The 57,671-nt window shown below is 46.8% G+C and carries 55 protein-coding genes (2 of these 55 cut by a window edge); 25 read left to right on the top strand and 30 right to left on the bottom strand.

The features are described 5' to 3' along the window. Together NG795_RS16000 and NG795_RS16005 are read left to right on the top strand one after the other, a co-directional pair. Positions 1–524, top strand: partial view of a class I SAM-dependent methyltransferase gene (locus NG795_RS16000; protein WP_367289654.1) — the 3' portion only. It extends 337 nt beyond the left edge of the window; the window shows 524 of its 861 coding nt (coding positions 338–861); the start codon falls outside the window, past its left edge; its stop codon occupies positions 522–524. 260 nt (positions 525–784) lie between these two features. Beyond that, a complete protein-coding gene (locus NG795_RS16005) occupies positions 785–1,030 on the top strand; it encodes a hypothetical protein (RefSeq protein ID WP_367289655.1) in 246 nt (81 codons plus the stop codon). A gap of 119 nt (positions 1,031–1,149) precedes the next feature. On the opposite strand, the gene NG795_RS16010 is transcribed toward NG795_RS16005, so the two are convergent. Continuing rightward, positions 1,150–1,722, bottom strand: coding sequence for a Uma2 family endonuclease (locus NG795_RS16010; RefSeq protein WP_367289656.1), 573 nt, complete (start codon positions 1,720–1,722; stop codon positions 1,150–1,152). Positions 1,723–1,900: 178 nt separating this feature from the next. On the opposite strand from NG795_RS16010, the gene NG795_RS16015 reads away from it, so the two are divergent. Next, positions 1,901–2,524 carry a Uma2 family endonuclease gene (locus NG795_RS16015; protein ID WP_367289657.1) on the top strand — a complete coding sequence of 208 codons (624 nt, stop codon included), beginning with the start codon at positions 1,901–1,903 and terminating at the stop codon, positions 2,522–2,524. An 18-nt stretch (positions 2,525–2,542) separates the two neighbouring features. Here the strand turns inward: NG795_RS16015 and NG795_RS16020 are convergent, their stop codons facing one another. From NG795_RS16020 to NG795_RS16050, 7 genes are all read right to left on the bottom strand, one after another. Continuing rightward, positions 2,543–2,953 carry a putative toxin-antitoxin system toxin component, PIN family gene (locus NG795_RS16020; RefSeq protein ID WP_367289658.1) on the bottom strand — a complete coding sequence of 137 codons (411 nt, stop codon included), beginning with the start codon at positions 2,951–2,953 and terminating at the stop codon, positions 2,543–2,545. After that, a complete protein-coding gene (locus tag NG795_RS16025) occupies positions 2,946–3,359 on the bottom strand; it encodes a helix-turn-helix domain-containing protein (RefSeq protein ID WP_367289659.1) in 414 nt (137 codons plus the stop codon). The genes NG795_RS16020 and NG795_RS16025 overlap by 8 nt, the downstream gene beginning before the upstream one ends. Before the next feature lie 90 nt (positions 3,360–3,449). Further along, complete coding sequence (locus NG795_RS16030; RefSeq protein WP_367289660.1) at positions 3,450–3,905, bottom strand: type II toxin-antitoxin system VapC family toxin; 456 nt, start codon at positions 3,903–3,905, stop codon at positions 3,450–3,452. Continuing rightward, positions 3,905–4,165 (bottom strand): hypothetical protein, encoded by a 261-nt coding sequence (locus NG795_RS16035; RefSeq protein WP_367289661.1) that lies wholly within the window; start codon positions 4,163–4,165, stop codon positions 3,905–3,907. Before NG795_RS16035 ends, NG795_RS16030 begins: the two co-directional genes overlap by 1 nt. Before the next feature lie 72 nt (positions 4,166–4,237). After that, positions 4,238–4,684: a type II toxin-antitoxin system VapC family toxin gene (locus NG795_RS16040; RefSeq protein ID WP_367289662.1), complete on the bottom strand. Its 447-nt coding sequence runs from the start codon at positions 4,682–4,684 to the stop codon at positions 4,238–4,240. Next, a complete protein-coding gene (locus tag NG795_RS16045; protein WP_367289663.1) occupies positions 4,681–4,926 on the bottom strand; it encodes a hypothetical protein in 246 nt (81 codons plus the stop codon). Before NG795_RS16045 ends, NG795_RS16040 begins: the two co-directional genes overlap by 4 nt. Before the next feature lie 165 nt (positions 4,927–5,091). Further along, positions 5,092–5,352, bottom strand: a complete 261-nt coding sequence (locus tag NG795_RS16050; protein ID WP_367289664.1) for a hypothetical protein — start codon at positions 5,350–5,352, stop codon at positions 5,092–5,094. A gap of 199 nt (positions 5,353–5,551) precedes the next feature. On the opposite strand from NG795_RS16050, the gene NG795_RS16055 reads away from it, so the two are divergent. The 5 genes from NG795_RS16055 to NG795_RS16075 all read left to right on the top strand — a co-directional run bounded on the left by NG795_RS16055 (position 5,552) and on the right by NG795_RS16075 (position 7,690). Further along, positions 5,552–5,860 carry a hypothetical protein gene (locus NG795_RS16055; protein ID WP_367289665.1) on the top strand — a complete coding sequence of 103 codons (309 nt, stop codon included), beginning with the start codon at positions 5,552–5,554 and terminating at the stop codon, positions 5,858–5,860. 4 nt (positions 5,861–5,864) lie between these two features. Beyond that, positions 5,865–6,320, top strand: coding sequence for a hypothetical protein (locus tag NG795_RS16060; RefSeq protein ID WP_367289666.1), 456 nt, complete (start codon positions 5,865–5,867; stop codon positions 6,318–6,320). A gap of 427 nt (positions 6,321–6,747) precedes the next feature. Beyond that, on the top strand, positions 6,748–6,918 hold the full coding sequence (gene psb34 / locus NG795_RS16065) for a photosystem II assembly protein Psb34 (protein WP_367289667.1): 171 nt from the start codon (positions 6,748–6,750) through the stop codon (positions 6,916–6,918). Positions 6,919–7,038: 120 nt separating this feature from the next. Further along, positions 7,039–7,209 carry a photosystem II assembly protein Psb34 gene (gene psb34 / locus NG795_RS16070; protein WP_015146721.1) on the top strand — a complete coding sequence of 57 codons (171 nt, stop codon included), beginning with the start codon at positions 7,039–7,041 and terminating at the stop codon, positions 7,207–7,209. A gap of 103 nt (positions 7,210–7,312) precedes the next feature. Beyond that, entirely contained in the window at positions 7,313–7,690 is a 378-nt protein-coding gene (locus NG795_RS16075) for a histidine triad nucleotide-binding protein (protein ID WP_436836057.1), read from the top strand. A 57-nt stretch (positions 7,691–7,747) separates the two neighbouring features. On the opposite strand, the gene NG795_RS16080 is transcribed toward NG795_RS16075, so the two are convergent. Beyond that, on the bottom strand, positions 7,748–9,379 hold the full coding sequence (locus NG795_RS16080; RefSeq protein ID WP_367289668.1) for a methyl-accepting chemotaxis protein: 1,632 nt from the start codon (positions 9,377–9,379) through the stop codon (positions 7,748–7,750). Between the two features lie 237 nt (positions 9,380–9,616). Next, positions 9,617–11,158, bottom strand: a complete 1,542-nt coding sequence (locus tag NG795_RS16085) for a methyl-accepting chemotaxis protein (protein ID WP_367289669.1) — start codon at positions 11,156–11,158, stop codon at positions 9,617–9,619. A gap of 788 nt (positions 11,159–11,946) precedes the next feature. Here NG795_RS16085 and NG795_RS16090 point away from each other — a divergent pair. Continuing rightward, positions 11,947–13,539 carry an Hsp70 family protein gene (locus NG795_RS16090; protein ID WP_367289752.1) on the top strand — a complete coding sequence of 531 codons (1,593 nt, stop codon included), beginning with the start codon at positions 11,947–11,949 and terminating at the stop codon, positions 13,537–13,539. A 442-nt stretch (positions 13,540–13,981) separates the two neighbouring features. Here NG795_RS16090 and NG795_RS16095 read toward each other — a convergent pair whose 3' ends face one another. Together NG795_RS16095 and NG795_RS16100 are read right to left on the bottom strand one after the other, a co-directional pair. Beyond that, on the bottom strand, positions 13,982–14,497 hold the full coding sequence (locus NG795_RS16095) for a L,D-transpeptidase (RefSeq protein WP_367289670.1): 516 nt from the start codon (positions 14,495–14,497) through the stop codon (positions 13,982–13,984). 110 nt (positions 14,498–14,607) lie between these two features. Continuing rightward, entirely contained in the window at positions 14,608–15,276 is a 669-nt protein-coding gene (locus NG795_RS16100) for a bifunctional 4-hydroxy-2-oxoglutarate aldolase/2-dehydro-3-deoxy-phosphogluconate aldolase (protein WP_367289753.1), read from the bottom strand. 408 nt (positions 15,277–15,684) lie between these two features. On the opposite strand from NG795_RS16100, the gene NG795_RS16105 reads away from it, so the two are divergent. Next, a complete protein-coding gene (locus NG795_RS16105; RefSeq protein ID WP_367289671.1) occupies positions 15,685–17,904 on the top strand; it encodes a protein kinase domain-containing protein in 2,220 nt (739 codons plus the stop codon). A 144-nt stretch (positions 17,905–18,048) separates the two neighbouring features. Here NG795_RS16105 and NG795_RS16110 read toward each other — a convergent pair whose 3' ends face one another. The 9 genes from NG795_RS16110 to NG795_RS16150 form a co-directional block, all read right to left on the bottom strand. Continuing rightward, complete coding sequence (locus NG795_RS16110) at positions 18,049–18,231, bottom strand: hypothetical protein (protein ID WP_367289672.1); 183 nt, start codon at positions 18,229–18,231, stop codon at positions 18,049–18,051. 383 nt (positions 18,232–18,614) lie between these two features. Further along, positions 18,615–20,453, bottom strand: coding sequence for an ATP-dependent zinc metalloprotease FtsH3 (gene ftsH3, locus NG795_RS16115; RefSeq protein WP_367289673.1), 1,839 nt, complete (start codon positions 20,451–20,453; stop codon positions 18,615–18,617). 96 nt (positions 20,454–20,549) lie between these two features. After that, the gene (locus NG795_RS16120) at positions 20,550–21,344 is read right to left on the bottom strand and encodes an aminotransferase class IV (RefSeq protein WP_367289674.1); all 795 of its coding nucleotides are present in this window, start codon (positions 21,342–21,344) and stop codon (positions 20,550–20,552) included. Between the two features lie 68 nt (positions 21,345–21,412). Continuing rightward, on the bottom strand, positions 21,413–21,964 hold the full coding sequence (locus NG795_RS16125; RefSeq protein ID WP_367289675.1) for a class I SAM-dependent methyltransferase: 552 nt from the start codon (positions 21,962–21,964) through the stop codon (positions 21,413–21,415). A gap of 338 nt (positions 21,965–22,302) precedes the next feature. Continuing rightward, positions 22,303–24,552: an O-linked N-acetylglucosamine transferase, SPINDLY family protein gene (locus tag NG795_RS16130; RefSeq protein ID WP_367289676.1), complete on the bottom strand. Its 2,250-nt coding sequence runs from the start codon at positions 24,550–24,552 to the stop codon at positions 22,303–22,305. Positions 24,553–25,167: 615 nt separating this feature from the next. After that, positions 25,168–25,698 (bottom strand): type IV pilin-like G/H family protein, encoded by a 531-nt coding sequence (locus NG795_RS16135; RefSeq protein ID WP_367289677.1) that lies wholly within the window; start codon positions 25,696–25,698, stop codon positions 25,168–25,170. Between the two features lie 108 nt (positions 25,699–25,806). Continuing rightward, entirely contained in the window at positions 25,807–27,132 is a 1,326-nt protein-coding gene (locus NG795_RS16140; RefSeq protein WP_367289678.1) for a class I SAM-dependent methyltransferase, read from the bottom strand. Positions 27,133–27,233: 101 nt separating this feature from the next. Continuing rightward, positions 27,234–27,812, bottom strand: coding sequence for an ExbD/TolR family protein (locus NG795_RS16145; RefSeq protein ID WP_367289679.1), 579 nt, complete (start codon positions 27,810–27,812; stop codon positions 27,234–27,236). A 30-nt stretch (positions 27,813–27,842) separates the two neighbouring features. Further along, a complete protein-coding gene (locus tag NG795_RS16150; RefSeq protein WP_367289754.1) occupies positions 27,843–28,625 on the bottom strand; it encodes a MotA/TolQ/ExbB proton channel family protein in 783 nt (260 codons plus the stop codon). Positions 28,626–28,923: 298 nt separating this feature from the next. On the opposite strand from NG795_RS16150, the gene NG795_RS16155 reads away from it, so the two are divergent. Then, on the top strand, positions 28,924–29,988 hold the full coding sequence (locus tag NG795_RS16155) for an AI-2E family transporter (RefSeq protein WP_367289680.1): 1,065 nt from the start codon (positions 28,924–28,926) through the stop codon (positions 29,986–29,988). Between the two features lie 176 nt (positions 29,989–30,164). Here the strand turns inward: NG795_RS16155 and petM are convergent, their stop codons facing one another. The 3 genes from petM to NG795_RS16170 form a co-directional block, all read right to left on the bottom strand. Continuing rightward, positions 30,165–30,269 (bottom strand): cytochrome b6-f complex subunit PetM, encoded by a 105-nt coding sequence (gene petM / locus NG795_RS16160; RefSeq protein WP_254566717.1) that lies wholly within the window; start codon positions 30,267–30,269, stop codon positions 30,165–30,167. Positions 30,270–30,639: 370 nt separating this feature from the next. After that, a complete protein-coding gene (locus tag NG795_RS16165) occupies positions 30,640–32,181 on the bottom strand; it encodes a pentapeptide repeat-containing protein (RefSeq protein ID WP_367289681.1) in 1,542 nt (513 codons plus the stop codon). Positions 32,182–32,617: 436 nt separating this feature from the next. Further along, a complete protein-coding gene (locus NG795_RS16170) occupies positions 32,618–33,355 on the bottom strand; it encodes a helix-turn-helix domain-containing protein (RefSeq protein WP_367289682.1) in 738 nt (245 codons plus the stop codon). Between the two features lie 197 nt (positions 33,356–33,552). On the opposite strand from NG795_RS16170, the gene NG795_RS16175 reads away from it, so the two are divergent. Next, on the top strand, positions 33,553–34,998 hold the full coding sequence (locus NG795_RS16175) for a glycoside hydrolase family 13 protein (protein ID WP_367289683.1): 1,446 nt from the start codon (positions 33,553–33,555) through the stop codon (positions 34,996–34,998). Positions 34,999–35,188: 190 nt separating this feature from the next. On the opposite strand, the gene NG795_RS16180 is transcribed toward NG795_RS16175, so the two are convergent. Both NG795_RS16180 and NG795_RS16185 read right to left on the bottom strand, forming a co-directional pair. Further along, positions 35,189–35,602, bottom strand: a complete 414-nt coding sequence (locus NG795_RS16180; protein WP_367289684.1) for a fasciclin domain-containing protein — start codon at positions 35,600–35,602, stop codon at positions 35,189–35,191. Positions 35,603–35,706: 104 nt separating this feature from the next. After that, positions 35,707–36,687, bottom strand: a complete 981-nt coding sequence (locus NG795_RS16185) for an ABC transporter ATP-binding protein (protein ID WP_367289685.1) — start codon at positions 36,685–36,687, stop codon at positions 35,707–35,709. Between the two features lie 332 nt (positions 36,688–37,019). Between NG795_RS16185 and NG795_RS16190 the strand changes: the two genes are divergently transcribed. The 3 genes from NG795_RS16190 to NG795_RS16200 all read left to right on the top strand — a co-directional run bounded on the left by NG795_RS16190 (position 37,020) and on the right by NG795_RS16200 (position 39,272). After that, complete coding sequence (locus NG795_RS16190; protein ID WP_367289686.1) at positions 37,020–37,205, top strand: hypothetical protein; 186 nt, start codon at positions 37,020–37,022, stop codon at positions 37,203–37,205. After that, on the top strand, positions 37,199–38,074 hold the full coding sequence (locus NG795_RS16195) for a pentapeptide repeat-containing protein (RefSeq protein WP_367289687.1): 876 nt from the start codon (positions 37,199–37,201) through the stop codon (positions 38,072–38,074). The genes NG795_RS16190 and NG795_RS16195 overlap by 7 nt, the downstream gene beginning before the upstream one ends. A gap of 76 nt (positions 38,075–38,150) precedes the next feature. Beyond that, positions 38,151–39,272 (top strand): tetratricopeptide repeat protein, encoded by a 1,122-nt coding sequence (locus NG795_RS16200; RefSeq protein ID WP_367289688.1) that lies wholly within the window; start codon positions 38,151–38,153, stop codon positions 39,270–39,272. Positions 39,273–40,846: 1,574 nt separating this feature from the next. Here NG795_RS16200 and NG795_RS16205 read toward each other — a convergent pair. Then, positions 40,847–42,049, bottom strand: coding sequence for an esterase-like activity of phytase family protein (locus NG795_RS16205; RefSeq protein ID WP_367289689.1), 1,203 nt, complete (start codon positions 42,047–42,049; stop codon positions 40,847–40,849). Between the two features lie 128 nt (positions 42,050–42,177). On the opposite strand from NG795_RS16205, the gene NG795_RS16210 reads away from it, so the two are divergent. From NG795_RS16210 to NG795_RS16230, 5 genes are all read left to right on the top strand, one after another. After that, positions 42,178–43,473, top strand: coding sequence for a tetratricopeptide repeat protein (locus tag NG795_RS16210; RefSeq protein WP_367289690.1), 1,296 nt, complete (start codon positions 42,178–42,180; stop codon positions 43,471–43,473). Positions 43,474–43,476: 3 nt separating this feature from the next. Then, complete coding sequence (locus NG795_RS16215) at positions 43,477–44,937, top strand: aminotransferase class I/II-fold pyridoxal phosphate-dependent enzyme (RefSeq protein ID WP_367289691.1); 1,461 nt, start codon at positions 43,477–43,479, stop codon at positions 44,935–44,937. Between the two features lie 297 nt (positions 44,938–45,234). Beyond that, positions 45,235–45,837, top strand: coding sequence for a precorrin-6Y C5,15-methyltransferase subunit CbiT (cbiT, locus tag NG795_RS16220; RefSeq protein ID WP_367289692.1), 603 nt, complete (start codon positions 45,235–45,237; stop codon positions 45,835–45,837). Beyond that, a complete protein-coding gene (locus NG795_RS16225; protein ID WP_367289693.1) occupies positions 45,830–45,988 on the top strand; it encodes a hypothetical protein in 159 nt (52 codons plus the stop codon). Before cbiT ends, NG795_RS16225 begins: the two co-directional genes overlap by 8 nt. Positions 45,989–46,036: 48 nt before the next feature. Next, positions 46,037–46,942 carry a phosphatidate cytidylyltransferase gene (locus NG795_RS16230; RefSeq protein ID WP_367289694.1) on the top strand — a complete coding sequence of 302 codons (906 nt, stop codon included), beginning with the start codon at positions 46,037–46,039 and terminating at the stop codon, positions 46,940–46,942. Between the two features lie 11 nt (positions 46,943–46,953). On the opposite strand, the gene NG795_RS16235 is transcribed toward NG795_RS16230, so the two are convergent. Further along, complete coding sequence (locus tag NG795_RS16235) at positions 46,954–47,748, bottom strand: LmeA family phospholipid-binding protein (protein WP_367289695.1); 795 nt, start codon at positions 47,746–47,748, stop codon at positions 46,954–46,956. A gap of 266 nt (positions 47,749–48,014) precedes the next feature. Between NG795_RS16235 and NG795_RS16240 the strand changes: the two genes are divergently transcribed. Continuing rightward, on the top strand, positions 48,015–48,809 hold the full coding sequence (locus tag NG795_RS16240; RefSeq protein WP_367289755.1) for a pseudouridine synthase: 795 nt from the start codon (positions 48,015–48,017) through the stop codon (positions 48,807–48,809). Further along, the gene (locus NG795_RS16245; RefSeq protein WP_367289696.1) at positions 48,806–49,603 is read left to right on the top strand and encodes a helix-turn-helix domain-containing protein; all 798 of its coding nucleotides are present in this window, start codon (positions 48,806–48,808) and stop codon (positions 49,601–49,603) included. Before NG795_RS16240 ends, NG795_RS16245 begins: the two co-directional genes overlap by 4 nt. 352 nt (positions 49,604–49,955) lie before the next feature. On the opposite strand, the gene malQ is transcribed toward NG795_RS16245, so the two are convergent. Further along, positions 49,956–51,461, bottom strand: coding sequence for a 4-alpha-glucanotransferase (gene malQ / locus NG795_RS16250; RefSeq protein ID WP_367289697.1), 1,506 nt, complete (start codon positions 51,459–51,461; stop codon positions 49,956–49,958). A gap of 185 nt (positions 51,462–51,646) precedes the next feature. Here malQ and NG795_RS16255 point away from each other — a divergent pair, with 185 nt between their 5' ends. Beyond that, entirely contained in the window at positions 51,647–52,075 is a 429-nt protein-coding gene (locus tag NG795_RS16255) for an NUDIX domain-containing protein (RefSeq protein WP_367289698.1), read from the top strand. 401 nt (positions 52,076–52,476) lie between these two features. Here the strand turns inward: NG795_RS16255 and NG795_RS16260 are convergent, their stop codons facing one another. Then, positions 52,477–52,602 (bottom strand): hypothetical protein, encoded by a 126-nt coding sequence (locus NG795_RS16260; RefSeq protein ID WP_367289699.1) that lies wholly within the window; start codon positions 52,600–52,602, stop codon positions 52,477–52,479. Between the two features lie 414 nt (positions 52,603–53,016). On the opposite strand from NG795_RS16260, the gene NG795_RS16265 reads away from it, so the two are divergent. Together NG795_RS16265 and NG795_RS16270 are read left to right on the top strand one after the other, a co-directional pair. Further along, positions 53,017–56,430 carry a PAS domain S-box protein gene (locus NG795_RS16265; RefSeq protein WP_367289700.1) on the top strand — a complete coding sequence of 1,138 codons (3,414 nt, stop codon included), beginning with the start codon at positions 53,017–53,019 and terminating at the stop codon, positions 56,428–56,430. Positions 56,431–56,918: 488 nt separating this feature from the next. After that, positions 56,919–57,671 carry the 5' portion of an RNA-guided endonuclease InsQ/TnpB family protein gene (locus NG795_RS16270; RefSeq protein WP_367289701.1) on the top strand. 420 nt of this gene lie beyond the right edge of the window, so the window shows 753 of its 1,173 coding nt (coding positions 1–753); its start codon is at positions 56,919–56,921; the stop codon falls past the right edge of the window.

The raw sequence follows: 57,671 nt of genomic DNA on the forward strand, positions 1-57,671 counted from the left end.
ATTGGGAAAAAACAGAGGGAGATTCTCGACTCAATAATCAACAAATCGTATTTGAGGAAGTAGACTCCACGCGAATCACTGAACAAAAACCGGAGTGGAATGAGAAATTTGATTACGTCCTCCTCGCAAATTCTGTAGTTTCCAGCGAGGATAAAACAAACCGCGCGATGATTCGGGAATTTGGTAAAGTTCTTAAACCCGGTGGCAAGATATACGGATATTTCCCAACCACCTTATGCTTCTTAGAAATTGCCTATTTTAGTCGCAAACACGCTCACTGCGTTACCGAGGGATTTATCGATGTCTACGGCAATAAAGTTTGGGACGCTGAGTGGCAAGAGGCCCAGATTTATTACACTCCCTTGCGGTTAAATCGCATCTTTAAAGAAGCAGGATTAAAAAAACTCAGTTTGGAGATGCAGTTTTTAGACTATGAGCCTTTTGTGTCCCTGTTTAAAGAGATGATAGAGCATGACGATCCGGATATTTTTCTCTGGCATCTTCTAGTCCGTTATGAAAAATAGGACTTAGGTATTTAGGCGAAGCATCTTCCTCGATGCTTCGTTTTACTAATCCATTCTTCTGGAGTTGCCCACCCGACCCGTGAGGGTGGTGCGTAAGTCCTAATTATGGCAACACTCGCACCAACAAAGCTGGAGTCACTATTTGAGTGCCTTGATAGTATTTTAAAGAGAGCAAAGGGTTATCTACTGAAACTAAATAATCTGCTTTTGCCTCATAAGCGGCTGCCAAAAATTTATTAGACCTCTTGCAAAAAAAAGGATTGATCCCCCCAACCCCCCTCGCTTACGTTGTAGCAGGCCCCCTAGCCGATCGCATCTTTGAACCTCTGATGGCGGCTGACGGTTTACTCGCTGGCAGCATCGGACAAATCCTTGGCGTGGGTCCAGGTCGCGGGATTGGCCTACTATTTATTACAATGGAAATTATCGCCATCATCGTCACTGTTGCCGTTTACCGCTATCCTCGCTTGTGGTTTATAGAACGCGAACTGCCCGATGTGATTTAGTGCTTCGGTAATAGCCGCGTTTTGGTGCTGTTTTTCAGGCTCGAAAGATGGATTCAGTGCCTGCGCGGGAATGACAGAAAAGGTAATAATGATGATAAAATAAGCAGGCTCGATCTTATCTACAAATACCGGGATAAACTTAAGTTAAATCCGGGCAGAATTTCTTCCCCTGATAACTCGGTGGGTAAATCGCGCACTTCTATCTCTTGTCCCGGTCGATAAATTTCCACTTGTTGCTGTTGGGGGTTTATCAACCATGCCAATTGCACTCCTGCATCCATATATTCGCCCATTTTCTCCTGCAACATTTCTAAATTATCGGTGGCTGACCTTAACTCGATCGCAAAATCGGGGGCAATCGGCGGAAATTTGCGTCGTTGTTCTGGCGTCAGAGCCTCCCACCGTTCCCGGCGAATCCAAGCAGCATCAGGGGATCGGTCTCCACCATTGGGTAACTTAAACACCGTAGACGAACTGAAGGTATAACCGAGAGCAGTTTGTCGATTCCAGATGCCTAAATCAATAATTAAGTCAGCTTCTCGATTGCCGCTATCGCCGCCAACAGGTGACATAATAATTAATTTGCCTTTAGCTGTGCGTTCAAATTTTAACTCGCGGTTATTTTGACAAATCTCGTAGAACTGTTCGTCACTGAGGTGAACGGTATCTAAATTTAATGTCAAAGCAGTCATAACCCTATACCTCAACGGAATAGCCCTAAAAATTATATCATATTTTTTTAAAATCAAGCGGTTAGTTTCCCAACAAATTATCACAAAAATCAAATAGATTTGCCAAAATAGAAAGTTGTAGTCCTTCCAACTTTGTGAACCCCTCGCACGATCGCAGTTTCTCTCACAGAAGAAGTAGATGCCACAATCCAACCCAAACCCCCAATTCGTAACCTTTGATGAGTTTATCGCGGGGTATCCAGAAAACTCAGAACACCGCTATAAATTGCACAATGGAGTCATTGTTGAGATGCCTAAACCCAAGGGGAAGTATTCAGAAATTGGTGGATTTTTAACCTATCAACTCAATGTTGCGATTGAGACTCAAGGTTTAAACTGCTTTGTCCCCCGCGAATGTGTGGTTAAACCGTTGCGGGACGAGTCTGGATACGAACCAGATGTTATTATCCTCGATCGCCTGTCTCTGAGGGACGAACCGCGTTGGGAGGCAGAATCAATCGTGACAATGGGTTCCTCGATACGTCTGATTGTTGAAGTGGTGAGTACCAATTGGCGCTACGACTATTGTCTCAAATCTGCCAATTATGAAGAAATGGGAATTCCAGAATACTGGATTGTGGACTATCTCGGTTTAGGAGGCAGGCGCTTTATTGGCAATCCCAAACAACCAACTATTTCTATTTACCAACTGGTTGATGGGGAATATCAAGTGAGCCAATTTCGCGGAAATAACCGGCTTGAATCGCCCGGGTTTCCGCAACTCAATTTAACTGCTGAGTCGGTTTTTCGTGCTGGCGGTTAAAGGCAGAACTAGGTCGCTCTATTTCACAAATCGCACAAACAAAGCTGGAGTCACGATTTGAGTGCCTTGATAGTATTTTAAAGAGAGCGAATGGTTATCCACTGAAACTAAATAATCCGCTTTTGCCTCATAAGCGGCTGCCAAAAACTTATTATCATCGGGGTCAATTTCATCAAGGCGCGTGGCTTGATATGCACCGGGAATATGCAAGGCGATCGCTCTGATATCGACCAGTAAATCTTCAATATCGGCTGGATCGACTCCCCGCCTCATCAGCCGACTGACTAGCTCCTGAAGCAAAGGTGGAGCCATGACTAAACTAAACCTTCCCTCACGCCACAATCTTAAAACTTGGCGGGGACTACTGTTACTTGTTGGACGAAGGAGCGCGGCAATAAATACAGAAGTATCAATCACAACTTTAAGCATCAAAATTCGTCCCCTTTACAGAGGGTTCTGACTGCTCCCGCTGGGATGCAATCCGCTCGACAGTAGCTTCAAAACTTTTCCAGATTTCTTCAGATGGACGGGGTGGCATAGCTTCAGAACGGGCAAATGCTCTGTTAATTATCTCAGAAGCTTTGCTAAGTTCTTCTGCACTGGGAGGAGTGGTATCTCTCTCCACTTCCTCCCAGTCTAAGACGAATAAATCGTTGGGAGTACATTGAAAAAAATCGCAAAGTTGAGCCAAAGTATCAAATTCTATAGCCCTTGCTTCCCCGGTTTCTAATTCTTTAAGCTGTTGTTCATCAATTCCCGTCAGTTCGGAAATTTCCCGGTTGCTGATATCGCCGTAATTTGCCTTTAATTGAGCCAGTTGAGTTTTAACTTTCATCTGTCACCACCTCTTCCCGGGTAATTTTTTAGTCTTGATTATAGCAGATAAATTCGCTGATTATCCTCATCAACCCTACAACTGAAATGTCTACTCGCAAGGGGGCGATCGCCTATCCATCGGATGCACTGCCGTCACTTCCCCATACCGGGCAAAATCCTTGGTATTAAACGTCAGAATATGAGTCAATCCATGCACCACCATCGCCGCCACCAACCGCGCATCATGGACATTAACACCCCTCACCCCATAAGTCAGCACCAACCGTTCCCACTCAGAATAAATGGTTAACCTATCGGGTAACAGCAAAAAAAGCCCTTTTAACCGATTCACTTCGGCGGCGGCTTCCGCTGGAGTATGCCCTAACACATTCTTCTCCGCAGGGCGGGTGTAAACATTCCAAAACTCGATTAAATTTTGGGGAATGATACAAAGCTGATGCCCTTGACTGCGTAAACTTGTTGTTGCATTGATGGCATCGCTGTGCATGGCATGGAGAGGGTCGGCACTCCGCAATAAAATATTAGTATCAATCAAAAATGACATTAACCCCTCTCTCCATAAATGCTTTCTCGGCTAATCGCTTCATCGGATAAAGAGGGCCGATCGCCCGGATGACTAGCCGCCCACTCCCGAAACGCTTTGATCCATTCTTCTGGAGTAGCAGTTTCATAAAAAGGACGCTCTTTCTCAGATTCTGACGGGTTTTCTGGGTAGGTTTTCAGCTTTTCCTCCAAAAGCGATCGCTCCTCTGGGGAAAGAGATTGAACGACTTGGGCTAAAGATTCCACTAATTTAATGTTCATAAATTCTCCTATCATGCTGTAGTCTGGAGCAGAAAGCGGGTTTATTAAATAACCCTCACATTCATCGGCTGATTAAACTTCTAATTCCCCAACAACAATAATTTTAACTTCGGTTACCCGCCTCAGTTGCACATCATTGGTTAAAAACGCCTCACAGCCAGCTACTAAAGCAGTCGCAATTTGCAAAGCATCTGGTAATTTCAATCGGTATCGTGCCTCCATATCTGCTGCAAGTCGCCCAACTTCCACATCAATATTAGTCAAGGTTATCCCTTGGGTATTCGTGAGCAAATCTAAAAAATTTTGCTGTAAAGCGCTGTCACCCAGTCGGAGTGGTAAAACCATACATTCTGCTAAAGTCACGGGAGAGGATATTGCCCGCAACTTACCCCTTTCAATTTCTTGAAATAAGGCATCTACTACAGGAAAGAACGGAGTTACCCCCTGCACATAATAAATCACCGGGGCCGTATCGAGATAAATTTGGGATACCCCCCTGAGCGCCGATTCAATCTTCATAATCCCTCAAATATCCGCTTTTCTCGTTCTGTCCATTCCCCCCGTCCCTCATTAACCCAATCCTGAGCATCCTGCCCCTCTAGCAAGTTGGGCGCTATCCCCCTAAACTCACTCAGCTTGTGTTTTTTCGGTTTAACCGTTTGCCGCTTCAGTTGCTCCGTTGCATGGCTAATCACCTGCAATTGTTCCTCGGGACTCAGTTGCTCAATTTCCCGTAACACTTGCGCTAATAACGGACTCATAACCCCAACCTCCTAAGATTTGCCTAACTCGCTACATCTAATTTAGCGCTTGCCGCCACCGTTACATTCATCGGGTTTATAAATTTAACCCCTTCTCTAAATTTAATCCCTCAAAACTCAATAAGTTACTATTCATTACTCCCCCAAAAACTATCAAAAATGGCATTAACCCCTCTCTCCATAAATGCTTTCTCGGCTAATGGCTTCATCGGATAAAGAGGGCCGATCGCCCGGGTGACTCGCCGCCCACTCCCGAAACGCTTTGGCCCTTTCTGCTGGAGTGGCGGTTTCATAAAAAGGACGCTCTTTCTCAGATTCTGACAGGTTTTCTGGGTGGGTTTTCAGCTTTTCCTCCAAGAGCGATCGCTCCTCTGGGGAAAGAGATTGAACAACTTGGGCTAAAGATTCCACTAATTTAATATTCATACCTTCTCCTGTCATGCTGGGGTAGGGAGCAGAAACCGGGTTTCTTCAACAAATATAAGCGAAAATTCCCGAGCTTGAGTTCCGGTTTCTGGTCCCTGTTAGAAAGGTGGGGTAAAACAGGAATAGGGGTGTAAAATTGAGGGGGGTCTAGGCGGATCGCCCGCTTTTTTAAGCTCGTGAAAGCAGAATCTAAAAGTGAATGGAAAACGAAGGCACGGCTTTTTATAGAGGGGGTAGCAATTTTGCTGCCAAACCCTCGGAAGTTAGAATAGATGCGGAAACCAATACCGTTAAACCCACTCATGGCATCTCGATTCATAAAGATGCCACTATCATGAGACGTTTTGGAGGGGCCTATAAAATCTTGTTTCTGCCGGAAACGTTAAAATTAGTTCAAAGAGGACGAGATCGGGGTCATTACGAAATTGTCCCGAGAGAGGCTAATTTACTCACCTACGAACAATATCAAGACGAGTTAAACAAAATCAAGGCCGTTTTAGAGGAATAGCAATATGGAAACTGCACCGAAACTGATATTTAAAGATGGCTGGGATGAAAGAGATGAGGTGGAAACGCCCATGAAAGGATGTAGAAGCGATGGAATCGTTGATTGCGGTGATGGCACAACCTATTCAGTTTATTTTATTGATCCCATTCGCTTAGAGCAAGATTTAGAGGCGGAGGTAGAATGTGGTTCCCCTTTTCTGGCCCCACCGGGATTGATTGTGGTACCCGAGGTGACGCGAAGTGCTATGGAAACAGCGATCGCCCAATTATGGAAGCAAGGATATTTTGAGGCGTTGCAGCCACTACAACAGAAAAGGGTACCACAGACAATCGGGGATGTTTCTAGATCAAAGGAATTCCACAAGAGTCTGGATGAACTAAGACTGAGCAATTTCTTGGCTAAAGAGGATGAAACCTTAGAATCTTTAGGGGAAAGGAAGCTGAAGAATCAGATTGAGTAGCAACAGAACTGGAGATTTTGTTGCCTAAGCCTGAAACTGTTGATTTTTCCTTTGGGAGTGTAAAATTCTCTCCCTCCATTACTAGAGAGTGCCACAGGCGATCGCCTCGGCGGTCATAATTCAGCCCCGTTGATCAAAGTATTTCTGACTCCTAGGGTAACTGGAGCGAGGACGATCTCAAAATATTCGTTTACCCACTTACACCCACAGAAACCCCCTAGGGTGCATCAAGTGGTTCTTTTTCAGCTTTAAGCTGTACTGGGGGACAGGCATCACCCGCTGTTCTCCTACTCTACATTCTTTCCCTCCCCGCCTCCACTTCAGCCGGGATGTGATCAGCATCACCGACTCTCCTGCGTCAAGTCACTGCAACACTTCTTAACATTGCGTTACATTTATTTACATAAAGACACCGAGGAAAAACGAAATGTACACCAGCACTGACGAAAAGGGAATCCTGAACAACTTTGCCACCGAACCCAAGCTGTATCACGCTGATTATCCGACTCCTGAAGAGCAAAAGCGTTACATTGCTTACGGTGTGGCCTCAGCATTACTTGTGGCCTTGAGGATTTTTACCGCTGTCGCCATCAGCTAATCTGTAAGGGTTGATGAAGGGTAAGCGTCTTTACCACGCTTAATGCCCTAAGTCAAGTTAGAGCAAGACTTCTTAATATTGCATTACATTTATTTACATAAGCCAGCGAGGACAAACGAAATGTACACCAGCACTGACGAAAACGGAATTCTGAACAACTTTGCCACCGAACCCAAGCTGTATCACGCTGAGTATCCGTCTCCTGAACAGCAAAAGCGCTACATTGCTTACGGTGCGGCATCTGCGTTACTTGTGGCCCTGACGATTTTTACCGCAGTTGCCATTAGCTAATCTCCAAGTTTCGATTCAACTCTCCTCTATAAAGCGTCCCTACTGGTTAGGGGCCTTTTTTTTGTGCCGGAGGAAATTGTCAGCGATCGCCTCTTCCCCTAAGATGGCAACTAGCGGCACTTACAACAAACCACCCTTTATGACTGAGACCATTTTTAGTAAAATCATCCGTCGGGAAATTCCGGCTGATATCGTTTATGAGGATAACTTGTGCCTCGCCTTCCGAGATGTGAATCCTCAAGCGCCGGTTCATGTTTTGGTGATTCCCAAGGAACCCGTCGCCAAATTATCTGATGCAGAGTCCAACCATCATGCCTTGATGGGTCATTTGCTCTTAACTGTTAAGCGCGTCGCCGAACAACTCGACCTCAAAAATGGCTATCGAGTGGTGATTAATTGCGGGGACGATGGGGGACAAACGGTGAATCATTTACACCTGCATATTCTCGGGGGACGGTCCCTTGGTTGGCCTCCTGGATGAGGCGATGAGCGCCGATTTCGCTTAATTTTAGGGGCAATTCACCCATTGCCCCTCTCTCTAAACAATGGTTTTGAGACTATGGGCCGCTTCATTGAGCTTTTGAATCCCGACTTTGGTTTGGGTGATGCCGCTGGCGGTTTGGACGGCACCTTGGTTGAGATTATTCATCGCTTCAACCACCTCTTGAATGGCGATCGCCTGCTGTTTAGCGGTTAAAGAAATTTGTTGATTGTTGACCACCACCTCATTGACCGCTGTTAGGGAATTTTGTTGATTTTGTAACACCACGTCATTAATCGCTTGGACCACCCCTTCCGAGGATTTTAAAACAATTTCCTCGATCGCCTCGGTGACCTTAATAAAAGCATCTGCTGTATCTCGGGACAATTCGATGCCGGTTTCGGCAGTTTTGCGCCCTTCATCGGTTACCATCACCGTAGAATTAATCGCACTCTGAATCGCAAATACCAACTGATTAATCTTCTCAGCAGATTTTTTACTTTGGTCTGCCAGCTTTCTAATTTCACTGGCAACCACGCCAAATCCTTTGCCATGTTCTCCCGCGCGGACTGCTTCTACTGCCGCATTGAGAGAGAGCATATTAGTTTGATTAGCCAAATCACTGACGAGATTCGTAATCGAGCCAATTTGATTAGTTTGTTCACTCAACCGCAAGATTTGCTCGGCGATCGCCGCGACTTTTTCTTTTAAAATAGACATTCCCTCTAAAGTCCGACCCACGGTTTTGTTCCCACCTTCGGCTAAGGTGAGGACCTGACGGGACCCCTGGGCTGAAGACTCGGCTAAGGATAAGACATCTCGCGCACCCACCACGGATGATTCTGCTAATCCTAAGATTTGACGGGCATTTTCCGCAGCAGACTCAGCTTGTTGTACGGTTTGCGCTGAAGAGACCCCCAGTTGATGCATGGTGCTCGTTGTTTGATTGGCAGAAGAAGCTTGATAGCTGGCACTGCGTTCTTGTTGTTCCACTGTGGCAGAGATTTCGCTGGAAGAGGTGACGATCGCATTAACCGTTTCATTAATGGTTTGATTGGTTTTGGCGATCGTTGACCAAATCAAAGAAGCAGCCACAGTCCCTAAGAACAAAGATAATAAGGTAGTGACCATTGCCGCCCCAATTAAAAATCGGATACTCTCCTGGGCTTGGGCTGTATAGTCATCCAGGATCTTCTGCTCATTATCATTAAAAATTCCCCCTAGGTTATCCAGCCTTCCCACCAGTGTTTTGGACTCTCGCAAGTAGAGATTGACGGCTTCATCATGTCTATTTCCATTTTTTAATTCTAGGGTTCTCAGAGACATCTGATAATACTCTTGACCAGCCAGAATCATGGTTCTATAAATTTCTTGTTGTTCCGGCTCGTGGATTAGAGGTTCTACTATCCTAGCGGCAGTATCATACCGTTCTTTTTGGTTCTGAAATTCTAATAAAGCCTCTTCGCTCTGTATTAGTAAATATCCGCGAACTTGCCGCGCCATCATCGCAGTGCTCAACACCATTTCATCGGTGTAAGATAAAATTCTTTGCGCTCTACTCACCTCATTAAATTTTTCCGATATTTCACTCATTACGGAATACACCAACCCACTAAATACCATAATTAAGAAGACCGGAATTGAAAAGCCTAAAAAAATGCGGCCTCTTAACTTTAAATCTTTGAACATGGGGGCAGTCTCCTTCAGCCAATGGCTCCTATCTCTGATCCTAAAAATATTGTAGCTAACCCCCCAGAGTTTAGACGGGGATTCGGATCCTTTTGAAGGAAAGAGGAAGAACCATAAATTTAACCCAATAGGTGGACGTACTTAGGGGGAAAATATTTTGAATACAGACTGTCCACCTCCAAAAAAAAGTGCCGTTATTCCGAGGGGGAAAATCCAGTAAATTATCGGGAATATTACTTAGACCAAGGCATTCAAATTTTGGGCTGTTTCATTTAATTTATGAATGCCGATTTTGGTTTGGTTAATGCCGTTGACGGTTTCTACGGCACCTTGGTTGAGGTCGTTCATGGCGGTGACCACCTGGTTAATGGCGACCGCTTGCTGTTTGGTGGTCAGGGAAATTTGCCGAGAGTTGAGAACGACATCATTAATGGCATTCAGGGAGGCTTGTTGATTGGTCAAAATCACCTCATTAATCGCTTCGGTGACTTTGGAAAAGGCTTCGGCAGTTTCCCGAGAGAGGGTGATACTTTCCTGGGCTTTTCTTTTGCCATCTTCCGTGACGGTAACCGTTGAAGCAATGGCGGATTCTATATTAACGATCAGGGTACTAATTTTCTGGGCGGAGGTTTTACTTTGGTCGGCCAGTTTGCGAATTTCTGTGGCAATCACGCTAAATCCCTTGCCATTTTCTCCGGCGCGAACGGCTTCTACTGCGGCATTGAGGGCCAACATATTGGTTTGTCCAGCGAGGTCACTGACGAGACTGGTAATGTTACTAATTTGGTTGGTTTGCTCACTCAAACGGAGAATTTGGAGGGCAATGGCTTCTACTTTGTCCGTTAAAACTGACATTCCTTCTTGAGTGCGCTCCACGGCTTGGATGCCGCGATCGGCGAGGGTTAAGACGTCTTGAGCGCCTTGCACTGAAGATTCTGCAAGCTGCAAGACTTGATTGGCGTTGTTTTCGGAGAATTGGGCTTGTTCGGCGGTGAGGGTGGAGGAGGAGCCTAATTCGGTCATTGTGGCACTGGTTTCGTTGACTGAGGTGGCTTGTTGAGAGAGGGTGCGTTCATGTTGCTCAACGGTGGAGGCAATTTGGGTCGATGCGGAGGCGATCGCATTGGTTTCTTGGCGGATAACTCGGGCAATGCTGGAGGAAATAATCAGGGCCACTCCCACCGCAATGCCCACTAATAATAAACAGCCTAGGGTGATCCACATCACTAGGGCTTGTAAAGTTCGGGTGGACTCCTCATTTTCTGATAACAACAAGGTTTTTTGCTGGGCTTCAAACTCCTCCGTAAGTTCTTTAAATCGAGTCACTAATTGTGTGCCTTTTGCCGTGGACCATAGGGTGATCGCCTCCTCCTTTTTCCCGGCATCATAAAGGTTTCTTACCTCGTTGTAGAACTTGATGTAGTCTCTAGTTAGGTCAATCATCTCCTGAATCACTTCTCGATCTTCGGGAAGCACATACAGTTCTTTTGCTTGCTCCACGAGGTTATCAAAGTCGCTGACTGCGCTATAATATCGGTTGAGATATTCTAAATTCCCATTCACGAGATACCCCCGGGCCTCTCTCACGATACCTAACGCGGTATTGGTGATATCATTTAAGGTGATGAGTCGGGCTTGAATCAATTCAACATTTTCAAAAGAACGACTGACTTTTTGAGCAGATTCATAAGTAACGATCATAAATCCGGTAATGGCGATCGCGATGGGGATGCCATATCCCAATACCATCTGATTTCGGAGCTTTAAATTAGCAAACATAGTCGGTGATTTTCCTTTTTTAATACAACAAATAATGACTTGATGTCAATCTTTGAGTCATTGCTGCATTGACCTAAAAAGTAAAAATGCACTAGCTAAATACGTTTAGATCTGTGCTGAGTCGAGTGAAGTGCAGCTACATCCCCGGTCTTCAGTCCTTTCAGGCTTAAAATCACTCCCTCATGAAGAGTGAATCCTTCGGTCAGCCATCTCCCTGAAGGTTTGATAATGTTCCTGCCGCTCATGATTCGATTTCAAACTCCTCATTTTACAGCAGTCAGCCGACTATAAAACCCCAGCCCGATTACGGAGGGAATTTTAACTCAATCCGCCTTAATTTTCCGATTTACCCCACATTTACACTCTCTATTATTATCGCCCAAAATGGGGACAAACATCCCAAGCATTCAGGATAGTTTACAATTCGCATTATCTTTTAACAATTTTTGAGAGAGTTTTTTGTTTCTATCCACTAAAACCTTGTTACAGTCAGGGTTTCCCCAGAGACCCTAGATTGAAGGCCCCTGATTGTAGGCCGCCTAAATCATGTTTTCCCAAACCCGGGTTTATGCCCTAAACTGCTCCATATTCTGAAGAACGGGTTGAGATCTTCAGATCATTGATCGCTGATTGGAGATAAATGATTAAGGATTGTTAAGACTCCATGACTCACTCTGACTCCCTAGGGAATCAACCCCATCTCAACTCGTGGAGTGAATCACCTTCTCCTGTGGTTGGATAGGATATTAGCTAAAGCATTCCTAACTGTCTTTGAACCCTATAGCCCAATGGCGATCGCAATTGATTTTGGCACAAGCAACACCGTAATCTCGCGCTGGAATAGTGCAACCCAACAACCGGAAACCCTGAAACTACCGGGATTATCCTGGCAGTTGGGTCAAAATCCACCCTTAATTCCTAGCTTACTCTATGTCGAGAACGCCACAAAACAACAAGTGGCGATCGCCCAACAAGTCCGCGATAAGGGCCTCGACCTCAAAACCGACCCCCGGTTCTTCCGCAGCTTTAAACGCGGCATCGGCACCGATATCCAGGGGTTCCTCCCGGAACTCGATGGCGAAATCGTCACCTTTGAAAAAGTCGGGGAATGGTTCCTCACCGGACTGGTGGACTCCCTGCGCCAAATCCCGCTTCCCGTAGACTCCTTAATCCTAACCGTTCCCGTGGATAGCTTTGAAGCCTATCGCCACTGGTTGGGACAAGTCTGCCAATCCCTGCAAGTCGAACAAGTCCGCATCATCGATGAACCCACCGCTGCTGCCTTGGGATATGGACTCACCGACGGCGAAAACTTGCTCGTTGTAGACTTTGGCGGTGGCACCCTGGATTTATCTTTAGTCCAACTGGATAAAACTGCCGGGAAACAACCCCTAGGATTTCTCCTCAAATGGGGGGATAAACTATTTGCTGAAAGTTCGGGACAAAAAGTCAAAACTGCTCGGGTTTTAGCCAAAGCCGGGAATAACTTAGGCGGCACTGATTTAGATAATTGGTTAGTCGATTATTTTGCCGAAACTCAAGGCATGGCCAAAACACCCTTAACCACGCGCTTGGCGGAACGCTTGAAAATTCAACTCTCTTTACAAAAACAAGGGAAAGAGGTTTATTTTAATGATGAAACGTTGGAAACCTATTCCTTAGAATTAGACCGCCGTGGTTTTGAGGAAATTCTGGCAAGTCATCAGTTTTTTGAATCTTTGGATGATGCCATGAATCAGGTGAGTCAACAAGCGCGACGGCAGGGATTGGATTTTGCGGATATTGATGCTGTGTTGTTGGTGGGGGGAACGGCACTGATTCCGGCGGTTCAGAATTGGGTCAAGCAATATTTTGATGAGAGCAAGATTCGGTGCGATCGCCCGTTTGAAGCGGTTGCTCAAGGTGCCCTGCAACTGAGTCAAGGCATAGAAATCAAAGATTTCCTCTATCACAGTTACGGCATCCGCTACTGGGACCGACGCAATCAATGCCATAATTGGCATCCGTTGGTGCGCGAAGGACAACCCTATCCTATGAGTGAACCTGTGGAATTAATGCTTGGTGCCTCATTAGAGAATCAGCCGAGTATTGAGTTAATTATTGGGGAATTAGGAGCAGATACTGGAGGAACCGAGGTTTATTTTGATGGCGATCGGCTAGTCACTAAGCGATTAGAAACGGGAAAAATAGCCGTGCAACCCTTGAATGATAAAGAGGGGGCCAGAAGTATTGCCAAGCTCAATCCGCCGGGACATCCGGGGAGCGATCGGGTGAAGGTGTTATTTCAAGTGGATGAACAGCGCTTTTTGCGAATTACCGTGGAAGATTTATTCACCAATCAAATCTTATTGGAGGATCAAGCGGTTGTCCAATTGAGTTAAATAATAGAGCGGTTCTCGAACTCATGAGGTACAGATTGCTCTCAGGAGTGGGTTGGTAGCGAGGGTGTGGAGTGCGAGCATCTTGCTCGCTTTCTTCAATAGCAAGCAAGATGCTCGCACTCCAGAAGAACGACTAAAGTCGTTACTACGAACTGAAGAGAAATTCCCCGGTTTGTAGTAACGACTTTAGTCGTTTCCGGATTAAGAACGACTGAAGTCGTTACTACGAACTGAAGAGAAATTCCCCGGTTTGTAGTAACGACTTTAGTCGTTTCCGGATTAAGAACGACTGAAGTCGTTACTACGAACTGAAGAGAAATTCCCCGGTTTGTAGTAACGACTTCAGTCGTTTCCGGATTAAGAACGACTGAAGTCGTTACTACGAACGGAAGAAGGATTTTCTTAGTTTGTAGTAACGACTTTAGTCGTTTCCGGATTAATGTTAATAATGAACTACAATCGGCGTTCCCACCTCGGCCCAATTAAATAACCATTCAGCATGATTGACCGCAACATTAGTACAACCGTGACTCATGGGCGTGCCAAAATTGTTATGCCAATAGGCACCATGAATGGCATAACCGCCATAATAGTACATGGTAAACGGAACGTCCGGAACATCATAGGTGTCTCCTTGCATCCGGGTGACTTCATACTTGGTTTGAACGGCAAAGGTACCTGGAGGAGTCAAATGCCCTTCTTTCCCTGTAGAAACACTGACGGCATAGACGACTTTATTGCCTTCCCATGCCATTAATTTTTGTTCTGTGAGGTCAATTTGAATCCAGCGATCGGGAGAGGATTGCAGATCGAGCATCATGCGGGCAATCCGGTCATGTTCTACCGCTTGAGCAACTTGGGGTTGAGAAAACCCACAGAAAGCAGAGAGGGTCACGGCAGTGATTGCGCCCAACAAACGAACGGGACTCAGACGGATGCAGCTGATGTTTTTTTTCATGACAATTGATATCTCCTACAGACTTGTTGAAAACGGGGTTTTGTGTTAAAAAGGGCGTAAGTTGGGGGATTGGGACTGTGATTTGAGAGTTAGCTACAATCCCAAAGGGGTTAATTTCCAAAGGAGGTTATCTCATTATTATTAAAGTTTTGGATAGAAAAGGTCAAGATTCGGGCCTGGTCCGAGATAGCGTCCCAATCTTGGTCGGCGAGCAGTTTTTTGGGAAATAAATCCCCAGAGAGTCCGACAGCGATCGCCCCTGCTTTGAGAAAATTGATGGCATTCTGGAGATTGACCCCGCCGGTGGGAATTAAGGGAATGTGACCCAGGGGGCCGTGAAGACTTTGGATATAGTGCGGGCCACCCACTGCTGAGATAGGAAAGACTTTAACGCAATTGGCCCCGGCGTGCCAAGCGGTGACGATTTCCGTCGGAGAAAGCGCGCCGGGGATGATGGGGATTCCAGAAGCAGCAGCGACTTGAATCAGGGCCGGTTCAGTGTGGGGGGTAAACAGGAATTGAGCACCGGCAGCGATCGCCCGATGCAAATCCACCTGATTTAACAGAGTGCCAGTGCCAATCGTACAGTGCGGTAAATCCGATCGCAGGATATCAATCAGGTCATCAGGGCGATCGCTATTCCAGGTAATTTCAATCAGGTGAATCCCGCCTCTGGCAACCGCCCGGGCCATTTCATACCCCAATTCAAAGGTTGTCGCACGAATCACCGCGATCGCACGGTATTGTTGTAATAATTTTAACCAAGACTTTTCAGACATCATCCTTTGACGTTTCTACAATCTGGCCTCTTGGGAGAATTCAGACCCCTTAATATCTCAACCCTTGCTGGCCTCCACCTGTGATTCTTGCTTCGTCAGACCCTTCCCCCCTTTCGTGAGCACTCCTTGTTATCGTAATGGAAGGAGCGTACCGAAGAGATCATCAAGAGGCGATCGCGAAGATTTTCTGGCCCTCGCCGTTCAACCCCGTTCCCCTACTCTGCCTAGTCCGCCTGTGCCAGAAGCACCCTTTACTGACCTATAACCTCTACCCTCAGTTGTCAAGATTCCCGCTTAATTAATTCATCGGGATGATATCAACACCTTAGAATTAAGTCTAATATTAAAAAGTCCAGGCATCCCTGACCAGCCTATTATCGCCGGGATATTGCAAGCCCGTAGCCATCCATGAGCTACTGTATCAACCCCTCCTGTCCCAGACCCACAGACCCCTTAAATGCCAAGAATCGCATTTGTCGCCAATGCGGTTCGGAACTTGTTGTGGCAGGACGCTATCGCATCGTGAAACTCCTGGGGACCGGCGGGTTTGGACAAACCTTTGAAGTAGACGATCGCGGGTTTCCCAAGGTCTTGAAAGTCCTCACGGAACAAAATCCCAAGGCCATTACCTTATTTAAACAAGAAGCCGCTGTTTTACAACGCCTCAGACACCCCGGCATTCCAGCAGTGGAACCGGGCGGTTATTTTACCTTTACCCCTCGATATAGCAAGACCCCAGTCCATTGCCTGGTGATGGAAAAAATTCAGGGTCAGAATTTGGAGGAATGGTTAGCCAGTCGTAACCATGAACCGATTACCCAACAACAGGCAGTGGGATGGTTATTACAACTGACAGAAATCTTGCATCAAGTTCATAATCAGCAGTATTTTCATCGCGATATTAAACCGGCCAATATTATGCTGCGGGACCCCGCCCAAATCAAAGCGTTCGGAACTGAACAATTAACCTTAATTGACTTTGGTTCCGCCCGGGAAGTCAGCGGCACCTATCTGGCAAAAATGGCCGTAGGAAAACAGGGAACGGTGATTTCTTCTAAAGGATATGCACCGCCGGAACAGGAAAATGGTAAACCCGTTCCCCAGTCCGATTTCTTTGGGTTGGGACGGACATTTGTACAGCTACTCACGGGGAAACATCCCCTAGATTTTTATGACCCGCTCAATGATGAATTGCGCTGGCGACAGGCAGCCCCTCATATTTCCCCAAAATTAGCCGATTTTATCGATGAATTGATGGCGCGGTTACCGGGAAAACGCCCCCAAAGTACCGAGGTGATTTTGCAACGGTTAGGGGAACTTGATGTGATGTTGCATCAGAGGAGAAAATCTCGGGGCCAGTTCATGGTGTTGAAGCCCCCAAATCCACTGCTAGATAAGCTGGAACAGTGGAAAATGCAATTGGTTTTGGGGGGCGGGGTGGTCCTGTTTGGGGTGGTTGCCGTCACTCAGGTGAATGTGTATCGGCTTGGACTCTCTAGCATCGGGAATGCTGGCGCTGTGGCAGAACAATCTGCCTTGGAGGTAACTCAGGAGGTTTTGCCTGTTCCAGAGAATGGGGGAGAAACTGCTGTCGCCTCGGTTAATTCCCCAGAAAATTCGGCCCCAGTTAAGGCAGATTCAGGGAAAATATCCCCGGTTTCACGGTCCGGCAACCGGCAGTTATCCCGAACCATTGCGGTTAATGATATCAAGTTGTCAAATACTTTAACGGGACATTCCCAAGACGTGCGATCGGTAGCGGTGAGTCCCGATGGACTGGCGATCGCCTCGGGAAGTTTTGATGGCACGATTAAAATTTGGAATTTAGAAACCGGCGCTTTAATTCGTACCTTAACCGGACATTCCGATGCCGGAGAAATGGTTTCATCGGTGGCGATCGCCCCCAATGGAACTCTGTTGGTTAGTAGTAGCAATGGTTACGGGGGAACGATTAAAATTTGGAATTTAGCCACCGGAGAATTATTATCTACCATTCCTGGGACATCTTTGGGAATTTCTTCCATTGCCATTAGTCCCGATAGTAAACTTTTAGCCAGTGGTTCGGAAGAGGGGAATATTTACCTGTGGAATCTGGACTCAGGGGAAGCCATTGGAACCTTAAACGGTCATTTAGGAACCGTCTTTTCTGTAGTGTTCAGTCCCGATGGTCAAACCCTAGCCAGTGCTTCTGAGGATGGTTCGATTAAATTATGGCCAGTTGCCAATCAATCCACGGAATCCGGATTAGCACAAACCGAAACCCGGCAACTCTCCGGCCATGTGGGGACCGTGTTTTCTGTGGCGTTTAGTCCCAATGGCAAGATGCTGGCATCCGGGAGTGCAGACAATACGATTAAATTATGGGATTTGAGTAAAGGTCAAGAAATTAGTTCATTCTCGGGTCATGCCGGAACGATGTTTTCTGTGGCCTTTAGTCCCGATGGCAACACCATTGCGGGAGGTACGTTAACGGGTCGAATTAAACTCTGGAATTTAGCCAGTGGAGAACTGGTAGAAACCTTGTCCGGACATTCCCGATGGGTGGAATCCATTGTGTTTAGTCCCGATGGGGGTAGACTCGCTTCCGGCAGTGGCGATCGCACCATTAGGATCTGGGGAATTCGGTAAACGGTATTCAATTGAACTCGTAGATTAACGCTATGTTGTTAAGTATTCGGTGATTTTTGTATTGCACCCTTTAGGACAGCCAGACCCATAAAGGAAGAAGAGTTTCTCTTGAAAATAGACTGGACATCAATTCTAACAATCAGACTACGAGCGATCGTCGCAGCGACGGCCATCATGAAGACCACAGCGGGACTCATTGGACATTAAAATCTCAGCGGTGCGATCGGACTCCACCCCTTGCAGCGAAGTAGAAGCAAATCCAGCGAATTGCACAGCAGCCGTAGAAACCAACAGACCGAACAGTAAGACCGAGGTAGATAAACGCATGATTGACTTCCTTCCGTTTTAGATTGACTTTCTATAACGGAGAATAGCCAGACCCACAGCGTGGCGTCTCCTACTGTGGTGTCACTTTCAAGAGCGTCTACCCACCCGCAACCCAGGTTCTAGGCGGATAATCTCTCCCCATACAAAAAGGACTGTGCCATCTCGACAACTGGTTGTTCGTTCTGTGGTGGGGTTCAGAAACCGGGTTTCTTTCCTAAATTTAGGGTGTTGAGGCAAAAATTATCGCAAAAACCCGGTTTCTGGGTCCTGTGGTGGGGATTCAAAAACCGGGTTTCTTAGTCCTTATTGTAGGGGCGCTTCGCGAAACGCCCCTACAGGTGGGGGATTTATCCCCAGCAGGGTTGCCTGTAAAGGCTTGTCGATTAGGCGATCGCCGCCATCTTGACATCGCTATTAGCTAACAACTCTTGCAATTCATCCGCATCCACGGTTTCCTTCTCAATTAGGAGTTGGGAGAGTTCATCCAACACCGCACGGTTGGAAACGAGCACCTCTTTAGCTCGTCCGTAGGCTTGTTCCACCAGGTTGCGAACTTCATCATCAATGGCTGCGGCGGTTTCTTCGGAGAAATCACGTTCCGCCATGATATCGCGACCGAGGAACATATTGCCTTGCTGACGACCGAGGGCCACGGGACCTAGGCGATCGCTCATCCCAAAGCGAGTCACCATCTGCCGTGCGACTCGTGCCACCTGTTGCAAGTCATTGGAAGCACCTGTGGTAACTTCTTCCTCACCGAAGACAATTTCTTCAGCAATCCGACCGCCAAGGGCCACTGCCATCTGATTTTGCAGATAGGACCGGCTGTAGAGACCGGAATCCATACGTTCTTCACTAGGAGTAAACCAGGTTAAGCCACCGGCACGTCCCCGAGGAATAATGCTGATTTTTTGCACAGGGTCATAATCGGGCATCAAGGCACCAACTAAAGCATGACCGGCTTCATGGTAGGCAACCAGAGTTTTGCGTTTCTCGCTCATCACCCGGTCTTTTTTCTCGGGTCCGGCAAGGACGCGATCGATGGCATCATTGATTTCATCCATCGAAATTTCGGTCAAATTGCGTCGTGCAGCCAGAATTGCGGCTTCGTTGAGCAGGTTGGACAGGTCAGCACCTGTAAAACCGGGTGTCCGACGGGCGATTTTGTCTAGGTCCACATCCTTTGCTAGGGTTTTACCGCGAGCATGGACGTTGAGGATTTCCCGACGACCCGCATAGTCAGGGCGATCGACCACAACTTGGCGATCGAAACGACCCGGACGCAATAAAGCGGCATCGAGGACATCAGGACGGTTGGTTGCAGCAATAATAATGATGCCGGTGTTGCCTTCAAACCCATCCATTTCCGTCAGGAGTTGGTTGAGGGTTTGTTCCCGTTCATCGTTACCACCGCCTAAACCAGCACCCCGTTGACGACCTACGGCGTCAATTTCATCGATAAAGACGATACAGGGAGCGTTGGATTTGGCTTGTTCAAACAAATCGCGGACGCGAGAGGCACCGACCCCCACAAACATTTCCACAAATTCTGAACCAGAGATGGAGAAGAAGGGGACGCCAGCTTCACCCGCTACGGCTTTTGCCAGGAGGGTCTTGCCGGTTCCCGGAGGGCCGACTAATAAAACACCTTTGGGAATTTTGGCACCAACAGCGGTAAAGCGATCGGCATTTTTCAGGAAGTCTACTACTTCGCTCAGTTCTAGCTTGGCTTGCTCAATCCCAGCGACATCCCCGAAGGTGACTTGGGTTTGGGGTTCCATTTGCACCCGCGCTTTCGATTTGCCAAAGTTCATCGCTTGAGAACCCGGGCCATTTTGAGCACGACGGAGCAAGAAGACTAAGCCCACTAAGAGGAGAACAGGGAAGAATAAGCTACTGAGTGCTTTGAACCAGAAGCCTTCATCACCTTGGGGGGAGACTTCAATATTGACCCGGTGGTCCGTGAGGATGTTGAGAAGTTCCGGGTCATTGGGTAAATTGACTACGACCTTTTTACCATCCTGAGCGGTGACTCTAGCTCGGGAGCGATCGGAGCTAATAACGACTTTATCAATGCGGTTGTTTTGAACTTCCTGGATAAACTGACTGTAGCGCCAGGTTTCCTCAGTTGATGTTTGATTTTCAAAAAATGTGGTTGCCAAGAAGATGACAACGATCGCCAGCATTGCGTATAGTCCGGCGTTTCTCCATTTTTTATTCACCAGCGGTCCTCCTAGTTCTGGAATGGGGGGTGTTTGGGCTATTTTTATTCTACTCTGTTAACTAATGTTAACGTATTATCAGAATTTGCGGGGCAACTACCCCAGGAAAAGCTGACGTAATTGGCTGAACCCGTTATGGGATGAGGGATAAAGGCGGGTTTGGTTTTCTGAGAAGACTTCACAGATAGGGATGACTTCTACCACACTATTACTATAGGCTAAGGCTTCAAACCCGCTCACCACTTCGGCTGTCCAGGGTTCGAGGATGGCGGGATGACCTTGAGTGGCTAGGCAGTTCAGAAGTTGCGATCGCATCACCCCGGGTAAAATCCCCACCTCCACGGGCGGAGTCCACCACCGCCCCTCCCGCCATCCCCACAGATTTCCCGTACTGGTTTCCAACCAATTCCCCTGACCATCAACGAGAATCGCCTCCTGACAACCCTCCCGTTGAGCCGCTTGCAACGCCAACCAGGAGGAGAGATAGTTGCCGGTTTTATGGGTAGGGAGCGATCGTATAAACAAAGAATCCGCCGCCACCCAAGCCTTCACCCCAACTTCTTGACGAATCGCCAACTCCTGTGGTAAAATACGCCCTATAATTAATTCTCTCCCATCCGGGAAAATCGCAATCCGCAGTACCGGCCACTGTGCCCTCATCAACTCCGCCCCCTCCCGCACCCGCTGCCAATCCGGTTCAGGCCAATGGAAGGGTTCCAGGGAGGATTTCAAGCGCTGACAGTGCTGAGGCCATGCAGTCAGGGGAGAATCCAAGGATTGCTCATAAACCCGTAGAGTGGTGAATACGGTGGCACCGTACAGGAGAGCAGGGTCAGCGATCGAGAGTGCGATGCTGCTAGAGTCGTGCAGATTGCCGTTGTAGAAGAACATGACATGAGTTGAGGTTTAAGCGTAATCTTCAAGAACTATCCACCGGCTGTTAAAGCAGTCGATTGATATTAGTCTCCCGAAACTGTAAGGGATGATTTTGTAGCAATCACATTTAAACTAATTAAGGTATTTATGAGGCGTAAACTACTGCAGTCGTCGAATAGATTAAATTCGGAGACTTGCTCATATTCGGCAAACCCAACCTCGCCGAGATACATTGCTAAAGTTTCACTATCAAACCCTACTTTATGAACATCATACTGGTCTACCTGGCCTCCAAACATAATCCTCATCAAGTGATGGCGTTCTAAAGGAAGTAAATTAGGATTAAGATAAAGCCAACATAAAACTTTCAAATCTGGAACGCTAACCAAGAGTTTCCCTCCAGGCTTTAAGACACGATGCCATTCTTTTAAGGTATTAATCAGTTCATTATTCAAGCCATAGTGAAAATGTTCTAGCACATGGCTGGCATAAATGGCTTCAATGGAATTGGTTTCAAACTGACTCAAGTCAGCCGCATCACCCACATAATCTACTTCGGGACGCTGTTCAATATCTAAGATTTTCCAATCCGGGTGAGGTTCTTTCCCTCCGATATGCAATCTAATAGGAGTCATTTGGAGTTAAGTCCTGAGCGATATATAAATAAAGTGACCTATTGTGACCCCAAATCAGAGGGAGCAGTGAGAATTGCCACCGCTGTAGTCTGAGCAGTTCTCTCACTAGCTGGGTTACAACTGATTTAGGATCGCTATAGCCCAATAAATTGCAATTATAAATTTATGAGGCTAGTCATCCTGTGATCCTATCATAATAGGCCTGGTATCGGGATAAATGAATCAAGTTTTATGAAACCAAACCCCGGTGACATTCTCGGGCAACCCATTAATGGTAAAGGGTTTCAGATTTTAGGGAAGATCAAGCCTATCGGGTTGGGGTTTGGAGTTAACAAGATTTACGAAAGACCACGGACATAAGTTTCCCACATTTGGGTATATGCATTTTCCATCTCTCGGGTAAATTTTTGGGCATTCCAAAGCGGGGCAGTTTGTCGCGATCGCCGCAGTCGCCAGGAGATATCTTGCCGCAAAGATGAATCGGTGCCTAGGCGAACCCCCCATTCTACATACTCCTCATCCGTCCAAGCAATCCCCTCGGTGACACCGACGTTCATCATCATCGTATAGCTGTTCCTGGCTGCAAATTGTTCCCCTACCCGGGTGACGAGGGGAATCCCCATCCAGAGGGTTTCTAATGTGGTGGTTGCGCCGTTATAAGGATAGGTGTCGAGGACGATATCGGCGATGCCTAAGTTCGCACGATGAATCGCTTCCGAGGGAGTAGGCGGCAAAAATCGGAGGCGATCGCACGCTACTCCTTCTTCTTCCGCCAGGTTAATAAAGAACGTCTGGATGGATTGGTTATCCGCAAAACCTTTAATCAAAAAGTAACTATTTGGCACTTGTTTAATAATTTCCATTTGCAGTCGTGCCGTATCTGGATGACGTTTATAACCTTTCTGGCCACTGAAATACACAATGGCATCACTCGGAATATTCAACTCATCACGACGAAGCGTCGGTACACCGACCTCAAACCCGTCCACGGCAATATAAGTTTCAGGTAATCGCCAGATTTTTTCCCGGTAATACTCCTGAGCAGATTCAGGCAAAACGTAAGGATCGGCAATAAAATAATCGATCATCGGAATCCCCGAAGCATCCCAGCCGAGCCAAGTGACTTGTATAGGAGCAGGTTTCAGTGCCATTACCTCACAGGTAACATCCATCGTAATACTATCGAGATCGATTAATATATCAATGTCATCCTGATAAATTTGCTCCGCTATTTCCCAATTGTTACCTCCCAGCTTTCGAGGACATTCTATTTCATGGATATACCACTCATTTAATGGGTCTCCCACCTCCGGATTAGTGACAAGATAACCGTGAATTTTAAACCGTTCGCGATTGTGATACTGGATTAACCATCGCACCAACCACCCAACGGAATGAACCTTCAAACAATGAGAAATATAGCCAATGTTTAGTCTTTTGGAGAGAACATTAGACTTGGGTTTAGGATTGCCATTTGAGGGTTGATAATAGGGTCTGACCTGTTCAACTTGCTGATTCAAAAATTGGAAATGCCACTGGCATCGTTCCAATAACTGATTCATAATCTCTCGGTTCTCTCGGGGTTGATCTCGAAAGTAGGGGAAAAAATAGCCGGAAGTCAGTAAACGTGCCACCGTTGCTTGCGGAAGTGGAGTCGGTTCTTGTGCAATCAAAGACGCGAGCAACCGTTCCTGTTCTTCGATAGTTGAACAAACGGTTTCCCAGTGACCCCCTGCACTCATTAGGCCCCTCATTAATAAGTGATTTGCAAAAATTTTTTCAGGCAGTGTCTTCACCAGGGAATAGCATTTTTTCGCTAATTCTATTCCTTTGGAGTAATCAATTCCATATTGATAAAAAGCCGCTAAATGCCTTAAAACTTCCAGATTGTGTTCATCGATTTGCAAAGCCATCTCCAAAATAGAGATTGCTATTCTAATTTGTCTCAGAGAGTAACCAATTTCCAAAGAAGCGGGCAATAAAATCCCAATCACATCGTAATGCTCCCGGAGATGGGGTAGAGCCGCTTCTATAAAGTCTAGGGATGACGGTTGTATGGGATGATGTGATAAAATTTCGCCGAAGACTTGCAGTAACTTGTCTCGATCCAAGCATCCCTTGTCAGGCTGTTGTAGCAAGTCGCTCACTCCCCAGTCTCTCAGTTCTTCTCCCCCAAAATTGTCAAGAGAAATCCCCAGGTGAATTAAGGATAAAAGGTTATTGAGGTCTTCCGGGTTAATTTCTCTGATATGCCCGCGAATCAACCAAGCTTGTAGCCGATCTGCTCCCGTTTCTTGATATTGTGCTTCTTGTTCCAGAATATCTAACAACTCTGCCGTCCATGAGTCCACCTGCTCCTCTTCTCCATCCAGCATTCCCAAGAGCCATGTGCTAGTTGCCTCTTCTTCTTTTCGTTGCAATAGCAACATTAATCCCAAATGCCAGTAGTGGGATTTCACATCCGGTTCTGCTTCTATAGCCTGTTCATAGAGAGTCGTGGCTTTGCTATAGTCTCCGGTCCGCCTATATTGCTCAACTTGTTCCCGGAATAAATTTTTATCCCAGGGTTGGCTAGAAAAAAATGTCATAATCCAAATCACCCATCAAAACTTTTCAATTTCGCCGCTTTTATGTTAAAATAACCCGGTTGTTTTGGCGGGTTGCGAGGTATCAATTAGATTGCCCCTGCGTTAGCATTTTCTATTGTATTGTAAAATATTAGGTAGGGTTTTAATCGGACCCAAACTTCATTTCCCTAGTTTTCCACCTCTGAAACGCTGGATTGATTCCATCTCGTTTAAGATTGCTACAGTAAAAGAGCCTATTAAGTAGAAAAATAAATGATGATGCTTGTTGAAAAACCTCATGGCATCATGGATAAAATATGGGGGCCCAATTGATAGAAGTGATAGAACTGATTTGACTGCATTTTTGATTCAATTTAGGGCGGAAGCAACTCACCCCTCGGTGATATGTTTATCCAATTAACGGTAATTTTATATTAACTTTAATGATTTCTAGATCAGTATATCTTAAAAAGCCGGTCAGCAATGAGCAGTTTTTATCCCTTGTGAAAATGATGATTGGATATAAATATGGGGAGGGGATTTTATTACCCCTCCCCCATTACAGCCAATCTGACGATTGGCTCTCTAAACCTTGGAAGAATTATCTAGGACAGGTATAGCCTTGCCGATGGAAAATTACTCACCCAGGTTGACCATAGCACCACAGTCAGTCGCAGCACCACCCAGAGTTGGACTACCGGCTTCTGCTTTCGGTAATTTTTCTTCGCACAATAAAGCACGAGTGGTGGATTGAGAAGTAGTCTCATCTACTTCTGCCCAGACTAAACCTGTGTAGGGCTTGAGTCCATTAGTTAGAGTGGAAGCCAAAATAGCAAGTCCGGAATTCGCAGTAGTGGGAGCTGGTGGATTGAACTCATATTTATAATTAGTTGTTTCAGTCTGGATACCCACGCCGAGTTCACTATAAGCGCCAAATCGACCTTTTTCTAAGAAGAAAGCTTGTTGTGCACGGTTCATTGCACCAACGTTGTTACGAGCTTCTACTTGCTTGGCTTTGTTGGCTTGGCTGAGTAAAGAAGGTAACGCCACAGCCGCTAAAATACCGATGATGATAACTACGACGAGCAGTTCGATTAAGGTGAAGCCTTCTTCCTGCTTTTTGATATTCAGATGTTGCAGGAATTTCGTTTTAAATTCGGTCTTCATAACAGTAAGTCTCCTGGATGTGTGGGATGCTTGATTTCTAACTCCTGGAAATAACTTACCCAGCTTCAGAGCATTTGATATCACCCTCGGGGAAAAATTTTTTCTTTCTCAAGCTAAACGTTCCAAAAGCACGTACAGAAACACTTCTAGGTTACTCAAAAATCCCACCACCTCTTGAAATGCCTGGTTCTGGCTGACTGGCTCTAAGGTTACCGGATTGAGTGGTCTAATTTTCAGCCAGCGTTCCACTAAGGATGGAACGGATTGGGGGCCTTCCCATAAGGGGAGGAGGCAGGACGCTATACCACTGCCCACTTTTAGCGGTATTACCGTTGGCGCAGAGAGATAGCGGCTCACCTCAAAAGGTCTTTGATATCCAATACAGTCAATTAGGTTTTCCTTAACTTGGGCAGTTTTTAGCTGTGGATGGAGATGCACCCTTGTAGTGTCCCAGTCAGATTCGGTCCATTCCTCCACCGGCAGAAACGGTTCAGCAGGGTTGGGATGACCACACCAAAAGTCTAATAACCGATGAATCGGTTGTAACAATTCAAATAAATGTAACTGGTCTTCTATTTCCAGCCCGGGTAAACTCATCGCCAGGAAGGTCGGCAAATCATCGGGAGATTGAAATAGCTCGGTCAAGTCCCAATGCCGCCAGTTCACCATGTTGATGAATTCTAAATTAGCTGCACTCAAACTGGCGAACAGCTCAGGAATGGTGTACCCTTTATCTCCCTGTAACAAATAATTGGCTAAATAAAATTCTGGATCGTTTTCTCGCGAAGTCTTCCAGGTCGTTTGTTTCAAATAAATGTCATCTTTTAAAGACTTCATCACCTCTTGGACGATAGCAATCTCCATGTCTCCAGGATTGCTTTCCATTAAACCCATCATTTTAAAAACATCTTGAGCGCGATAATACACCCCCCTCTGAAATAAGCTATGAAGATTTCCTCGGATAATTCCCTGGGGCTTAAGCACTAATTTTAAAGATTGCAAGCCTAATACTAAATCCGGAAGAAGATAGAGGACATCATCGCAATTTATGTAGTCAAATGTCTGGCCTAATTTCGGAAGTTCTTCGATACTTAAGCAGTGAAATTCGGAATTTTCAATTCCATGATGAGCCAGTCGTTTTCGAGCGAGCTTGACCGATTCTTCTGATAGATCTATCCCGACAATTTTCGCGCCCGGATTGGCTGCAGCTAATGCTAAAGCTTTATAACCACTTCCACATCCTGCATCTAAAATAACTTTTCCTTGAGGATTGACCACCGATTTATTACGAAGATAAAACGGAGTAACGATGTTGTGAATAAATAAAAAATTATTATTACCTTGAGGAGAGGCTTCTATCGGGTGGCGAGGATAAGGCCCTGTATCAAATTGATGACGAATTTTTTCTAGCAATTCTGAATTTTGCTCTTCCATTTAGCCTAGACCCCTAGATTCCAGATAGGTTGAATAATTTTATATGGGATGATTCTACTTCCCGAATTGAGATGATTAAAAGGAAAGTCACCCTTGATGGGTTAATTCCCTTCTCCTGTGCCGCCCGTACCTGGCGCATTGTCCCCGCCTGTTTCAGGAACTAGCAGATTGGGCGCTCCCAAACCATTATCGGGCCGATCGCCACCAGGTAGCTCGAATAGGTCGCCGGAACTGGGGATGGTGGCTAGGGCAACCCGATCGCCTCCTACGGACCTCAGCAAATCCAGCACCTGCATCACGTCATTATAACTGGCCATCTTCGACGCCGAAAGCACAATCAACCCCTCGGGTCTAGCTCTTTTATAAGTCAACAATAACTGATACAGTTGCTCCCGGGTGACGGGTTGTCTATCCACATAAGTTTGTCCCAGTTGGTCCACGCTGACAAACAGTTTCAACTCTTGCATCTGTACCGTCCCCGTCTCCGCCTGTGGCAAATCGACGTTCACCGCCTGTTGGCGGGTCAGTTGCAATGCCGCTAGGAGAAAAAAGGTCAAAATACAAAAGATGACGTCGATGAGCGGAATCAACTCGATGCGAGCTTCTTCCATTTCTGACTCATAGTTAATCTTCATCCGGCGATCGCCTCCCAGAAATTCCAAAGGGGTAAAAAATAGCAAGCGGCAGGAATTCCCCCCGCTTCATCTAACTTAATTCGACTGGTCCGAGGAATTCAAGCCATCAATCTTGTTCGTTCTATCCTGGGGCTGATCCCCTATTTCTGGGTAGCCTTTACTATGATTCACAGACCCTTCGGGTTTAACTGTGAACCCACTGTCTGGGACCGTTCTGCTTGCCCAAGATGCGGGAGTTTCTGGCGCACCACTGCGATTGTGGTGGATTTGGCTCCAATACTGGCGATACAGCAACTCCAGTTCATTCCCACATTTGCGGAAAATTTTGACCTGGTTAACTAGCAAACCTTGAAATAGACGATAGAAGGCTAAACTCGTAATGGCCACGATTAGACCAAATGCGGTACTAACTAGGGCTGCACCGATGCCAGTGGTCACTCCAGCGGTGGCTCCCGTGCCGATGTCTCCCAAGCGGATTGAACCGAGGGATTCAATTAACCCCAGAACGGTCCCGAGTAACCCGAGTAAAGGTGCTAAAGCAATGACTGCTTCTAATACTTTATCACCCCGGCGCATAGTGGCGATTTCTTCTTCTGCCCCGGCTTCTAATGCTAACCGAAAGACTTCGGGATCGGCATTTTGTAAGCGCAAAGGGGCATGGAGAAAGCGTCCGATCGGGCGCTTGCTGGCTTGTCGGGCCACTTCTTGGGCGACTCGCCAATCATATCGCGCTGCTTCTAGGACGCGGTTAGCCGTTTCTTTTTCTTTGCTGACGACGGTTGCCCAAAACCAACTGCGCTCTAAAATGGTGGCGACGGCGAGGATGGATAAAATTAATAAGGGCCACAAGGGCCACATGGATACGCCGCCTTTCTCAAAAATATCTTGGATAGTGTCTATATTCACGCTTTAGGGGTCCTAATATCAATTGCGATCGCCAGGGGTGAAAACTCCAAGCGATTTAGGATATGGCATCTCTATTCTAGAAATTTACGATACTTTACAACCAGTCTGAGAGGATTCGGTAGAATTCGAGAATAGGGTGGGCGCTACAAACGCCTCTGGGTGTTTTCAGCAAACCCTCTGGTCACTCATCTACGATACTAAAAAGATGCCTTCTTTGGGGTTTCAGTATCCCCAGTTCAATGTTCTCATTATGAAAATCAGCGAAACAATGCCTCGATGGTTGACTTTGGGATTCGCCTTCCCCTTAATTTTCCTCAACAGTTGGCTGTTGCTGGTGGCGTTTGATTATTTTGACAAGATCATCAGTATCCTGCTTGCCGCCTCGTTGCTGGCGTTTATTTTGGATTACCCGGTGAATCTACTAGAGCGATATGGGGCCAAACATACCCCAGCGGTGATTCTGGTGTTTCTGTTGACCTTACTGACTTTGGTGGGGTTGGGGATCACCTTGGTGCCGATCGCCTTAGAACAATTGACGGAGTTAGCCAATCGTTTGCCGGTTTGGATTAAATCCGGTGCCGCGCAACTCCAGACCCTGCAGGAAATGGCGATCGCCCGCAATTGGCCGGTAGATCTCAGTGGATTGAGCACTCAACTGACGGAACGCTTGTCGAGTCAGTTGCAAAATCTCACGGGTCAAGTCCTCAGTTTTGCTGTGGATACGGTCAGTCGCATCTTTGATGTGGTGGTGACTGTTATCTTGACGTTCTATATGCTCTGGCGCGGACGTAGCCTTTGGGAGGGCTTATTACAATGGTTACCTCCCCGTCTGGCAAAAGAGATGCGGTTCTCTCTCGGCAAAAATTTCCATAATTATTTTGTGGGTCAAGTCACGGTGGCTTCTTTAATGGGAGTTTCGATGACTTTAGCGTTTTTGGTGTTGCGGGTTCCGTTTGGTCTGTTATTCGGTTTAGTGGTTGGCGTGTTGAGCCTCATTCCGTTTGGGGCTGGTTTAAGTATTAGTTTGGTGAGTATCTTAGTTGCGTTTAATAATTTTTGGCTGGGGGTGAAAGTTTTAATTGTGTCCGTGGCGATCGAGCAAAGTATCGAAAGTGGAGTGGCACCGCGATTGTTGGGAGGATTTACGGGTCTTAATCCAGTCTGGGTGTTAATTTCCCTGTTGATCGGTGCGAAGTTGGGAGGAGTCCTGGGGGTTCTGATTGCAGTGCCTCTGGCTAGTTTTATCAAAAGCACAGCAGACAGTTTGCGATCGGAGCCCGATAGTCCCCCGGTTGAAGTGTCCAGTGCTCACTGATTTATAGAGTAGCCCCCGCAGGCGGGCTTCGTCCGTATAGCCCCACCCTTTAGGGTGCGGGTTTCGAGGGTTTGCAAGGATAAAACAAGCGATCGCCTTCTTGAGGATTCAGGAGGGCGATCGCTTGTTTTATGGATGGGGTTGGGTGTTGGGGGCGATCGGCCCAAACAAGGGGCTTATTCTTCTGCGCCTTGAATTTTGAGTAAGGCGAACCCGAGGACTAAACCGACCATGACTAAGGCAAAGGCTAAAGAGGCTGTTGTGAAAATTTCACCAGACATCGTTATAATTTCTCCTAAATTTATGGGCTGAGGACAAGTTCTAGCCAGAGCGCTAAACGGATTGCGGTTTAAACCCGCACGGAGTATTGTAGAACACTTCGGACCGGGTTCTGCCAGGAACTACGCGGTGGTTTTGGGAAGGGCGATCGGTCCTCTACCGCTTCGTTCGGACAAGAAACCGGGTTTCTTACCCTAATTTGTTGCCAATAGCCAGAGATTTGTTACAGAAACCCGGTTTCTAACCCCTCTATCGACCTTACAGGATTAAAAACACAGGACAAGAAACCGGGTTTCTTGCCCTAATTTGTTGCTAATAGCCAGAGATTTGTTACAGAAACCCGGTTTCTAACCCCTCTATCGACCCAGAAAACTAGCCAACCAGCCCAAATAGCTTACTCAGAGTGGGTAGATATTTTTCGGCAAATTCAGCCAGTTTGCTGGCATGACCCACGGTGGCAGAGATTCCTTGCAGCGCATCTAAAGCCATTCCTGCAATATCCTGGTCCCGCTCTTCTGGCGGCTTTTTCCCCTCTTTGGCGAGGGTTTCCACCGCTTTGAGCGCCCGTTTCTGCTGATTTTCCCCTAGGGCCGGATCCGTGGTAATCGATTGTTGCAAATTGGTCAAAATATTGACTAAATCTTGACCATTTTCGGATTGAACGTCGTGGAGTTCCTGAATGGTATTGGTCACTTGACCCGTGAGGTCCCCTAATGTAAGTTGAGCGCCGGTCATGGTCATGTTATCTCCACCGATCGCAAAATTACCGCCGACGTTGAACCCTTCACTTTTGGTTTCCATGATGTCTCCTGCTTGTTTTAAAATATAAACTCGATTGCCTTCACCGTGGATGGATATAGACCGATTGGCCTCAGAGAAGACATTCACCAATTCTCTAAATTCTTGCCATTGCGATCGCAGCAAGTCGCGGATTTCTTCAATTTGGTTATTTTTCGCCTGTAAAAACAAAGGCGCACCGCGATCGAGCAATTCAACCGCCGAGTCATAGTTGTTAACTATTCCCTGATGGATTTCCGCTTTGTTAGCCTCTGAGGTAACCCCAACTTTCACCGCCATCACCCCATCCCCTTTATGTTCTATCTGATAGCGAGATAAATCTAACCCCTCGTTATCGATAGCGGTTTGGGTCATCGCAAAGGCAAACGCTTTCCAATTTAAACCCTTTTGGAAAATTAAATCTACCGTGTCTTGGATTTCCCTAATCCATTTTTCAAATTCTCCCGGTTGAAACGTTCCATTATCAGGCTTAGGTTCCGAGAGAATGAAGGTTCCATTCCCTTTGCGCGTACATTTCAGATAAACCTTTTCGCAGAGGACATTCTCAAAGCGAGTATTCTTATTAATATTCCATTCTTGAATGCAGGCGTCAGTTAGAGTAGCCCCTGAAAAATCCGCATCTAATGCCTGAACCTCGGTTAAAATTGCCCCCGTTAGATTTGCACCCTGCAAATTTGCTCCGTTGAAGTTTACGCCAGTATAATCTCCCTCAACTCCCATTTTAGAAGTCAGTAATTTTCTAACTTTGGGTTGTTCAAGAATTGTCCCTTGGAGGCGAGACAAATCTAGTCTTTTTGCGCCTTCAAAACTAGCGCGAGTCAATTTAGCTTGTCTGAAATCCGTATGAGGCAAATCTGCACCATCAAAGCAAGCATCCGTAAGGTTACATCCATAGAAAGACGTTCCCCCAGTTGCAGCCCAAAACACTGCTTGTTCTCGAATCCAAGCAAATTTAAGGTCACCCTTCAAGGCTTTTTGGGCAAGGATAGCACCAGTAATTAGGACTGAAGTCGAGGCAATCAGGTTGAACGGAGATTTAGTTGTGAAGTCACGTTCTATGATCAGGAAGGAAACTCCTATAAGTTGAATAGTAAATGTAAAAACTAGCCCTTTCATAGCCCACACAAGGCGATTGAAAGTTAATAAAAATGCAATAAAAATAGCTCCAAGTAGTCCTATTATTATGCTTACCCCAAGAAAGGGTATAAGAATTAAAATTCCCTCATCAAAGCCTAAAATAATAGCAACAATAGTAAAACCTAAAGTAGGGATTATGACCAGGAGAAATAAAAGCCTATTAAAACCCTGTGTTATCGTTAAAACAAGAGCGCTGATATATAGAAAGAAGACAAAGGCATAGAACCCTCGGAATATCCAAAACTGATTGATTATAATATCGTTAATAATTAATTGCAGAAAAAAACCTGAAATGACTGGAATAATGCTTACTAGAAGGGAACCTACAGTACCCCCTACAATCAGCAATAATATTTTCATCCAAAGCTGATGTCCTGCTTGGCTATAGGAAAAATCAGTTTTGCTAATAATGTTTTCAGATTTTTTTCCTCGGATATCTAGCCCTAACGTCATTTTTTTCCTTAGTTTTAGGTGGACATTTTTCACCGATCGTAATAAATTGTCCTAGGGTTGAACACCAGATGTCTGTCATATTACTAGCTGAATAGGGAACCCCCCCTTCTCTTGAGAATGTGGTAGGAGGAACTGAAACTTTTACAGGCTGGGTTCTTAATAAATCAATACAATCTGAAGAGATATTTGTAATTAAAATAAACTCTTTTTCGGTGAGTCCCTGGCTTTTAATAAAGGCGTCTATATCAAAACGGCCCCAAAAAACCTCTTTTTGCTCTCGTATTAAAATATCTTTAGTACATCCTAAAACCTCAGAAATTTTTGTCAATTCTTTTTGTATTTTAGGCTCCGATATTTTTGAAAGATAGAGAAGCTGAGTGGTATAAAATGCCAAAACTGAAATATGAATACCAGTTTTTTCACTTAAATCTTCTAAGGTCAAATTATTTGATTCAAGCTGGTAGACAATCTTAAGCTTGACTAAAATAGGAATATCTGTAGGCGTCTGTAATAATTCTAGACTTGAAATTTCTAAGGTCTCTGCAATTTTGTTGATATCGGGAGCTGTTTCTTCTTGAATGTGAATGCAATCCGCTGCATATTTTTGAATTTTTTCTATTGCCACTCCGCAACCTTGGCTGAGTTGTTCCAGGGTCATTCCTTTGGCTTCGGCTAGTTCCTGAATGCGAAGAGTAACCATTGATTTAAAATTCCTATTCTCAGAGTTAAATCGTCTATACGTGGTTCTAGCCGAAGACCCGGATGATTTAGGGAAATTTTAATAAAACTTTACTTTTCTTAACCTCCCGCAATATTGGGGCGAAATTTTCTACCGGAGGTTAGATCCCTTTGTCCGCCCACGATTGTAGCATTGTCGGTGGAGGCATAAGAAAATCTATGGAAATTCAAACACCCGATTGGGTAAAACACGCGGTTTTTTATCAAATCTTTCCGGACCGCTTCGCCCGAGGGACTCAGCCTCGTGAGCTACTTTTGAAGCATAGTCGTTGGGAAGATTGGCACGCTATTCCTACCCTGCAAGGGTATAAAGGAGGAAATCTCTGGGGCGTTGTAGACAAACTGGACTATTTGCAAGACTTGGGAATTAATGCAATTTATTTTACCCCGATTTTTCAATCGGCGAGTAACCACCGTTATCATACCCATGATTACTATCAGGTGGACCCGATGTTGGGGAAAACTGGGGCGTTTCGCGAATTGTTGTTAGAGGCGCATAACCGGAATATTAAAGTCGTGTTGGATGGGGTCTTTAACCACTCTAGCCGGGGCTTTTTCTTTTTTCATGATGTTTTGGAAAATGGTCCTTATTCTCCCTGGGTTGATTGGTTTAAAATTCACGGTTGGCCTCTATCTCCCTACAATGGTGATTTTCCCGCTAATTATGACGGTTGGGCGGATAATCGGGCTTTGCCGGTGTTCAACCATGATAATCCCGAGGTGCGGGAATACATTATGGAGGTGGCGGAATATTGGATTAAGTTTGGAATTGATGGGTGGCGGTTGGATGTGCCGTTTGAGGTGAAAACCGAAGGCTTTTGGCAGGAGTTTCGCGATCGCGTCAAAGCCATTAATCCCGATGCCTACATTGTAGGGGAAGTCTGGCATGATGCCCGTCCCTGGTTGGATGGCACCCAATTCGATGGGGTGATGAACTATTTATTTACCGGACCCACCATTGCCTTTACTGCTGGCGATCGCGTTGATTTGAGTCAAGTCAAGGACCGGGACTACCAAACCTCCCCTCCCATGTTTGCTGGAGAGTATGCAGAAAAAATGCAGCAGTTGTTGGAAATGTACCCCTGGGAAATCCAACTGACTCAGCTTAACCTCCTAGCTTCTCATGATACGGCACGTCTGCTGTCGATCGCCGGAGATGATAAACCTTCTGTGCATTTGGCAACTCTGCTGTTAATGACCTTTCCCGGTGCTCCGAGTATCTATTATGGGGATGAAGTCGGTTTAGCCGGTCGTCTGGACCCCGACTCTCGTCGCGGTTTTCCCAAGGAAGAAGATTGGGACCGGGAAGTGCTCGACTATCATCGCCAACTGATTGCGCTGCGTCAGGCTCATCCGGCTTTGCGGACCGGCACTTACAAGGTGTTATCCGCCCAGGGAACCCTGTATGTCTTCGCAAGGCAGTTACCCGAGGAAGAACTGATTGTTGCTGTCAATGTCGGCACGAATGCTGCTGAGCAGACTGTGGATGTCTCTGGGTTGAGCTCTCATCCTGAGAAGTTGTTATATGGGAAGGCTCAAGTGTCTTGGCAGGATGACCAGATGAGTTTAACTGTACCCCCTCGCAGTGGGTGCATTTTGGGTTAAATGATGGGGGCGAGCAAGGAGGCATCGCCCCTAAAGCGGATGGAGAGAGTTGAGGGGGTGGGGTTCCTGAATGCGATCGCCTCTGCTCCCATATCCAGCTATGAAAAGTCGTTTTTATAGACTAGCCCGCGCAGGCGGGCTTTGTCCCTGTAGCTCCACTATGCAAGGGTGTGGGTTTTTAGAGACTATCTTATACCGCAACCAGACTGGGAATCAGTACCTTGTCGATCGCATGAATCACCCCATTATCCGTGAGGCGATCGGCACTCAACACTTTAGCATCATTGATTTGGATGCCATTTGAAGTATCAACCCCCACCACGGAACCTTCCACCGTTTCTGCTGATGCTAATTCCTCCAAATTATCCGTCCGCACGTCTCCATTTAAAACGTGATAGCAGAGGATTTTTTTGAGCTTACTCATATCTTCCCTCAAATTGGCAAGGGTATTAGAAGGCAGTGCCGCAAAAGCTTCATCCGTGGGTGCAAAGACGGTATAAGGTCCTGGACTCTTGAGCAGATCCAGGAGATCTGCCGATTCTACTAAAGTGAGCAGGGTTTTGAATTGCCCCAGTTCCTGGGCGGTTTCTATTAAGTCAGCCATGAGTGATTTCTCCCTAAAATGAGGATTTCTGTTGATTTCTGTTTAGGAATAACATAAGAAATCAGCCCAAGCCCTCTTTCACAGGGAAGAACTTCAGGGTGAATTTATTGACTGACGGTAATCCCCCGATCGCGCAGTTGTTGGACAAAAAACTCTTCTAGGGAAGCACCCGTTAGGTCAATGGTAATCAGCTTACCTCCCATGAGTTGCAAGCTGGCGAGGAAATCCTGGGGGGAACCTTTTAAATGCCCTTGCCAGCGATCGTCTTCTAAGTCCAAGTCGGGTAACCACTGTTTGAGCACTTCTAAATTCCCCCCGGTACCTTTGACAAAATACAGGTCAGAAGTCCCCAGTAATTCCTTGAGGGAACCGGAGCAAATTAATTCCCCTTGGGCGAGGATGGCCACGCGATCGCAAATTTTTTCCACATCAGCGAGGATGTGACTGTTAAAAAAAATCGTTTTCCCTTGTTCTTTCAGGGAAATGATAATTTCCCGCATCTGATAGCGTCCCAAGGGGTCTAGTCCTGACATGGGTTCATCTAAAAACACCACATCGGGATTATTAATCAGTGCCTGGGCCATGCCAATTCGCTGTAACATCCCTTTAGAATAGTTACGCAGAATTTTATTACGAGCGGCAGATTTGGCGATGCCCACGAGATCCAATAGATCGGGAATGCGCTGGCGCTGCTCACTGGCAGGAATTTGGAATAAGTTTGCAGTAAAGGCCAAAAATTCCCAGCCAGTTAGATATTTATAAAAATAGGGGTTTTCGGGGAGATAACCGATGCGTTCTCGGACAGCGCGATCGCCTAAAGGTTGCCCGAGTAATAACCCGCGACCCCCACTTGGACGCAAGATGCCCAATAAAATTTTGAGGATGGTCGTTTTCCCGGCCCCATTTGGGCCCAGCAACCCAAAGGTTTCTCCCTCATACACCGTTAGAGTGCAGTTTTTGAGGGTTTCGACTTGTTTGTTCATCCAAAACCCAGTGCGGTAAGCCTTTCGCAATTGAAAGGTCTCGATCGCTGGCACGCGCTCACTGGTTATCGGTTCGGTAGGCCAATCAACGACAGAATCCATGTCCGTTTCCCAATTTCGTGCAACCTAATCTAGTTCTATCTTGTCCCGAATTTACCCAATTTGGCCTTATTTTACATCCTTTCAGGGGCAAGATTCTCCCGATTGCACCGGATTGTAGGACGGATGGGGGCCTTGAAGAGAGGGGTTTGGGGAGTTTTTCCTCCGACTCTGGGGGTGTGGGGTTGACTTTTGGGGGAGAACGACTGAAGTCGTTACTACGAACTGGGGAGAACGACTGAAGTCGTTACTACGAACTGTGGGTTTCAGGCTTTTTCTGCTCCTGCTGCGGCTGCGAAATAGAATGGTTTATAGGGAGCAAGAGGAAAAATGCAATGGATCGGTCTAAAGTTATAGCTATCATTACGGGTGCGATTTCCATTTTGCTGGCGATCGCCTACCTGATTGTTGTTCAGTTGCTTGATTTTCGGGGGGAAATGTTACCGGCTCCCATTGATACGGGAACTCTCATTCCGTCAACCCGGGTAACTGTTGTTACTCTTATTACCCGTCTATGCTGATCACAAATGTAGGAAAAATCACGGTTCTGTTAGTCCCCTTGGGGTTGGCTTTACCTGTTGCTGCAGCTAACCCAGCACACCTACAGCAACTCTTGGACACCAATCGTTGTCCGGGATGCGATTTGCGGGATGCTCAATTAGAAGGGGCGAGCTTGCGCGGTGCCGATTTGTCGGAAGCCAATTTACAGGGGGCCAATCTCCGAAATGCGGATTTGCGATATGCCAATTTTCGCAGTGCAAATTTATCCGAAGCGATTCTGATTGCCGCAGACTTAGAAGCGGCAAATTTTAGTCAGGCGAATTTACAGGAGGTGGATATCCGAGGAGCCAATCTCAAGGATGCGGTGTTGACAGGAGCAAATACTTGTGGTTGGCAGCGACAAGATGCTCGGTTACAAGGGGTCAATTTGCAAGAGGCAGGGTGCATCCGTCCTACCCCGGCACCGGCACCGAATCCGGCTCCGAATCCGACACCAGAGACAGGGGTACTTCCCCAGAGGCAAGCAGCCGCATTGCTGCGGGACTGGTTAACGGCTAAAGCTAACATTTTTGCGCCTCCATTTGATCGGGAATTATTGGGGAATCTGACGACGGGAATTTTATATGCAGATTCTCTCAATTCGGTGACTTGGTTAGAAAATAATAATGCGTTTTATCAATATGGGGTGCAGCGAGTAGAATCCATTGAGCGATTTGTGACGGAAGGGAATCGGGCGACATTAGAAGCTAGGGTGACGGAAGATTACACGCTATATGAAAATGGACGAGCCGATCGCGATCGCGCTAGTTTTGGCACGAATTTAATCCGGTATAATTTACACCGGGTCAACGGTCAGTGGAAAATTGCGGATTATCAAGTCATTAATTAAAGGCGATCGGTGAGCAGAATTGCTCTCATCAGGGTGTTTCAATTGGATAGGGTTTACGAAGGGAGAGAGTGAGTTAATGACAGGCCAAGAAGCACAAGATAATTTTAATTCTTCTATTCATTCAGCACAGAAGAATGAGGAAGAGGGTCTGATTGTCATCCAGATGAATAATCCGAAAGCCTGGTACGATCGCGCCGGTTCTCTTTATCAGTTAGGACGCTATGAAGAGGCGCTAGAGAGCTATGAGAAGGCGATCGACCTTGATACTCACTATGCCGATGCCTGGAATAATCGGGGGATGACCCTGAAGTGTTTGGGACGTCATGAAGAGGCGGTGACGAGTTATGAGAAGGCGATCGCCCTCCAGGCTGATTATTACCAAGGGTGGAATAACCTCGGGAATGCTTTGGTGGAGTTAGGACGCTATGAGGAGGCGGTAGCCAGTTACCAACGGGCGATCGCGATTTCTCCGGAGTATTGTCAAGGGTGGCATAACCAAGGGGAAGCGTTAGCGGCGTTAGAACGCTATGAAGAAGCAGTTGCCTGTTACGATCGCGTCTTAGTCCTCAAACCTACCTGGCGGGAAACGAAACGGTTGCGACGAACGGCGATGGCGAAGTTGCAAGAGAGGCCCCCTAGTCCCAAACCGGCGATGCCAGAACCAGTGGAAATCCCGGTTGCTCAGCAAGAGCAGGAAATTGTACCCAAATCAGTCCCGAGTCAGCCGGTGGTTCCCCTGGACCATCCCAAACTAGCCGCCTGCGATCGGATGGTGGAACGCTATCCTGATGATCCCGAAGCTTGGGTGGATCGGGGCAGTGCTTTAGCGGAATTAGGATGCTATGAGGAAGCGGTTACCAGCTATGATCACGCCCTTTCCCTGGATCCGGATAATTGGCAGGGGTGGAAAGATCGGGGAGTCGCCCTGAAACAGTTAGGTCGATCGCAAGAAGCCCTCACCAGTTATGAGCGGGCGTTAGAATTGCAACCTCCGGCCCCTACCATCACGCCAGAACCTGCACAGGCATCTGTGGAGGTTTCTTCTCCAGATAGGGTTACGCAGTCTCCGGTGGAGGCTCCCTTGCCCGAGATAGTCCCAAACCCCACCCCAGTGCGGCGATCGTCGAGTCCAGTGGGGGGTGTGATCCGTTGGATGCGGCGATGGATTGTCCGGCTATGGCGACGCTTGATCGGATAGTTTAGACCTTAAGTGCTTGTTCCACAGGAGATTTACCAACCAACTCATGAACAGGAGGGTTTAGTTACCCAAGATCGGGGAATAGCGCTCGCAGAATCCCTGGGTGGTCAGTTGGCTGGTTTCTCCAACAATCAGCGCTTTGCTCTGAACTGGACAGTGCTTAGTGCCTCGATGCTTACAAGTTTCACAGCTTTGCATATCGGAAAAAAATAGGAGAAGGTTTTTGCTCTATCAACTTAACAAAGATTCACCAAATTTCCGAAGTGACTTACGCTACAATCCACGAAATCGTTACATCTTGTAATCGAAGGGCGATCGGCAATCCACTATCCCCCCGGAGATTCTTCCTTCCAGCCCCAACTTATCGCGATCACAATATTGTCCTCGCCTAGCGGGATTCCCTCCGTTCCTCCCTTAGAGCCTCTAATCTACGAGTATTCAAAAATTTTAAAAGATTGAAAGACTGACAGATAAGGATTGTCGGACTAACTAAAGTTGCCTCAGTCCGGCCTACAAAACTTTAAAACAATCCCTCTAAATCCCGATCCCAGTTTTTCATACCCTCCCTACCAACTCTGCCTAGCCTATCCCCTCCACATTCCCTTGAGTACCTCTTTAGATAGAGATGACACAGAGGCTTTAGACCCATCAGACTATGCTCGATAGACTAGACCAATGTCAATCATCCGCGTGGCAGGGATCAACATTTCCTAGAGTTACCTCTTTAGATAGAGAGACGCTTTCAACCCATCAGACTATCCTAGATATAGTGGAGCACTGTAAATCCTGCTCTGGGCCGGGATCAACTAAACATGGCAGAGTCTGGCGAAAATTTTAGCCAAATCACCCAGACTTTAGAGCCGATTTAATTTGATTTAACAAAAGCTTGACCCCTTAAATTTTATTCCCTAAATTAGCCCTCTCTCAACTGATGAACCCATGAGAAAAAGGGAACCTTAATACTCATACCCATAAGGAATCTTCTATGCAAGCTCTTGAAAGTCCTCTAACTTTTTCTAAATCTTCCTTCCCTAAATGTTCAGTTAAAAGCAGTTTCAATTATACTGAAAAAAAGCATAAGGTTTACAGCTCGGAGACTTTACCTAAATCCGATATTGCTGAGTTGTTTTTCTCGGTTTGGCAACATCATGAAATAACTGAGACAAATCGTCAAAGGTTAAAATTTGCCTTATTAAGTTATCATGAGCTGAACGAATCGGACTATCGACTACTTAATCGCCTCTTGCACGCGGTAAAACGCGGATGGATTAAAATAATAGACTAAGTTCACCGAGAACTCAATAAAACAGACTGATTTTTCTGACCCTATATTTGCAGGCTTATCCGGGATATCCGGAGAACCGTAGCGTTGACGGGTTGAATTTTTATGGATCCCGTGAAAATTGAATATAAATCAATTGACGATTAATGCCTTCAGGGGTCTGAAGGCATTAATTTTTTTTAATTCAAAGGTGGGGAATTCCCGGGGGTAAGGGGCGTCTGATTCATCAATTCTATCTTTAAGCAATAACCGATAGATGGGACACCCCTGAGTGAAACTCCAGGGAAAAACCCTAGAGTTTTAACCGGAATAATAAAATCTGATTCACTTGGTCCGGATTAAAATTATCATCACTGATCAGGATTAAACTTTGACTGCCGTCTGAGAAACGGGGTCCAAGGGTCATCCCTTCGAGATTGTCTAACTCAATTCCTAAATCTTGTAAGTTTAAAAGCAACCGCTTCTTAATGGGTTCAACCTTCTTCAATTCCCCTTTTAAACTGGCAATTCTGGAAGTATCGGTAGCGCTGCCGGTTTGAATTTCAAACAGTTTTGCCCCGAAACCGAGAAACCCAAAATTGCGCTCTAAACTGAGCAAATGCCCTCCCTGTTCTAAGGCTAATAATTCCGGTAATCCTTTGTAAAGACTCCAGCGAATACTCTCATCCAGGGTGTAAAGATTTTCAGAAATTAAGACTGGGGGTCCATCGGAGATTAGATAATGAAGTAAACGGTTTTTAGGGGGGAGTTCGGCATCGAGTTCATCTAAATCTTGTACGAGGGGTGCTTCTGTGGCGGTAAACAGGCGATAGGGATCGACGGTGGCATCCCCAAATCCTCGGGGATTGAGGGTGAGGGACTCTAAACCTAAATTATCTTGGATACCTTGGGTTTGATTCTCAGCAGTATCGGGGATGTAGCGTTTGGGAAGGGTGATATCCCGGACAAATTGGCCGGTTTCTAGGTCGATTTCGTGGATAAAGGGTGCCAACCCTTTGCGCGCAATCCCTTCGCTGGCAATATAAACACTGTTGGGGGAGGCAAAGGCGATGCCTTCTGCATCAATTTCACCAATGGGATAAGGGTTGCCGTCTTCTCCTTTGAGAAAGGTGACGGATTCGATGTCAACGCTGGCGATTTTAGGTGAATCGGAACTGTTAGAATCCAAATTCAGTTTAAGGGTATAGAAGCGGGCGGGGGCATAATGTCCGCGATCGTCGGAGATGACGTAGAAGCGATCGCGTTGGCGATCGTAGGTGATGCCGGATAATCCACCAACGGGGGTATCCTGAAATGGACGTTTCGGCAGTTCATACTCGTCTAAAAATTCTACGGACAACCCCAGAAATATGCGCTCTTGTGCATTGACTTGGGGCAAGGCACAGGCGGTTAATATCGTCGATAGCACCAGTGCCAATGCTGTCACCCAGGGGAAAATTTGAAATTTGCGCCAGTTCACGATCGCCTCCAACCCTTGAAAATCTAAACAGTTCAATTTTCAATTTAACAAATTGATGGCTCTATTGGCAGAGTGCCTATCTCTTTCATCAGTCCCGAACCCCGGTTATGTAGAGCGATTAAATTAAACCGTTAACCCGTTGCGTGAATTCAAAAATAAACGAGATGAAAATTATAACCGGAGTAAAACCTGGAGGAAATCCTTACCGAATCGCCCCAATTCGACTACACCGAAACCGGGCTTATTTTGGGTTGTTTTTTTGGATTTTAGGCTTGACTTTTTCCGGGTTTAATGCTTCAAGTGCCTTGGGACAACTGGAAAATTCTGCACCACCCCTGCTGCCTCCAAATCCGTTGGAAGTGTTGATCCCTGACCCGTTAGTGCCGAATCCCCCGAAGAAAAATCAATCCTTAACCCCAGAACAACTGCGGGAGTTAGAATTGGCTTTAAATATATTAGATGCAGAAGCATCAGCCGAGTTAGCGGCTGGAAATAAGCCCGCAGCGTTTACGATTTGGTATCGAGAATTGCGGTTATGGCGTTATTTTGGACCCTTGCCGGAGGTGCGCGCTTTAACTCGGGTGGGGACGACTGCCTGGGAACAACAAGAAATTACGGCACTGCAAGCGATTGATGCTAGACTCAAGGTCATTCATCAAGAGTATTGTCTGAGTCCTCAAGTTTGTGAATTGCCTCTGTTACAAGCATTAGCGATGGGATTTGAAACGGTGCGATCGCGGGATTTAGCCCTAACGGTTTATCAGCAATTACTCACCGATGCGCGAGATCGCAACGATGCCTCCGCAGAAGAATCCATCCTCACCAATATGGGTCGCCTCTATTTGGAAAAACTCGATTATGTCAATGCGTCAACACCTTATCAAGGATTACTCTCCTTTGCGGTACAACGACGCGATCGCCCCCAAGAATTGTCCTATCTCGAACAACTGGCTTTTATCTACACCCAGGCAAATGATTCCCAAGGGGCGATCGCCACGCGGCAGCGACTGGTCACCCTTTATAGTAACCCCCAAGATATTGCCAAAATCCCTCAACTCAAACTGGCGATCGCCACAGATTATGAACGTCTAGGGCAACTGCAAACGGCGATCGCCTCCTACGAAGAAGCCTATACCTTCGCCTGGACTCAACAACAATTTTACATCGCCAGTGATGCCCTAGAACGCCTCGCCCGCCTTTATACCACCCTAGAACAATTCGATGCCGCCTTAGAAGTTTATGAAGCTTTATTAATCGTTGAGCGTCGCGCCTACAACTTATATGGGATAATGCATACTTATGATCGCATGGGTCAAATTTATCAGAGACAAAATGCCTATACCCAGGCTATCCAAGCCTTTCAAAATGGTTTGGAGATAGCCCAACAACTCAAATACCAAGAGACATATTTCACTGAACAAATAGACCAACTGGTTCGCCGATCGCGTCCATTATTCTAATCCATGTTACAAGACCACCGTCAAGCCCCTTTATTAGAAACTCTCGCCCGCTGTGCCAAAAAACCGGATGCGCCATTCTATGCACCGGGCCACAAACGGGGGCGAGGAATTCCCCAATCTCTGAGTAATCTGTTAGGAACTTCGGTGTTTTTAGCTGATTTACCAGAATTGCCGGACCTAGATAATTTATTCGCACCAACCGGGGCGATCGCATCGGCACAAGAACTCGCTGCCGATGCTTTTGGTGCATCCCAAACCTGGTTTTTAGTCAATGGTTCCACCGCAGGAATTATTGCAGCAATCCTGGCAACGGTTCGCCCAGACGAGAAAATTATTCTGCCTAGAAATGTCCATCAATCTGTAATCTCTGGATTAATTTTATCCGGGGCATTGCCGGTTTTTATCGCCCCCGAATTTGATCCAATCTGGGGTTTAGCCCTGAGTATCACGCCAGCATCCGTTGCCGAGGCATTAGCGGCCCATCCGGATGCCAAAGCGGTGATGATGGTTTATCCCACCTATCAGGGGGTATGCGGGGATATTCAGGCGATCGCCCAGGTAACTCACCAATTCGGCATTCCCCTGTTAGTGGATGAAGCGCATGGGCCGCATTTTGCGTTTCATCCCGATTTGCCGACTCCGGCCCTGGTTGCCGGGGCGGACCTATCCGTGCAATCAATTCACAAAGTCCTCGGGGCCATGACTCAGGCATCGATGCTGCATATCCAAGGCGATCGCATTGATGTCAATCGATTGAGTCAAAGTTTGCAGTTGATGCAATCCACCAGTCCCAGTTATTTACTCCTGGCGTCCTTAGATGCGGCAAGGCAACAAATGGCACTACAGGGTCAAGAGTTGATGACCCAAACCCTGGCCCTAAGCAGTCGCGCCCGGGAGGAGATTGCCCAAATCCCTGGATTATCGGTGTTAATGCCACCTGAAGCGAGAAGTCCGGGATTTGTGGCAGGCGATCGCACCCGTGTGACGGTGGGGGTTTGGGAGTGGGGACTGAGTGGGTATGAAGTCGATGAAATGCTTCAGGAACAGTTCGGGGTCACCTGTGAGTTACCGTCCCCGGACCATTTAACCTTTATTATCAGCTTGGGGAACACCTCGGCAGATATTGACCAACTCGTCCAAGGGTTTTTGACCCTCTCCCAGGATAATTGCCACAAGCAGCGATCTCGTTCCCTTCCCCAGATGCCTCCCCCTCCCGCCCTATCCCTATGCCCGAGGGATGCGTTTTTCGCTCTTGTGGAAGCAATCCCCGTTATAGAGGCGATCGGGAGGGTCAGTGCTGAGTTAGTATGTCCATATCCCCCGGGAATCCCAATTTTGATGCCCTCAGAGGCGATTACCTTAGAGGCAGTCGCCTATTTGCAACAAGTGCTCGCCCAGGGAGGTATCCTAACCGGATGTAGCGATCCGACTTTAACTACCCTCAAAGTGGTTAGAACTGGATAACCGGGCTAAAAATAATCCGGAAATCGGTTAAAAATATGACCATTGAATTGCTCATTTAATCCGATAATTTATAAATTTAGCCGGTTCACCGGAGAAGTAGGGTGGGCAATGCCCACCTTAGTTAAGGTGGGCATTGCCCACCCTACAATTGCTTCAAATTATTGGAGTTTTCCATTTTTCTAAATTTTTGAATCCCTTAATCGAGGGAAAACCCGTTTTAAACTTATTAAATTTGGGTCTATCAGATAACATAAAAACCGCTTAAAATTATCAATAAAATCCGATAAAAATATTATTATGAAATCTGGAATTTGGCCTTATATTACCCCGGGTATTGCGGATGAGTTATTTGAGCGGTTGCCGGGAATTCCCATGAGCAAACGGGAAACGAGGTTGCTCTTACTCTCCCACCTGCGACTGCAATCCGAATCGGTCTTATGGGATATTGGGGCTGGAACAGGAACCATCCCTGTAGAAGCGGGATTACTCTGTCCGAACGGGCGGATTTTAGCCGTAGAACGGGATGAGGAAGTGGCCGCCTTAATTCGGGCCAACTGCGATCGCTTCGGCGTTGAAAATGTAGAAGTCATCGAAGGCAGTGCACCGGAATGTCTCTCCCAGCTACCCCATGCCCCGAATCGCGTCTGTATTGAAGGAGGCCGTCCCATTAAAACCATCTTAGAAAAAGTCTGGTCCTACTTACTCCCAGAAGGACGAGTCGTGGCCACTGCCGCAAGTTTGGAAAATTTGTATGCCATCTCCGAAAGCTTTGCTGAGTTACAAGTCCGCAATGTGGAGGTGGTCCAGTCCTCCTTCAACCGCTTAGAAGGAAGGGGAACTCATCAAAGTTTTGTGGCAGTTGACCCGATCTTTATCCTGAGTGGAGAAAAGCTTGATTAAAATTCCCCCCGGTTTACCGGATTCTCTGGAATTAGAACTCTTGCAGCATGACAAACAGATGCCCCCATCCCCCTTAATCAGCGGCACAGTTTGGTGGGTGGGTTCCGTAATATCAGGAAACGCTGACCAGACGGAGGCGTTCGGTGAATGATGCAAGAAATCTATTTTGCTAATACTAGATTAACTATAAAATTGTTCTATGCCTTTGTCTCGAATTCTCAGTACCATTGTTGCTCTAATCCTAGCGCTAGGTACGACCTTCCTAGGAGGTTGGTACTTTACGGTCGGTTTCTCCATTCTGGTCTATCTTGCTCATTGGGAATACTTGGAACTTGTCCGGGCTAAAGGGATTTACCCGGCAGCAAAAACGAGTTTATTTCTAAGTCTGGCTTTGGTCGTGCTTTCAACCCAAAATTCCCAGTTGACTGATGCCCTTTTGCCGATCGCCGGAACCTGTATTTGTTTCTATCTCCTGTTTAAGCCGAAAATGGCAACGATCGCCGATTTAGCGGCCTCCATTCTCGGTCTATTTTATATCGGTTATTTACCCAGTTTTTGGCTGCGCTTACGCACTTTAGGGTCGGAGGTGGCCAGTAATCTCCCCTTGGGTGGCTATTGGCCCCAAACCTGGCCTAATTTTTCGGACCTACCCACAGGGTTGAGTGTGACCTTGCTTTCGTTTATTTGTATTTCTATGGCCGATTCTGCCGCTTATGTCGGTGGCAAATGGTTGGGACGGACTCATTTTTCCGATATCAGTCCGAAAAAGACTGTGGAAGGGGCAGTATTTGGAATCCTGGGCAGTGTCATTTTGGCAACCCTCGGGGCCAAGTATCTCAATTGGCCCTTCTGGGCGGGGACTGGGGTGGCATTCGGGTTACTACTCGGGATTGCCAGCTTGATGGGAGATTTAATCGAATCCCTGATGAAGCGCGATGCAGGAGTGAAAGATTCGGGTAAGCTGATTCCCGGGCATGGGGGAATCCTAGACCGGGTGGATAGTTATATTTTTACCGCTCCTTTTGTTTATTACTTTATTACCCTCTTGTTGCCATTGCTCTCGCAATGGGTCCAGTTGTCTGCCACCGTAAGCGGGTCTTCCTGATGCCGAACCCGTTAAGGCAGAACGGTCAGTTGTCCCTGACAGATTAGCCCGCTTTCGTTAAACGAGAGCTCGGAAATAGCCACATCGGACCCGAGGGGTAGGATAACGGTTTCTAATGGGATTACCGCAGAGTCTGAAAGAATTTGAATCTTTGGATTGAGAAAGTGCAATTCTGAGGGGGTGCCCAGTTGTAACCCTGTTTGGAGGAGAAAGGGTTGGGCCCCTTGGGCGGGGGTGTGGAAGCGCCCGCGCAGGGTGAGGGTTTCCTCCGAGGAAAGGATGGCAGCGCCCTCCCAGGTGAGGGTCGGTTCTGAACACCAGGAGAGGGCTGCGGCGAATTGGGGGAAGAATAAGGGAGTGAAGGCATCGGCAATCAAGGGCGATCGCATGGAGGCATTGAGGTCCGATTCTTTCAGATGTAAGCGAACCACCACCGGAACCGGGTCCTGAAGGCGCAAGGATTTCCCGCGCAGAATGTCCCGGAGATTGACCTGAATGCCGGTTCCCTGAACCTCCAGGGTACTCAGATGCAGACCTTGATAGATGGCACCGGACCCGCACAGAGAAACCTGGGGAATCACCCCTTGGAGGATTTGCCGATCGCCTCCGTTAATCTGCACCTCTAGTTCTCTGACCGATTCCACCTGCGATCGCAACCACAATTGCACCGCATGGGAGAGCACCCAACCGATGCGAGACTGAGAGGGGGGGATGGGTGGAGTCAGGGGTAAATCCTCTTCGAGTGGGGATAATTCTAGGCGATCGCTTGACACAGAAGTTAATTTTATACTTTCTTTTTCGCGCATAAATATTCTCAATGCAATTTCCCCGGTACAGGGCCCTAGAATCAGGGAACTCAGGGAGTATCCGTGAAATGTGGGAGCATTTAGGACCGCCCACAACCGGGCAAACGGGACATTTGAGTGCTTCTAACCCCTACTCTGCGGTTCTGAGTGCTTGTATTCTCCCTGATCCTGTAATATTTGTACATAGTTCAGTCTGGCAACTTGTCAGGTGGACTCAACCCCTAAAAACTTTTAGAAAAAAGCGAAAACGCGCAGCCGTCCAAAACATGGATGCTAGACTGCAAAAAATCCTATCCGAGTGGGGTATTGCCTCACGCCGTCAGGCTGAAAAAATGATTCAAGAGGGACGGGTCCAACTGAATGGCGAAATTGCCCGCCTCGGGCAGAAAGCCGACCCTGAACGCGATCGCATCCAAGTCGATGGTATCCCCGTCAACCCTGGCGATCGTCCTAGTCCCCTTTACTTGCTGTTAAACAAACCCACCGGAGTTGTGTCCACCTGCGCCGATCCCCAAGGTCGGACCACGGTGCTTGACCTCCTGCCTGCTGATTTACGGCAGCAGAACGGCATCCATCCCGTGGGACGCTTGGATTTTGACTCTACCGGAGCATTACTGCTCACCAATGACGGAGAACTCACCTTCCAACTCACCCATCCTCGCCATAGCATTCCCAAAACCTACCAGGTGACCGTTGCCGGAGAACCCCAGGAATCAACCTTGGAAGCATGGCGTCGCGGTGTCATCCTCGATGGCAAAAAAACCCGACCGGCTGAGGTTCGCATCCTCGATCGCCTGGGTCCCTCCCAAACCCTGCTCGAAGTGATTCTCTGGGAAGGCAGAAATCGCCAAATTCGCCGGGTTGCTGAGTTGTTAGGATACCCGGTCATTCACTTACACCGCACGGCGATCGGCTCAATTCATCTCAACCCCCCCGGGGAAGCTCCTTTACCCCAAGGCTACTACCGCCCCTTGAACCCCTCTGAGATATGTTTCTTACAAAGTCAAGTCTCCCTAAACTCCGTAAATTTGCCAGCAGATACTCAGGAACCGACCCGATGAAGAAGCATAAACCTAAAGCTATCCTGAAACCACAGCAGGATCCATCGGCCAAACTGGCCGAAATGGGTGCTTACTTACGGCAAGTGCGGGAGTCTCAGTCCATGACCCTTGAAGAAGTCGCGGCCAAAACGATGATTAGAATGAGTCTGCTGCGATCAATTGAAGAAGGGCAACTTTCTAACCTCCCCGAACCGATTTATGTTCAGGGTTTTCTCTTGCGGTTTGCTGAGGCGCTGGGTTTAAATGGCGTTGAGTTTGCTAAAACCTTTCCCATCATTTCCACCTGGCGCAAGCAGAAAATTGCTCAGTGGTTTTATTTACCCATCCCTAGACTGCGACCGATTCATCTGTACCTGATTTATATCCTGCTGATTATTGGTGCAGTCAAAGGGTTAGCGGGATTTGTCGAAACCACGGCGATGCAGGAATCCAATGGAGAACAAACGGAAACTGCTCAGACTGTAGCCAGTTCTGAGACAACCACGCCTGAAAAATCCACCCCCCCAACAACCGCCTCTCAAACCCTGGGGGCCAGTCAGTCCAATTCTAATGCCCCGGTTAGGGTTGGATTGATTCTTCAGGACAGTTCCTGGGTGCAAATTACCGCCGATGACAAAATCGAATTTGAAGGCACGTTACAACAAGGAACGGAACGCACTTGGGAAGCGAAACAACAACTGGTTATCCTAGCGGGCAATGCCGGTGGGGTTCTCATGGCAGTTAATGATGAACAAGCCAAACTCATGGGTAAACCCGGGGTTGCTGAAGAGGTGATTGTTCGCGCCGAACCCTAGGGAAAACCCGCACCCTGAAGGGTGGAGCTACACGGACGAAGCCCGCCTGCGCGGGCTAAGAAAGAAAACCCGCACCCTGAAGGGTGGGGCTATACAGACGAAGCCTGTCCTGAGCTCCGTCGAAGGGCCCGCCTGCGCGGGTTCAGAGATAAAATCGACTTTTTACAACCGGATTTGGTATGACCCCTCCCTTGAGGTTGGGTTACTTAGGGTATTCCCAGAAATAAATCATCTTGCATCCGATGCGATCGGACTTAACAATACTCTTGTAGCCTGCGGAGGCAGGCTTTGTCCGTATAGCCCCACCCTTGAGGGTGCGGGTTTTTAGGATATTTTATTTTTGGGAGTTCCCTTAGTAGCACCGGCGACCATAGGTTTCCGTGAGCAGTTTCAGGCGATCGCGCAGGTCCCAAGTCAGCACTTCCCCGCGATAACGCCATCCCCAATTCCCTTCTGCCAATCCGGGCGTATTCATCCGCGCATCGCTGCCAAGTCCCAACAAATCTTGCAAGGGAATCAGGGCTTGATTCGCCACGGAAGACAATGCCACTCGAATCAGTTGCCAGTGAATCCCTTCCTCAGAAACGGGTCCCAAATAGGCTAACAGACACCACCGTTCATGGTCCGACAGTTTTTCAAACCATCCCACCGTCGTATCATTATCGTGAGTCCCGGTATAAACCACACAGTTGCGCGAGTAATAGTTAAGCGGCAAATAGGGATTCCCGGGTCCGGATCCAAAGGCAAAGTGTAAAATCTTCATCCCCGGAAACTCGAACTCGTCTCGCAGGGCTTCCACTTCCGGAGTAATCACCCCTAAATCTTCGGCAATAATCGGCAGACTGCCTAACTGTTCTTTCACCGTTTTCAGCAAAGCCGAACCCGATGCAGCAATCCACTTTCCATTCATGGCGGTGGTTTCCCCTTGGCGCACAGACCAGAAGGACTCTAGGCCCCGGAAATGGTCGATGCGAATGATATCCACATAACTCAACATGGATTGGAAGCGCTTGACCCACCAATCAAAATCCTGTTTTTCCAATCGCTTCCACAGGTAAACCGGGTTACCCCACAATTGCCCCGTGGCGCTGAAATAATCGGGCGGGACTCCGGCCATTCCTGCCGGTTCTCCGGTTTTGACATCCAGACAAAAGATGTTGGGATTGGCCCAGACATCGGCGCTATCGTGGGCGACATAGATGGGAATATCGCCGATAATTTGGATGTTTCGTTCGTTGGCGTAGCGTTTGAGGTCGGACCATTGCCGGAAAAATTGATATTGCAGGAATTTTTGGAAAAAGATTTCTGCGGTTAACTGTCGCCCCCATTTGTCCAGGGCTTCTGGTTGCCGCTTGGCAATGTCGGGTTCCCACTGATACCAGCTTTTGCCATCCATTGCGCCTTTAATTGCCATGAATAAGGCATAATCGTCAAGCCAATAGGCTTTTTCATGGCAAAATTCTTGAAATTGCTGTTTTTGCTCGGCAGAAGCCTGGGCTTTGAAGGTTTGGCAGGCTTGTTGTAACAGGGGCATTTTGATGGCGATCGCCTGGTCAAAATCGACCCAATCGGCTGGAAACTCGGGCAGGTGATTAAAGTCCCAGTCCGCCAGCAGTTGGTCATCCCGCAGGCGATCGGGACTGATCAACATCGGGTTTCCTGCCATTGCGGAATAGGACAAATAGGGAGAATTGCCAAATCCCGTAGGTCCTAGCGGCAAAATCTGCCAGTAAAGTTGGTAACTCTCTGCTAAAAAGTCCACGAAGCGATAAGCCGCTTCGCCAAGGTCACCGATACCAAACCGACTGGGAAACGAGGTGGGGTGGAGTAGAATACCGCTAGATCTGGGGAAGGGCATGGTGTATTTACCATTGGAAAATAACTTAAGCGTGGTTGCCCAATCGTTTACTGGGCCAACAAGTCTCAACTTTATCATGGGACGGGGCACTAGAGAGCGGCGATCGCCCCATCAAAACTTGATGACAAATCAGCCCCTATCCCTGCTAACAGCGATTCTAAACCTATCAACTTTAAAATTTAACCATGACCTATCGCAATCCCACTCCGACTGTTGACATCATTATTGAGTTAGGCGATCGCCCCGGACGTCCCATTATCCTGATTGAACGTCGCAATGACCCTTTAGGTTGGGCGCTTCCCGGTGGTTTTGTCGATTATGGGGAATCGGTGGAAACGGCGGCGATCCGTGAGGCGAAAGAAGAAATCGGTTTAGATGTGGAACTTATCGAACAATTTCATGTGTATTCTGACCCGAATCGGGACCCGCGTCAGCATACCCTGAGTGTGGTTTTTTTAGCCACGGCGACGGGGGAACCCCAAGCGGCAGATGATGCGAAAAATTTAGACTGTTTTGAGTCTTGGCGCATTCCCCCTAATCTCTGTTTTGACCACGATCGCATCCTCAAGGATTATTGGCGATATCGAAACTATGGGATTAGACCCCGGATTTAAGGCGATCGCCATTCCATCTGGAGGGGAACTTCAAAAAATAAAATAGCTCAAACCCGCACCTTCAAGGGTGCGGTTTTTATAGACTTTTGAAGATTGGATGGAGGAGTATCAGAGTTCGTTTCCCAGTCCACTGGGTCCTGCGAAACCGATGCGATCGCCTTGCCGTCCCCCGTTCATCGTCACTCCGACTAGATCGGGGATAGGGCGGTACTCCATTGACCAGAAATGCCCTATCCCTTCGGTTTGGGTCGATTAAAATCTTAACGGTGCGATCGCTCTGTTGCTATTTTTCTTTAAAGACGAAATATTTCCAACCTCCCAAAGCCCTATCCATCCAAGGGATTCAGATTTTTATTAAGGTCATCATCAACCCTAGGGCAATCCCCCTTCCTCAATTTGCACTACCCTGTGCCACTCCCCACTGCCAATGCGCCCTCAACCTTGACATAGAATAGAGTTTCTAATCCCCGCTCAACCGGATTAAGGACAGCCGGTTTCACCGGAGGAACAGGGTGGTTTCCTTCCATTCCAGTTTCCTGCTCCCTTGCCACGAGAACACCCGACTAGAATCCTAGAGAAAATAGTCGGGATCAAGCTCACCGTCAACCCTTCCCACCCCTCAACCATCCCCGGTTGTTTATTCGCAATAAATAGGTGGTCTTTGCAAATGATAAACCCCTTGTTGATCACCCATCCCCTCTTTAAAATGGGTTATCAAACCCCCTTGAAATTCCCTTAAAATTTTATGGTGGAAAAATATTTTTGCTTTTTCAAATTTTAATCCGAACTTTCTCTGTAATTTATAAATGCCATGAAAATACATAAAAATTTATCAAATTATCACTAATTTTACATCTTGCTAATTCGCATAAGAACAAAATTTAATTTAAAAAAATAGCCGATTAAAGGGTAATAAAATTCGCAGTAAAAAAGGTAGGGTTATGAATGTTGAACGCCAAATTAGTCAAACCCCTGATTCCGTCAAGCCGGGTGGAACCATTCACGATAGATACTTCCAAATCATAGTGGAACGAGCGGCGATTGGGTTAGCGCTTTGGGATTTGACTGGAAAATTATTGCAAACCAACCCTTTTTTACAAACCCTGCTGGGGTATGAGGCAGAAGAACTATTGCATCTGGAATATAGTCAGATTACTCATCCCGAAGACTGTCAAGTAGAGGAGGCTCTCATGGAAGAGTGTATTGCCAGAAAGAGAGAGGGATATGAAATAGAAAAAAGATTAATCGGAAAAGATGGAAAAGAAATCTGGGTCAAACAGAACCTATCCATGAGGCTAGACGGGGCAGAAAATCCACTATTTGCGGTGGCAACCATTGAGACTTTTTCCCCAGTCTCCTCCCGTGAGAAACCCACTGAAGAATTGGCAGAAAAATACCAAACTATCTTTGATATTTTCCCCCTGGGAATTTCCGTTACAGACTCTGAAGGGAATATTATAGAATCAAATCCTGCTTCATTAAATTATTTAGATGCTCTGGTTATCAGCTCACAAGAAGAGGTCCAACCGGATAGAGATTACCGGCTCATTTTTAGGGAAGGGACTCCGCTGAATCTCGAAGAATTTTCCAGAAGACTGGTTTTAACAGAAAATGCCAAAAATGGAGTGATCCAAAGTTTACAAGTGGGAATTGCTTCCGGGGAGGGAGAATTAGACTGGCTGAATATTATAGCTGTACCGATTCCGCTTTCAAATTATGGATTTGTCATCGCCTATATCGAGATTAACGAAGGCAAAAAAACAGAAATAGCGTTAAAAGAAAGTGAAATGAGGTTTAGAAAAGCCCTGGACCACTTCCCAGATACCTTTGTAATTTATGATGCCGATCGCCGCATTCAATTTATTAACACCAATGGGATCCAAGTGAGTGGCTATACCGAAGAACAGATTATCAATCGCCGGGATGAAGAATTATTTCCCCCAGCAGTCACTGATAACTATCTTCCCCTACTTCAGGAAGCTATTGAGACAAAAAGTCCTCAAAAAGGAGAATGTAACATTGCTTTAAATAATACCCAATGGAGCGCAGCGATCGCTTACATTCCCTTGCTGAATGACCGGGGAGAAATTTATCAGATTTTAGGAATTACCCATGATATCACGGAACGCAAGCGGGCTGAAGAATCTTTAATTAAAAGTGAAACCACCAATCGAGCCTTACTTAATACCATCCCCGATTTAATGTTTAGAGTGAAAGGAGATGGAACCTACTTAGATTTTAAACCGGCTAATTTTAGCAATTTAATCAAACCGCAAATTTTTCAAGGCTTAAAAGTGGTGGATGTCATGCCCCCAAATATTGCCGAAAAATCCATGAGATATATCCAACAGACCTTGGAAACTGGAGAGATACAAGTGTTTGAATATCAACTAGAAATCGGCGGTGAAGTTTCGGTCTATGAAGCTAGACTGATTGCCAGTGGAGATGATGAAGTCGTGGCTATTGTGCGAGACATTACGGCGCGTAAAAATGCCGATATAGAAAAAAATCAATTGATTGAATCCCTCCAGAAGAGTGAAGCGAATCTCGCCCGAGCACAAAGAGTCGCTCATGTGGGAAGCTGGGAATATGAGGTTGAGTCTAAAAAAATAACCGTTTCTGAAGAATTTTTAAGAATTTTTGACTCCCCTTTGAATTCCGAAGTAAGCTATTTTCACCTGGTGAATCAGCTACACCCAAAAGATAGAAAAAGTTGGAGGAATCTGATTCGAGAAGCCCTGGCACAAGGGAGCGCCAATGAAGTTGAACTGAGAATTTGGCAAAGCGATCGCACCCTCCGTTATATTGAAGCAAGGGCGGAGGTGGTATTTAGTGAAACCGGAAAACCCATGAGGCTCTTTGGAACCGCCTTAGATATTACCGAACAGAAAAAAGCCCAATCTGCCCTTGCCGAATCCGAAGCCAAATATCGCTCCTTAATGAATGATGCCGGAGATGCAATATTACTCACGGATTTGGAGGGTAATTTTTTAGAATCCAACAAAAAAGCCGAGGAACTATTAGGTTATACCAAAGAAGAATTTGTCACCCTCCATGCCAGTCAAATTTTGCCCCCCCAAGAACGGGAAAGAGTGATCTCTATGTTCGCCTTAACGGCAAAAATCGGAGGCGGATGGTTGCCAAATACCCAACTCCGCCAAAAAGATGGGGAAACTCTGTGGGCGGATATTAGTTGTAGTGTAGTCCAATGGGGAGAGGGTCTGAAAGTTCAGCAGGCAATCCTGCGGGATATTACTTATCGGGTTCATATTGAAGCCTCTTTAAGAGAACAAGCGGACCGAGAACGGTTGATATCTGCCATGCAAGAGCGGATCCGACAGTCGTTGGATTTGAAAGAGATTTTACAAACGACGGTGGTCCAGGTGAGGCAATTTTTACAGTGCGATCGCGTGGCAATTTGTCGCTTAGGCTCGGATTGCACCGGCGAGATGGTAGCGGAATCGGTTAATTCAGAATACTGCTCCATTTTAGGGCTAACTATTCGGGATCCCTTATTAGGAAAACTGGATTTATCCCTGCAAAAGTTGGGGGGAATTTATCAGGTTGAGGATATTACTCAAGCTTGGGTGAGCGAGTTTCAGGTTAATTTTTTAACTGAGGTGGAAGTCAAGGCGATGTTAATGGTGCCCATTGTCCAAAGTAGTGGGTTATGGGGATTACTGATTGCTCACCACTGTGCGGCACCTCGACGATGGCAGCAGTCAGAAATTAAGTTGCTCAGTCAATTGGCAACCCAGGTGGGAATTGCCACCCAACAATCCCAACTGTATGAACAGCTCAAAGAAGCAAATCAACAGTTGCAGCAATTGGCAACTCGGGATGGATTAACCCTGTTATCAAATCGGCGTCATTTTAATGAATATTTAGAACGAGAATGGCGACAGATGGAGCGTGAGCGCACCCCACTCTCGTTGATTCTATGCGATATCGATTTTTTTAAACCCTATAATGACACCTACGGCCATCAAGCTGGGGATGAATCTCTCAAACAAGTTGCAGTTGCCATTCAAAAAGCCAGCAAAAGGCCCTTAGATTTTGTAGCGCGCTATGGTGGCGAAGAATTTGCTGTGATTTTACCCGACACCGATGCGGATGGGGCCATCTCCGTCGGGGAAACCATCCGCGAGGGGGTGAAGGCATTACAAGTTCCCCATCGGGCATCTCCTACCTGTGGATACATTACCTTGAGTGTGGGAATTGCGACGGCGATGCCTGGAGTTGAGTCATCTTTGGAGACCCTGATTCAAGAAGCCGATCGCGCCCTGTATCGAGCGAAGGACAAGGGCCGCGATTGTTCGGTTCATTATGCTCAGATTGAAAGCCGCTCCTGCTAAAATAGATCGCGATTCCACCAGTGCCCCTTGGAGTAAACTATGAAAGGCTGTTTTTTTTGAAGTCCCTCGGTGATGGCGAACAGCTTCGAGGGCCTTGGATTGCGATCGCCAGGGGGCACAAAAAGTAGCCCAGTGGAATTAGGGTCAGGAAGATGGACTAGCAATCCCTAGAAATAACCCCGGTTCCAACCCAGAGGCGATCGCGCCGTTCCTTACTCCGTTAATGTTCATTCCTGAAGGGGTTTAAGTGAACCGGCAGAACAAGCGCAAGATCCAGGGAGAATGAGATCGTTAATCTAGGTAAAATATCCCTGAACACAGGATTAACTTCTGGGGAGTTTGAGGGGCTATAAGTCCCGGGCTGTACCAGAATGGTCAGGGTCGGGATACATGGATCCCTCAAGTCAATTAAAGGGGTCGATGCCCTGAAAATTGACAATCACTGGAATTGTCATGCTATAATTTTATCGCAAATTATTTTTACGGTAATGCTGAGAGCAACCAAATACAGAATTTATCCAACCTTCGAGCAAAGGGAACACCTTGCTCAGAGTTTTGGTTGCTTACGATTCGCATGGAACTACGCTCTCAATCTTACCAACGAAACCTACAAAGCTACAGGGAAGGGTCTAGGTCGCTTTGCCATTCAGAAAGAGATAACTAATCTCAAGAAAGAACACGAATGGATGAAAGAGCCTTATTCCCAATGCTTACAGGTTGTTGCACTAAATTTGTCTAGGGCTTTTATAAACTTTTTTGAAGGGAGGGCTTCTTATCCTCAATTCAAATCAAAGCACCGTACCCAATCTATTAGTTATCCTCAGAATGTCTCAATCGTAGAAGATGGCATCAAATTTCCCAAGATGGGGATTGTTCATGCCAGACTACATAGACCTATTGAAGGGGCAATCAGAACAGTCACTGTGTCGATGAATGCCTCATGCCAATACTTTGCCTCTGTTTTAGTCGATGATGGGAAAGATATCCCAGAAAAAACGACCGAAGGTAAAGCAGTCGGTATTGATTTAGGCTTGACTCATTTTGCTATCACCTCCGATGGGTCTAAATTTGACAATCCCCGTTGGTTGGCTAAACATGAGAAAAATCTAAGAGCTAAACAAAAACGGTTGTCCAGAAGACAAAAGGGTTCTAACAACCGTAACAAAACCCGTAAGCAGGTATCCGGGGTACATAACAAAATATCTCGATGCCGGTCAGATTTTCACCACAAACTATCGCGC

The sequence above is a fragment of the Laspinema palackyanum D2c genome, from assembly GCF_025370875.1.
Lineage (GTDB): Bacteria > Cyanobacteriota > Cyanobacteriia > Cyanobacteriales > Laspinemataceae > Laspinema > Laspinema palackyanum.

Excerpts from the sequence above, each read along its gene's own strand:
- NG795_RS16010 (WP_367289656.1), bottom strand. The coding sequence starts at position 1,722 with ATGACTGCTTTGACATTAAATTTAGATACCGTTCACCTCAGTGACGAA.
- NG795_RS16015 (WP_367289657.1), top strand. The coding sequence starts at position 1,901 with ATGCCACAATCCAACCCAAACCCCCAATTCGTAACCTTTGATGAGTTT.
- NG795_RS16020 (WP_367289658.1), bottom strand. The coding sequence starts at position 2,953 with ATGCTTAAAGTTGTGATTGATACTTCTGTATTTATTGCCGCGCTCCTT.
- NG795_RS16025 (WP_367289659.1), bottom strand. The coding sequence starts at position 3,359 with ATGAAAGTTAAAACTCAACTGGCTCAATTAAAGGCAAATTACGGCGAT.
- NG795_RS16030 (WP_367289660.1), bottom strand. The coding sequence starts at position 3,905 with ATGTCATTTTTGATTGATACTAATATTTTATTGCGGAGTGCCGACCCT.
- NG795_RS16035 (WP_367289661.1), bottom strand. The coding sequence starts at position 4,165 with ATGAACATTAAATTAGTGGAATCTTTAGCCCAAGTCGTTCAATCTCTT.
- NG795_RS16040 (WP_367289662.1), bottom strand. The coding sequence starts at position 4,684 with ATGAAGATTGAATCGGCGCTCAGGGGGGTATCCCAAATTTATCTCGAT.
- NG795_RS16045 (WP_367289663.1), bottom strand. The coding sequence starts at position 4,926 with ATGAGTCCGTTATTAGCGCAAGTGTTACGGGAAATTGAGCAACTGAGT.
- NG795_RS16050 (WP_367289664.1), bottom strand. The coding sequence starts at position 5,352 with ATGAATATTAAATTAGTGGAATCTTTAGCCCAAGTTGTTCAATCTCTT.
- NG795_RS16055 (WP_367289665.1), top strand. The coding sequence starts at position 5,552 with ATGGAAAACGAAGGCACGGCTTTTTATAGAGGGGGTAGCAATTTTGCT.
- NG795_RS16060 (WP_367289666.1), top strand. The coding sequence starts at position 5,865 with ATGGAAACTGCACCGAAACTGATATTTAAAGATGGCTGGGATGAAAGA.
- psb34 (WP_367289667.1), top strand. The coding sequence starts at position 6,748 with ATGTACACCAGCACTGACGAAAAGGGAATCCTGAACAACTTTGCCACC.
- psb34 (WP_015146721.1), top strand. The coding sequence starts at position 7,039 with ATGTACACCAGCACTGACGAAAACGGAATTCTGAACAACTTTGCCACC.
- NG795_RS16075 (WP_436836057.1), top strand. The coding sequence starts at position 7,313 with ATGGCAACTAGCGGCACTTACAACAAACCACCCTTTATGACTGAGACC.
- NG795_RS16080 (WP_367289668.1), bottom strand. The coding sequence starts at position 9,379 with ATGTTCAAAGATTTAAAGTTAAGAGGCCGCATTTTTTTAGGCTTTTCA.
- NG795_RS16085 (WP_367289669.1), bottom strand. The coding sequence starts at position 11,158 with ATGTTTGCTAATTTAAAGCTCCGAAATCAGATGGTATTGGGATATGGC.
- NG795_RS16090 (WP_367289752.1), top strand. The coding sequence starts at position 11,947 with ATGGCGATCGCAATTGATTTTGGCACAAGCAACACCGTAATCTCGCGC.
- NG795_RS16095 (WP_367289670.1), bottom strand. The coding sequence starts at position 14,497 with ATGAAAAAAAACATCAGCTGCATCCGTCTGAGTCCCGTTCGTTTGTTG.
- NG795_RS16100 (WP_367289753.1), bottom strand. The coding sequence starts at position 15,276 with ATGTCTGAAAAGTCTTGGTTAAAATTATTACAACAATACCGTGCGATC.
- NG795_RS16105 (WP_367289671.1), top strand. The coding sequence starts at position 15,685 with ATGAGCTACTGTATCAACCCCTCCTGTCCCAGACCCACAGACCCCTTA.
- NG795_RS16110 (WP_367289672.1), bottom strand. The coding sequence starts at position 18,231 with ATGCGTTTATCTACCTCGGTCTTACTGTTCGGTCTGTTGGTTTCTACG.
- NG795_RS16120 (WP_367289674.1), bottom strand. The coding sequence starts at position 21,344 with ATGTTCTTCTACAACGGCAATCTGCACGACTCTAGCAGCATCGCACTC.
- NG795_RS16125 (WP_367289675.1), bottom strand. The coding sequence starts at position 21,964 with ATGACTCCTATTAGATTGCATATCGGAGGGAAAGAACCTCACCCGGAT.
- NG795_RS16130 (WP_367289676.1), bottom strand. The coding sequence starts at position 24,552 with ATGACATTTTTTTCTAGCCAACCCTGGGATAAAAATTTATTCCGGGAA.
- NG795_RS16135 (WP_367289677.1), bottom strand. The coding sequence starts at position 25,698 with ATGAAGACCGAATTTAAAACGAAATTCCTGCAACATCTGAATATCAAA.
- NG795_RS16140 (WP_367289678.1), bottom strand. The coding sequence starts at position 27,132 with ATGGAAGAGCAAAATTCAGAATTGCTAGAAAAAATTCGTCATCAATTT.
- NG795_RS16150 (WP_367289754.1), bottom strand. The coding sequence starts at position 28,625 with ATGTGGCCCTTGTGGCCCTTATTAATTTTATCCATCCTCGCCGTCGCC.
- NG795_RS16155 (WP_367289680.1), top strand. The coding sequence starts at position 28,924 with ATGAAAATCAGCGAAACAATGCCTCGATGGTTGACTTTGGGATTCGCC.
- petM (WP_254566717.1), bottom strand. The coding sequence starts at position 30,269 with ATGTCTGGTGAAATTTTCACAACAGCCTCTTTAGCCTTTGCCTTAGTC.
- NG795_RS16165 (WP_367289681.1), bottom strand. The coding sequence starts at position 32,181 with ATGAAAGGGCTAGTTTTTACATTTACTATTCAACTTATAGGAGTTTCC.
- NG795_RS16170 (WP_367289682.1), bottom strand. The coding sequence starts at position 33,355 with ATGGTTACTCTTCGCATTCAGGAACTAGCCGAAGCCAAAGGAATGACC.
- NG795_RS16175 (WP_367289683.1), top strand. The coding sequence starts at position 33,553 with ATGGAAATTCAAACACCCGATTGGGTAAAACACGCGGTTTTTTATCAA.
- NG795_RS16180 (WP_367289684.1), bottom strand. The coding sequence starts at position 35,602 with ATGGCTGACTTAATAGAAACCGCCCAGGAACTGGGGCAATTCAAAACC.
- NG795_RS16185 (WP_367289685.1), bottom strand. The coding sequence starts at position 36,687 with ATGGATTCTGTCGTTGATTGGCCTACCGAACCGATAACCAGTGAGCGC.
- NG795_RS16190 (WP_367289686.1), top strand. The coding sequence starts at position 37,020 with ATGGATCGGTCTAAAGTTATAGCTATCATTACGGGTGCGATTTCCATT.
- NG795_RS16195 (WP_367289687.1), top strand. The coding sequence starts at position 37,199 with ATGCTGATCACAAATGTAGGAAAAATCACGGTTCTGTTAGTCCCCTTG.
- NG795_RS16200 (WP_367289688.1), top strand. The coding sequence starts at position 38,151 with ATGACAGGCCAAGAAGCACAAGATAATTTTAATTCTTCTATTCATTCA.
- NG795_RS16210 (WP_367289690.1), top strand. The coding sequence starts at position 42,178 with ATGAAAATTATAACCGGAGTAAAACCTGGAGGAAATCCTTACCGAATC.
- NG795_RS16215 (WP_367289691.1), top strand. The coding sequence starts at position 43,477 with ATGTTACAAGACCACCGTCAAGCCCCTTTATTAGAAACTCTCGCCCGC.
- cbiT (WP_367289692.1), top strand. The coding sequence starts at position 45,235 with ATGAAATCTGGAATTTGGCCTTATATTACCCCGGGTATTGCGGATGAG.
- NG795_RS16230 (WP_367289694.1), top strand. The coding sequence starts at position 46,037 with ATGCCTTTGTCTCGAATTCTCAGTACCATTGTTGCTCTAATCCTAGCG.
- NG795_RS16235 (WP_367289695.1), bottom strand. The coding sequence starts at position 47,748 with ATGCGCGAAAAAGAAAGTATAAAATTAACTTCTGTGTCAAGCGATCGC.
- NG795_RS16240 (WP_367289755.1), top strand. The coding sequence starts at position 48,015 with ATGGATGCTAGACTGCAAAAAATCCTATCCGAGTGGGGTATTGCCTCA.
- NG795_RS16245 (WP_367289696.1), top strand. The coding sequence starts at position 48,806 with ATGAAGAAGCATAAACCTAAAGCTATCCTGAAACCACAGCAGGATCCA.
- malQ (WP_367289697.1), bottom strand. The coding sequence starts at position 51,461 with ATGCCCTTCCCCAGATCTAGCGGTATTCTACTCCACCCCACCTCGTTT.
- NG795_RS16255 (WP_367289698.1), top strand. The coding sequence starts at position 51,647 with ATGACCTATCGCAATCCCACTCCGACTGTTGACATCATTATTGAGTTA.
- NG795_RS16260 (WP_367289699.1), bottom strand. The coding sequence starts at position 52,602 with ATGGAAGGAAACCACCCTGTTCCTCCGGTGAAACCGGCTGTCCTTAAT.
- NG795_RS16265 (WP_367289700.1), top strand. The coding sequence starts at position 53,017 with ATGAATGTTGAACGCCAAATTAGTCAAACCCCTGATTCCGTCAAGCCG.